Origin of the sequence: Mycobacterium colombiense (genome assembly GCF_003284935.1) — a bacterium.
Taxonomy (GTDB): Bacteria; Actinomycetota; Actinomycetes; order Mycobacteriales; family Mycobacteriaceae; genus Mycobacterium; species Mycobacterium arosiense_A.
Genome location: NZ_QMEV01000034.1, coordinates 1 through 54,966, shown reverse-complemented (window position 1 = coordinate 54,966; position 54,966 = coordinate 1). Strand labels below are relative to the sequence as shown.

The 54,966-nt window shown below is 67.6% G+C and carries 56 protein-coding genes and 1 pseudogene; 33 read left to right on the top strand and 24 right to left on the bottom strand.

The window, feature by feature from the left end:
• Together DQP57_RS15970 and purL are read right to left on the bottom strand one after the other, a co-directional pair.
• Window positions 1-141: pseudogene (locus DQP57_RS15970) on the bottom strand (CPBP family intramembrane glutamate endopeptidase); the annotation flags it as partial.
• Window positions 142-160: 19 nt separating this feature from the next.
• A complete protein-coding gene (gene purL, locus DQP57_RS15965; protein WP_112633874.1) occupies window positions 161-2,458 on the bottom strand; it encodes a phosphoribosylformylglycinamidine synthase subunit PurL in 2,298 nt (765 codons plus the stop codon).
• 119 nt (window positions 2,459-2,577) lie between these two features.
• On the opposite strand from purL, the gene DQP57_RS15960 reads away from it, so the two are divergent.
• Window positions 2,578-2,748, top strand: coding sequence for a hypothetical protein (locus DQP57_RS15960; RefSeq protein ID WP_240631777.1), 171 nt, complete (start codon window positions 2,578-2,580; stop codon window positions 2,746-2,748).
• Window positions 2,749-2,755: 7 nt separating this feature from the next.
• On the opposite strand, the gene DQP57_RS15955 is transcribed toward DQP57_RS15960, so the two are convergent.
• Both DQP57_RS15955 and DQP57_RS15950 read right to left on the bottom strand, forming a co-directional pair.
• Window positions 2,756-3,103 (bottom strand): VOC family protein, encoded by a 348-nt coding sequence (locus DQP57_RS15955; RefSeq protein WP_112633873.1) that lies wholly within the window; start codon window positions 3,101-3,103, stop codon window positions 2,756-2,758.
• A gap of 19 nt (window positions 3,104-3,122) precedes the next feature.
• Complete coding sequence (locus DQP57_RS15950; RefSeq protein WP_112633880.1) at window positions 3,123-4,421, bottom strand: M18 family aminopeptidase; 1,299 nt, start codon at window positions 4,419-4,421, stop codon at window positions 3,123-3,125.
• Window positions 4,422-4,458: 37 nt separating this feature from the next.
• Between DQP57_RS15950 and DQP57_RS15945 the strand changes: the two genes are divergently transcribed.
• The 3 genes from DQP57_RS15945 (at window position 4,459) to DQP57_RS15935 (ending at window position 7,082) form a co-directional block, all read left to right on the top strand.
• A complete protein-coding gene (locus DQP57_RS15945; RefSeq protein ID WP_165821823.1) occupies window positions 4,459-5,472 on the top strand; it encodes a Dyp-type peroxidase in 1,014 nt (337 codons plus the stop codon).
• Window positions 5,472-6,269, top strand: a complete 798-nt coding sequence (locus tag DQP57_RS15940) for a family 1 encapsulin nanocompartment shell protein (protein WP_112633871.1) — start codon at window positions 5,472-5,474, stop codon at window positions 6,267-6,269. Before DQP57_RS15945 ends, DQP57_RS15940 begins: the two co-directional genes overlap by 1 nt.
• A gap of 69 nt (window positions 6,270-6,338) precedes the next feature.
• A complete protein-coding gene (locus tag DQP57_RS15935; RefSeq protein ID WP_112633870.1) occupies window positions 6,339-7,082 on the top strand; it encodes an SDR family NAD(P)-dependent oxidoreductase in 744 nt (247 codons plus the stop codon).
• Window positions 7,083-7,090: 8 nt separating this feature from the next.
• Here the strand turns inward: DQP57_RS15935 and DQP57_RS15930 are convergent, their stop codons facing one another.
• The gene (locus DQP57_RS15930) at window positions 7,091-8,803 is read right to left on the bottom strand and encodes an MOSC and FAD-binding oxidoreductase domain-containing protein (RefSeq protein WP_112633879.1); all 1,713 of its coding nucleotides are present in this window, start codon (window positions 8,801-8,803) and stop codon (window positions 7,091-7,093) included.
• A 233-nt stretch (window positions 8,804-9,036) separates the two neighbouring features.
• Between DQP57_RS15930 and DQP57_RS15925 the strand changes: the two genes are divergently transcribed.
• The 9 genes from DQP57_RS15925 (at window position 9,037) to DQP57_RS15890 (ending at window position 15,552) form a co-directional block, all read left to right on the top strand.
• Complete coding sequence (locus DQP57_RS15925; RefSeq protein ID WP_112633869.1) at window positions 9,037-9,906, top strand: alpha/beta fold hydrolase; 870 nt, start codon at window positions 9,037-9,039, stop codon at window positions 9,904-9,906.
• Between the two features lie 58 nt (window positions 9,907-9,964).
• Window positions 9,965-10,660 (top strand): TetR/AcrR family transcriptional regulator, encoded by a 696-nt coding sequence (locus DQP57_RS27195; protein WP_240631776.1) that lies wholly within the window; start codon window positions 9,965-9,967, stop codon window positions 10,658-10,660.
• A 24-nt stretch (window positions 10,661-10,684) separates the two neighbouring features.
• On the top strand, window positions 10,685-11,329 hold the full coding sequence (locus DQP57_RS27190; protein WP_240631775.1) for a TetR/AcrR family transcriptional regulator: 645 nt from the start codon (window positions 10,685-10,687) through the stop codon (window positions 11,327-11,329).
• A gap of 68 nt (window positions 11,330-11,397) precedes the next feature.
• Window positions 11,398-12,444: a zinc-binding alcohol dehydrogenase family protein gene (locus tag DQP57_RS15915; RefSeq protein WP_112633868.1), complete on the top strand. Its 1,047-nt coding sequence runs from the start codon at window positions 11,398-11,400 to the stop codon at window positions 12,442-12,444.
• 35 nt (window positions 12,445-12,479) lie between these two features.
• Window positions 12,480-13,364, top strand: a complete 885-nt coding sequence (locus DQP57_RS15910) for a DUF427 domain-containing protein (protein WP_112633867.1) — start codon at window positions 12,480-12,482, stop codon at window positions 13,362-13,364.
• Entirely contained in the window at window positions 13,361-13,789 is a 429-nt protein-coding gene (locus DQP57_RS15905; protein ID WP_112633866.1) for a VOC family protein, read from the top strand. Before DQP57_RS15910 ends, DQP57_RS15905 begins: the two co-directional genes overlap by 4 nt.
• 39 nt (window positions 13,790-13,828) lie before the next feature.
• A complete protein-coding gene (locus DQP57_RS15900; RefSeq protein ID WP_112633878.1) occupies window positions 13,829-14,392 on the top strand; it encodes a TMEM175 family protein in 564 nt (187 codons plus the stop codon).
• A gap of 1 nt (window position 14,393) precedes the next feature.
• On the top strand, window positions 14,394-15,077 hold the full coding sequence (locus DQP57_RS15895) for a haloacid dehalogenase type II (protein ID WP_112633865.1): 684 nt from the start codon (window positions 14,394-14,396) through the stop codon (window positions 15,075-15,077).
• Between the two features lie 7 nt (window positions 15,078-15,084).
• Entirely contained in the window at window positions 15,085-15,552 is a 468-nt protein-coding gene (locus DQP57_RS15890) for a cupin domain-containing protein (protein ID WP_112633864.1), read from the top strand.
• On the opposite strand, the gene DQP57_RS15885 is transcribed toward DQP57_RS15890, so the two are convergent.
• Window positions 15,546-15,944 (bottom strand): VOC family protein, encoded by a 399-nt coding sequence (locus DQP57_RS15885; RefSeq protein WP_112633863.1) that lies wholly within the window; start codon window positions 15,942-15,944, stop codon window positions 15,546-15,548. The genes DQP57_RS15890 and DQP57_RS15885 overlap by 7 nt on opposite strands.
• 165 nt (window positions 15,945-16,109) lie before the next feature.
• On the opposite strand from DQP57_RS15885, the gene DQP57_RS15880 reads away from it, so the two are divergent.
• Complete coding sequence (locus tag DQP57_RS15880) at window positions 16,110-16,931, top strand: GntR family transcriptional regulator (protein ID WP_112633862.1); 822 nt, start codon at window positions 16,110-16,112, stop codon at window positions 16,929-16,931.
• Window positions 16,932-17,020: 89 nt separating this feature from the next.
• Window positions 17,021-17,488, top strand: a complete 468-nt coding sequence (locus tag DQP57_RS15875; protein ID WP_112633861.1) for a YbjN domain-containing protein — start codon at window positions 17,021-17,023, stop codon at window positions 17,486-17,488.
• 12 nt (window positions 17,489-17,500) lie between these two features.
• Here DQP57_RS15875 and DQP57_RS15870 read toward each other — a convergent pair whose 3' ends face one another.
• Window positions 17,501-18,574: an NAD-dependent epimerase/dehydratase family protein gene (locus DQP57_RS15870; RefSeq protein WP_112633860.1), complete on the bottom strand. Its 1,074-nt coding sequence runs from the start codon at window positions 18,572-18,574 to the stop codon at window positions 17,501-17,503.
• A 148-nt stretch (window positions 18,575-18,722) separates the two neighbouring features.
• Here DQP57_RS15870 and DQP57_RS15865 point away from each other — a divergent pair, with 148 nt between their 5' ends.
• A complete protein-coding gene (locus DQP57_RS15865; RefSeq protein ID WP_112633859.1) occupies window positions 18,723-19,538 on the top strand; it encodes a lysophospholipid acyltransferase family protein in 816 nt (271 codons plus the stop codon).
• A gap of 49 nt (window positions 19,539-19,587) precedes the next feature.
• The gene (locus DQP57_RS15860) at window positions 19,588-21,003 is read left to right on the top strand and encodes a WS/DGAT/MGAT family O-acyltransferase (RefSeq protein WP_205869144.1); all 1,416 of its coding nucleotides are present in this window, start codon (window positions 19,588-19,590) and stop codon (window positions 21,001-21,003) included.
• On the opposite strand, the gene purQ is transcribed toward DQP57_RS15860, so the two are convergent.
• From purQ to DQP57_RS15845, 3 genes are all read right to left on the bottom strand, one after another.
• Window positions 20,970-21,644, bottom strand: coding sequence for a phosphoribosylformylglycinamidine synthase subunit PurQ (gene purQ / locus DQP57_RS15855; RefSeq protein WP_112633857.1), 675 nt, complete (start codon window positions 21,642-21,644; stop codon window positions 20,970-20,972). The genes DQP57_RS15860 and purQ overlap by 34 nt on opposite strands.
• The gene (purS, locus tag DQP57_RS15850) at window positions 21,641-21,880 is read right to left on the bottom strand and encodes a phosphoribosylformylglycinamidine synthase subunit PurS (protein ID WP_112633856.1); all 240 of its coding nucleotides are present in this window, start codon (window positions 21,878-21,880) and stop codon (window positions 21,641-21,643) included. The genes purQ and purS overlap by 4 nt, the downstream gene beginning before the upstream one ends.
• Before the next feature lie 64 nt (window positions 21,881-21,944).
• A complete protein-coding gene (locus tag DQP57_RS15845) occupies window positions 21,945-22,679 on the bottom strand; it encodes an ATPase (protein ID WP_205869143.1) in 735 nt (244 codons plus the stop codon).
• On the opposite strand from DQP57_RS15845, the gene DQP57_RS15840 reads away from it, so the two are divergent.
• Window positions 22,656-23,294 (top strand): MBL fold metallo-hydrolase, encoded by a 639-nt coding sequence (locus tag DQP57_RS15840; protein WP_112633854.1) that lies wholly within the window; start codon window positions 22,656-22,658, stop codon window positions 23,292-23,294. The two genes, DQP57_RS15845 and DQP57_RS15840, sit on opposite strands and share 24 nt — an antisense overlap.
• Window positions 23,295-23,360: 66 nt before the next feature.
• Here DQP57_RS15840 and DQP57_RS15835 read toward each other — a convergent pair whose 3' ends face one another.
• Window positions 23,361-25,028 carry an FAD-binding dehydrogenase gene (locus tag DQP57_RS15835; RefSeq protein ID WP_112633853.1) on the bottom strand — a complete coding sequence of 556 codons (1,668 nt, stop codon included), beginning with the start codon at window positions 25,026-25,028 and terminating at the stop codon, window positions 23,361-23,363.
• A 47-nt stretch (window positions 25,029-25,075) separates the two neighbouring features.
• Window positions 25,076-25,780 carry a DUF2334 domain-containing protein gene (locus DQP57_RS15830; RefSeq protein WP_112633852.1) on the bottom strand — a complete coding sequence of 235 codons (705 nt, stop codon included), beginning with the start codon at window positions 25,778-25,780 and terminating at the stop codon, window positions 25,076-25,078.
• 156 nt (window positions 25,781-25,936) lie between these two features.
• Between DQP57_RS15830 and DQP57_RS15825 the strand changes: the two genes are divergently transcribed.
• Both DQP57_RS15825 and DQP57_RS15820 read left to right on the top strand, forming a co-directional pair.
• Window positions 25,937-27,544 carry a DHA2 family efflux MFS transporter permease subunit gene (locus DQP57_RS15825; protein ID WP_430919410.1) on the top strand — a complete coding sequence of 536 codons (1,608 nt, stop codon included), beginning with the start codon at window positions 25,937-25,939 and terminating at the stop codon, window positions 27,542-27,544.
• A 141-nt stretch (window positions 27,545-27,685) separates the two neighbouring features.
• Complete coding sequence (locus DQP57_RS15820) at window positions 27,686-29,299, top strand: DHA2 family efflux MFS transporter permease subunit (RefSeq protein ID WP_112633850.1); 1,614 nt, start codon at window positions 27,686-27,688, stop codon at window positions 29,297-29,299.
• 12 nt (window positions 29,300-29,311) lie between these two features.
• Here the strand turns inward: DQP57_RS15820 and DQP57_RS15815 are convergent, their stop codons facing one another.
• Window positions 29,312-31,435: a S9 family peptidase gene (locus tag DQP57_RS15815; protein ID WP_112633849.1), complete on the bottom strand. Its 2,124-nt coding sequence runs from the start codon at window positions 31,433-31,435 to the stop codon at window positions 29,312-29,314.
• Window positions 31,432-32,322 carry a phosphoribosylaminoimidazolesuccinocarboxamide synthase gene (locus DQP57_RS15810; RefSeq protein ID WP_112633848.1) on the bottom strand — a complete coding sequence of 297 codons (891 nt, stop codon included), beginning with the start codon at window positions 32,320-32,322 and terminating at the stop codon, window positions 31,432-31,434. The genes DQP57_RS15815 and DQP57_RS15810 overlap by 4 nt, the downstream gene beginning before the upstream one ends.
• A gap of 52 nt (window positions 32,323-32,374) precedes the next feature.
• On the opposite strand from DQP57_RS15810, the gene DQP57_RS15805 reads away from it, so the two are divergent.
• A complete protein-coding gene (locus tag DQP57_RS15805) occupies window positions 32,375-32,995 on the top strand; it encodes a hypothetical protein (protein ID WP_112633847.1) in 621 nt (206 codons plus the stop codon).
• On the opposite strand, the gene DQP57_RS15800 is transcribed toward DQP57_RS15805, so the two are convergent.
• Genes DQP57_RS15800 through purB form a run of 3 tightly spaced genes read right to left on the bottom strand, consistent with a single transcriptional unit; the run spans window position 32,960 to window position 36,650 of the window.
• Window positions 32,960-33,982, bottom strand: coding sequence for a tellurite resistance/C4-dicarboxylate transporter family protein (locus DQP57_RS15800; protein WP_112633846.1), 1,023 nt, complete (start codon window positions 33,980-33,982; stop codon window positions 32,960-32,962). The genes DQP57_RS15805 and DQP57_RS15800 overlap by 36 nt on opposite strands.
• A complete protein-coding gene (locus DQP57_RS15795) occupies window positions 33,979-35,235 on the bottom strand; it encodes a cytochrome P450 (protein WP_112633845.1) in 1,257 nt (418 codons plus the stop codon). The genes DQP57_RS15800 and DQP57_RS15795 overlap by 4 nt, the downstream gene beginning before the upstream one ends.
• A complete protein-coding gene (purB, locus tag DQP57_RS15790; RefSeq protein WP_112633844.1) occupies window positions 35,232-36,650 on the bottom strand; it encodes an adenylosuccinate lyase in 1,419 nt (472 codons plus the stop codon). The genes DQP57_RS15795 and purB overlap by 4 nt, the downstream gene beginning before the upstream one ends.
• 49 nt (window positions 36,651-36,699) lie before the next feature.
• Here purB and DQP57_RS15785 point away from each other — a divergent pair, with 49 nt between their 5' ends.
• Window positions 36,700-37,446, top strand: a complete 747-nt coding sequence (locus DQP57_RS15785; protein ID WP_112633843.1) for a DUF429 domain-containing protein — start codon at window positions 36,700-36,702, stop codon at window positions 37,444-37,446.
• A gap of 7 nt (window positions 37,447-37,453) precedes the next feature.
• Here the strand turns inward: DQP57_RS15785 and DQP57_RS15780 are convergent, their stop codons facing one another.
• Window positions 37,454-38,071 (bottom strand): TetR/AcrR family transcriptional regulator, encoded by a 618-nt coding sequence (locus tag DQP57_RS15780; protein WP_430919403.1) that lies wholly within the window; start codon window positions 38,069-38,071, stop codon window positions 37,454-37,456.
• 61 nt (window positions 38,072-38,132) lie between these two features.
• Here DQP57_RS15780 and DQP57_RS15775 point away from each other — a divergent pair, with 61 nt between their 5' ends.
• Window positions 38,133-39,050, top strand: coding sequence for an alpha/beta hydrolase-fold protein (locus DQP57_RS15775; protein WP_112633876.1), 918 nt, complete (start codon window positions 38,133-38,135; stop codon window positions 39,048-39,050).
• A gap of 39 nt (window positions 39,051-39,089) precedes the next feature.
• Window positions 39,090-40,673: a gamma-glutamyltransferase family protein gene (locus DQP57_RS15770; protein WP_112633842.1), complete on the top strand. Its 1,584-nt coding sequence runs from the start codon at window positions 39,090-39,092 to the stop codon at window positions 40,671-40,673.
• 7 nt (window positions 40,674-40,680) lie between these two features.
• On the opposite strand, the gene purD is transcribed toward DQP57_RS15770, so the two are convergent.
• Together purD and DQP57_RS15760 are read right to left on the bottom strand one after the other, a co-directional pair.
• Entirely contained in the window at window positions 40,681-41,949 is a 1,269-nt protein-coding gene (gene purD, locus DQP57_RS15765; RefSeq protein WP_112633841.1) for a phosphoribosylamine--glycine ligase, read from the bottom strand.
• A 50-nt stretch (window positions 41,950-41,999) separates the two neighbouring features.
• Window positions 42,000-42,407, bottom strand: coding sequence for a MarR family winged helix-turn-helix transcriptional regulator (locus tag DQP57_RS15760; RefSeq protein WP_112633840.1), 408 nt, complete (start codon window positions 42,405-42,407; stop codon window positions 42,000-42,002).
• A gap of 74 nt (window positions 42,408-42,481) precedes the next feature.
• On the opposite strand from DQP57_RS15760, the gene DQP57_RS15755 reads away from it, so the two are divergent.
• Window positions 42,482-43,576: an aldo/keto reductase gene (locus DQP57_RS15755; protein WP_112633839.1), complete on the top strand. Its 1,095-nt coding sequence runs from the start codon at window positions 42,482-42,484 to the stop codon at window positions 43,574-43,576.
• Between the two features lie 10 nt (window positions 43,577-43,586).
• On the opposite strand, the gene DQP57_RS15750 is transcribed toward DQP57_RS15755, so the two are convergent.
• The 4 genes from DQP57_RS15750 to DQP57_RS15735 are packed head-to-tail and all read right to left on the bottom strand — an operon-like array spanning window position 43,587 to window position 47,129.
• Window positions 43,587-44,024, bottom strand: coding sequence for a carboxymuconolactone decarboxylase family protein (locus DQP57_RS15750; RefSeq protein WP_112633838.1), 438 nt, complete (start codon window positions 44,022-44,024; stop codon window positions 43,587-43,589).
• Entirely contained in the window at window positions 44,024-44,884 is an 861-nt protein-coding gene (locus DQP57_RS15745; RefSeq protein WP_112633837.1) for an NAD(P)-dependent oxidoreductase, read from the bottom strand. The genes DQP57_RS15750 and DQP57_RS15745 overlap by 1 nt, the downstream gene beginning before the upstream one ends.
• Window positions 44,881-45,630 carry an SDR family oxidoreductase gene (locus tag DQP57_RS15740; RefSeq protein ID WP_112633875.1) on the bottom strand — a complete coding sequence of 250 codons (750 nt, stop codon included), beginning with the start codon at window positions 45,628-45,630 and terminating at the stop codon, window positions 44,881-44,883. The genes DQP57_RS15745 and DQP57_RS15740 overlap by 4 nt, the downstream gene beginning before the upstream one ends.
• A gap of 29 nt (window positions 45,631-45,659) precedes the next feature.
• A complete protein-coding gene (locus DQP57_RS15735; RefSeq protein WP_112633836.1) occupies window positions 45,660-47,129 on the bottom strand; it encodes an aldehyde dehydrogenase in 1,470 nt (489 codons plus the stop codon).
• Between the two features lie 210 nt (window positions 47,130-47,339).
• On the opposite strand from DQP57_RS15735, the gene DQP57_RS15730 reads away from it, so the two are divergent.
• From DQP57_RS15730 to DQP57_RS15695, 8 genes are all read left to right on the top strand, one after another.
• Window positions 47,340-47,975 carry a TetR/AcrR family transcriptional regulator gene (locus tag DQP57_RS15730; protein WP_112633835.1) on the top strand — a complete coding sequence of 212 codons (636 nt, stop codon included), beginning with the start codon at window positions 47,340-47,342 and terminating at the stop codon, window positions 47,973-47,975.
• A complete protein-coding gene (locus DQP57_RS15725) occupies window positions 47,976-49,196 on the top strand; it encodes a cytochrome P450 (protein WP_112633834.1) in 1,221 nt (406 codons plus the stop codon).
• Window positions 49,197-50,024: an SDR family oxidoreductase gene (locus tag DQP57_RS15720; protein ID WP_112633833.1), complete on the top strand. Its 828-nt coding sequence runs from the start codon at window positions 49,197-49,199 to the stop codon at window positions 50,022-50,024.
• Between the two features lie 57 nt (window positions 50,025-50,081).
• Window positions 50,082-51,434 (top strand): cytochrome P450, encoded by a 1,353-nt coding sequence (locus DQP57_RS15715; protein ID WP_112633832.1) that lies wholly within the window; start codon window positions 50,082-50,084, stop codon window positions 51,432-51,434.
• 12 nt (window positions 51,435-51,446) lie between these two features.
• Entirely contained in the window at window positions 51,447-51,656 is a 210-nt protein-coding gene (locus tag DQP57_RS15710; protein WP_112633831.1) for a ferredoxin, read from the top strand.
• A 3-nt stretch (window positions 51,657-51,659) separates the two neighbouring features.
• A complete protein-coding gene (locus DQP57_RS15705; RefSeq protein WP_112633830.1) occupies window positions 51,660-52,214 on the top strand; it encodes a nuclear transport factor 2 family protein in 555 nt (184 codons plus the stop codon).
• A gap of 144 nt (window positions 52,215-52,358) precedes the next feature.
• Complete coding sequence (locus DQP57_RS15700; protein ID WP_112633829.1) at window positions 52,359-53,486, top strand: NDMA-dependent alcohol dehydrogenase; 1,128 nt, start codon at window positions 52,359-52,361, stop codon at window positions 53,484-53,486.
• Window positions 53,487-53,555: 69 nt separating this feature from the next.
• Window positions 53,556-54,966 (top strand): FAD-dependent oxidoreductase (locus DQP57_RS15695; RefSeq protein WP_240631772.1); only part of this gene is annotated, 1,411 nt, incomplete at its 3' end.

Sequence of the window (54,966 nt, the reverse complement as noted above, 5' to 3'; positions counted from 1 at the left end):
GACCAACACCAGCGCCCCGCCCACCACGGCCTGCAGCGCCGTCCGCCAGCTCGCGGGCAACCTGGGGCTGACGAAACTCCAGCCGACCAGGGCGGCGGCCAAGGACAGCGCGGCGGTCCGACGGAAGCTCCTGTCGGACATCAGAACTCGCTGCGGGCACTCATCCGAAGAGCCGCGGCAGCACCGCCTCGGAGGTCTCCCGCAGTTCGGCCAACGAAATCGTGAACAGGCCCTGGACCTCCACCGAGTCGGAGGCCTGGTCGACGACGCCGATGCGCACCGCCGGCAGTCCCCGCGCCTCGCACATCGACCGGAATCGGCTCTCCTCGGTGCGCGGCACGGCCACCAGCACGCGGCCGGCCGACTCGGAGAACAACGTCACGAACGGATCGGCTCCCTCGGGAAGTACGATGCGGCAACCGGTTTCACCGGCCAGGGCCGCTTCGACGACGGCCTGAGCGAGGCCGCCTTCGGACAGGTCGTGCGCCGCGGACACCAGCCCGTCGCGCGATGCCGAACGCAGCACCTCGCCCAGCAGCTTCTCGCGGGCCAGGTCCACCTCGGGCGGCAGCCCGCCCAGATGGTCGGCGGTCACCTGCGCCCAGATCGAGCCGTCGAACTCGTCGCGGGTATCGCCGAGCAGCATCAGGGTTTCCCCGGGCTCGGTGCCCAGGCCGGTGGGAATGCGCCGGCCGACGTCGTCGATGACGCCGAGCACCCCCACCACCGGTGTGGGCAGGATCGCCGCCGAGCCCGTTTGGTTGTAGAAGCTGACGTTGCCGCCGGTGACCGGAATCCCCAGTGCCACACAGCCATCGGCCAGGCCCTTGACGGCCTGCGAGAACTGCCACATCACACCGGGGTCCTCGGGCGAACCGAAATTCAGGCAGTTCGTCACCGCGACGGGCGCCGCCCCGGTGACCGCCACGTTGCGGTAGGCCTCGGCGAGGGCGAGCTGGGCCCCGGCATAGGGGTCCAGCTTGGTGTAGCGGCCGGACGCGTCGGTCGACAAGGCGATGCCGCGGCCGGTGGATTCGTCGACGCGCAGCACGCCGCCGTCGGCGTGCTCGGCCAGCACGGTATTGCCACGCACGTATCGGTCGTACTGCTCGGTGATGAAGGCGCGGCTGCACAGATGCGGACTACCCAGCAGCGCAAGCAAAGTGGCACGCAACTCGTCACCGGTGACCGGTCGGGGCAGCCCGGCCGAGCTGTCCGCATTCAGGGCGTCCTGCGTGTCGGGGCGGGCCACCGGCCGCTGGTAGACCGGACCTTCGTGGGCGACGGTGCGCGGCGGGACGTCGACGACGGTCTGGCCGTGCCAGGTGATCCGCAACCGGTCGCCGTCGGTGACCTCGCCGATCACGGTGGCCAGCACGTCCCACTTGCGGCAGACCGCCAGGAAGGCGTCGACGTTGTCCGGGGTGACCACCGCGCACATCCGCTCCTGGGACTCGCTGCACAGGATCTCCGCGGGCGTCATGCCGGTGGTGCGCAGCGGCACGGTCTCGAGCTGGATCGTCATCCCACCGTCGCCCGCCGAGGCCAATTCCGAAGTGGCGCAGGATAATCCGGCGCCACCCAGGTCCTGGATGCCGACCACCAGATGACTGGCGTACAGCTCGAGGCAGCACTCGATGAGCACCTTCTCCATGAACGGGTCGCCCACCTGAACCGAGGGCAGCTTCTTGCGCGAGTTCTCGGCGTCGAAGGTGTCCGACGCCAGCACCGACACCCCGCCGATGCCGTCGAGCCCCGTCCGCGCGCCGAACAGGATGATCTTGTTGCCCGTACCCGAGGCGAAGGCCAGATGCAGATCCTCTTGGCGCAAGACGCCGACGCACATGGCGTTGACCAACGGGTTGCCCGCGTAGCACGCGTCGAAGACGGTTTCGCCGCCGATGTTGGGCAGGCCCAATGAGTTGCCATACCCGCCGATGCCGCGGACCACGCCGTCGAGCACGCGGCGGGTGTCCGGCGCGTCGGCCGCGCCGAACCGAAGCTGGTCCATCACCGCGACCGGTCGCGCGCCCATCGCCATGATGTCGCGGACGATCCCGCCGACGCCGGTGGCCGCACCCTGGTAGGGCTCGACGTAGGACGGGTGGTTGTGCGATTCGACCTTGAAGGTGACCGCCCAGCCGTCGCCGATGTCGACGACGCCGGCGTTCTCGCCGATGCCGGCCAGCATGCCGGTGCGCATCTCGTCGGTGGTGGTCTCGCCGAAGTAGCGCAGGTGCACCTTGGACGACTTGTAGGAGCAGTGCTCGCTCCACATCACCGAGTACATCGCCAGCTCGGTGTCGGTGGGGCGGCGGCCCAGGATCTCGCGGATGCGCTGGTACTCGTCGTCTTTGAGGCCCAGCTCGGCGAAGGGTTGCGGCTCGTCGGGAGTGGTGGCGGCATGCTCGACGGTGTCGATGGCCTGGGTGGGCGCACTCGTCCCGGAGACAGTCACGCCAGACAGTCTAGGGCTGGGCGGCGTGCAGGCGCCGAGATGGCCGACCCTCTCGTCACGTGGGACCTATCCGCCGCGAAGCAGGTCTGCGCTTTCGGTGTCGGCGGGGTAGAACGCCCGTGCCCGGCGCGGCCGCCGGGGAGGAACTGGTGTTCTTGCACTATGTCGGTCGCGGCACCGGCCCGGACGGACCGTTCGAGATCCGGGGCATCGACCGGGTCCGCACCCGCGACGGGATCATGGTGGAGAACGTCATCCGCTACGAGCCGGCATTCGCGGGTCGGCGCTGAGCTACGGCTACTGACGCACCACGCAGAACACGTTGCCCTCGGGGTCGGCCAGCACCACCCAGCGGAAGCTGTCGCCGAACTGGTGCCGGCCGACCTCGGTCGCTCCGGCCGCCGTCAGCCGAGACACCTCCGCGTCGACGTCGGACGCGCTCAAGTCGAGGTGCACGCGGTTCTTACCGGGCGTCGGGTCGGGCACCTTCTGGAATCCGAGCCGCAGCCCGTCGCCGAAGGTCACCGCGGTGAATTCGTCGGCGAGCACCTCGTGCGTCGTCCCGCCGAACTGGTCGGCCCACCAGCCGGCCAGCTTCGCCGGGTCGGCGCAGTCGAAGGTCAGCATCTCCACGTTGAGCGGCATACCGGCAGACCTTAGGCCGCTAGTCGGGGAAAAGGAACGCCTGCATCGCGGCCGAGTAAGCGGCGACGTCCTGCGCGCCCATCAACTCGCGCGCCGAGTGCATCGCCAGCTGCGCGGCGCCGACGTCGACGGTGGGGATGCCCGTGCGCGCGGAGGTCAACGGTCCGATCGTCGACCCGCACGGCAGGTCGGCCCGGTGTTCGTAGCGCTGCAGCTCCACTCCGGCCTGCCGGCAGGCCAGCGCGAACGCCGCGGCGGTGCGGCCATCGGTGGCATAACGCAGGTTCGGGTGCACCTTGAGCACCGGCCCCGCGTTGACCTCTATCGGGTGGCCGGGTTCGTGCCGCTCCGGATAGTTGGGGTGGGTGGCGTGCGCCATGTCAGCCGAGGCCAGCAGCGAGTCGGGCAGACGGCGTAGGTAGTCCTCTCGGGTACCGCCGGCGGTGAGCACGATGCGCTCCAGGACGGTACCGAGCAGGTCGGATTGCGCACCGTGGTCCGACGACGACCCGACCTCCTCGTGATCGAAGAGCACCAACACCGGCAGCGCGGCCGTGGGCTCTGCCACGGCCAGCAGCGCCTCGAGCCCCGCATAACAACTGGCCTGGTTGTCCAGCCGGGGTGCGCTCAGCAGGTCCGCGTTGGCGCCGATCACCGTAGAGGGCGTCAGGTCGTGGGTCATCAGGTCGGCGGCCAGCACGTCGGTTGCCGCCACCCCGGCGCGGTCTGCGACGTAATCGACGAATGGCCGGGCCGTCTCACCGACGCCCCACACCGCGTTGACGTGTCGCTGCGGGTCCAGTGTCAGCGATTTGCGGTCCTCGGCCAGGTGAATGGCCAGCTGCGGCACCCGCAGGATCGGCTCGTCGATCCGGACCAGCCGGTGCTCGATCCCACCGCCGTCATGCACCGACAACCGCCCACTGATGCCCAGGTCGCGGTCCAGCCACGAGTTGAGCCACGCGCCGCCGTAGGGCTCCAAGGCGAGCACGCGCCACCCGGCGACCACCCGGTCGGGATGCTGTTTGACCCGCAGATTCGGGCTGTCGGTGTGTGCGCCGACTATCCGGAAGGGGCCGTCGGCGGCATTGGAATCCCACGCGACCAGCGAGCCGGCCCGCACCGTGAAGTAGCGTCCCGGCTCGGATGGCCACCGTTTGGCCTCGTCCAGTTCGGTGTATCCGGCAGCGGTCAACCGGGCGGCCACCGTGGCACAAACGTGAAAGGGCGACGGGGAGGCGTCGATGAAATCGCCGAGTCCTTGCGCGCTCGCCGAGGACGTCGCCTGGTTCCGAGGTCCGCCGGACATGTTGAACATCATGGCTGTCCGCCATTGTGCGGTTCACGTTAGGGTCATCCACGTGCCCCCCGTCCAGCCGCAACCCATCCTCGCGCCGTTGACGCCCGCGGCGATCTTTTTGGTGGTGACCATCGACGACGGCGGGGAGGCGACGGTGCACGACGCGCTGCCCGACATTCCCGGACTGGTGCGCGGGATCGGTTTCCGCGAACCCCAGAAGCGGTTGTCGGCGATCGCCTCGATCGGCTCCGACGCGTGGGACCGCTTGTTCTCCGGACCGCGGCCCGCCGAGCTGCATCGGTTCACCGAGCTGAACGGGCCGCGGCACCATGCCCCCGCCACCCCCGGAGACCTGTTGTTCCACATCAGGGCCGAGAGCTTGGACGTCTGCTTCGAACTGGCCGACCGGATCCTCAAATCGATGGCGGGCGCGGTCACCGTGGTCGACGAGGTGCATGGCTTCCGCTACTTCGACAATCGCGACTTGCTCGGATTCGTCGACGGCACCGAGAACCCGGACGGCGCGCTGGCGGTCAGTGCCACCGCGATCGGCGACGAGGACCCCGACTTCGCCGGCTCGTGCTACGTGCACGTGCAGAAGTACGTGCACGACATGGCGGCGTGGAATTCGATCTCGGTCACCGAGCAGGAGCGGGTGATCGGCCGGACCAAACTGGACGACATCGAACTCGATGACGACGTCAAGCCGGCCAACGCCCACATCGCGCTCAACGTGATCACCGACGACGAGGGCACGGAGCTGAAAATCGTGCGGCACAACATGCCGTTCGGCGAGCTCGGCAAGGGCGAATACGGCACGTACTTCATCGGCTATTCGCGGACACCGCAAGTCACCGAGCAGATGCTGCGCAACATGTTTCTCGGCGATCCGGCGGGTAACACCGACCGGATCCTCGACTTCTCCACCGCGGTCACCGGTGGACTGTTCTTCTCCCCCACCCTCGACTTCCTCGACGACCCACCGCCGTTGCCCACAGCGCCGGTGGCGGAAACGCCTGTGGCACAGAACGGCTCACTTTCGATCGGCAGCCTGAAAGGAACCTCTTGATGAACAACCTCTACCGCGACCTGGCACCGGTCACCGACGCCGCCTGGGCGGAAATCGAGACGGAGGCGACCCGCACCTTCAAGCGCCACATTGCCGGGCGCCGCGTCGTCGACGTCAGCGAGCCGGGCGGGCCGGTCACCGCCGCCGTCAGCACCGGTCGACTCGCCAACGTGGCGTCGCCCACCGACGGCGTGGAGGCCCACCTGCGGGAAAGCAAACCCCTTGTCCGGCTGCGTGTTCCGTTTACCCTGTCGCGTTACGAGATCGACAACGTCGAGCGCGGCGCCAACGACTCCGACTGGGACCCGGTCAAGGAGGCGGCCAAGAAGCTGGCGTTCGTGGAAGACCGCGCCATCTTCGAGGGCTACGCCGCGGCGTCGATCGAGGGGATCCGCTCGGCCAGCTCGAACAAGTCGCTGACCCTGCCGGCCGATCCCCGCGAGATTCCCGACGTCATCACCCAGGCGATCTCCGAGCTCCGCCTGGCCGGTGTCGACGGCCCGTACTCGGTGCTGTTGTCCGCCGACGTCTACACGCGGGTCAGCGAGACCACCGAACACGGATATCCGATCCTCGAACACATCGATCGACTCGTTCCCGGAGACATCATCTGGGCGCCGGCCATCGACGGTGCCTTCGTGCTGACCACCCGCGGCGGCGACTTCGACCTGCAGCTCGGCACCGACGTGTCGATCGGATACACCAGCCATGACGCGGACACGGTCCAGCTGTATCTGCAGGAGACGCTGACCTTCCTGTGCTACACCGCCGAGGCGTCCGTCCCGCTGAACCCCTAGGAATAAACGCCGAACGATCGCTGCTTACCGGGAAAGCAACTGAACTTCTCTCCTGGAGGCAGGATTTCGATGGCAACATCCTTGGCCGGCTCGACCGCTTTGGTGACCGGCGCGACATCGGGCATCGGCAGGCAAATCGCACTGCAGCTTGCGGAACGCGGCGCCGAGGTGGTGGTGCAGGGCCGCGACGCCGAACGCGGCGCCAAGACCGTCAGCGATATCGAAAACGCCGGTGGTAAGGCGCGTTTCGTCGCCGCCGATCTCAACGATGCGCACGACGTGCGGCGACTGGCCACCGAGGCGGGGCCCGTGGACATCCTGATCAACAACGCCGGCATCTACGAATTCGGCCTCACCGCGGACACCGACGATGCGACCTTCGACGAACACGTGAACGTCAATCTGCGCGCGCCGTACATCCTGGTGCAGCAATTGGTGCCCGCCATGGCCGCTCGCGGACATGGCGCCGTGGTGAACCTGAGCACCGTTGCGGCCTCCATCCCGGCGCGAGCCGCGGGTATTTACGGGGCGACCAAGGCCGGTTTGGAACAGCTGACACGAGTGTGGGCCGACGAGTTCGGCCAAGCCGGTGTGCGGGTCAACGCAGTGGCCGCTGGGCCGACACACACCCCAGGCGCCGCCACCATTCCCGGCATGGTCGAAGGACTCGGGGCGAGTGCGACCGCGCTGGGCAGACCGGCCGCCGCCGATGAGATCGCGAGCGCGGTGGTCTTCCTCAGCTCCCCCGAGGCCAGCTACGTCAACGGGGCCGTTTTGCACGCGACCGGGGGACAGCGAGCGATTGCCGCGTAAGGGTTCCGCTAGAGATCGAGCACCACGTCGGTTTCCGGTGCCGCAGAGCAGATGAGCACCGAGCCCTCACCAGGCGGCTCCAACGGCTGCTGCACGTAGGTGGTCGTGCCGGCGACCACGCCGGTGACGCACAGGTGGCACACGCCGCTCCGGCAGGAGAAGCGGGTTGGCACGTCGCAGGCCTCGGCGAGGTCGAGGATGCTGCGGTATGCCGGTGACCAGTTGACGGTTAATCCGCTGCGCGTGAAGGTGATCGCCGGCCCGCGCCCCGGCGCCCCGGGCGGCGGGTGGGGCGGTGTGCGCTCGCCGGTCTCGACAACTCCCGGGTTGATCGCGGGCAGCGCGCCGAACAGCTCGCTGTGAATCCGGGACGCGTCGAATCCGGTGTCCACCAGGGCATCTCGCATATCTGCCATGAATTGGGTTGGGCCGCAGAGGTAAACGGCGGCGTCGGTCGGCAGGCCCAGCTTCGCGATGGTCTCTGCGCGCAGCCGGCCCTGCGTTTCGGTGTAAAAGACCCGCTGCCGGGCGCGCGGTAGCGATTTGATCAGCGCGTCGACTTCGGCTGCGAACACGTGGGTTTCGCGGCTGCGAGTGGTGTGTAACCACCAGATGTCGCGCGGACCGGCGGCCGCGGACAGGGCATGCAGCATCGCCAGGACCGGCGTCGCGCCGATTCCGGCGGAGAACAGGACGACCGGTCGGCTGTCTTCGGCCAGATAGAAATCGCCGCGCGGAGCGGCCGCCGCGATCACCGAACCCGGCTGGATATGGGTGTGCAGCCACCGGCTCACCACGCCGTGGTCCTCGCGCTTGACACTGATGCGGTAATGGCCGGCGGAGGAGTCATCCGACAACGAATAACTGCGCAGCGGCGCGGGATCGCCGGCGTCGGTGAGCTTGACCGTCAGGTACTGGCCGGGCAGCGCCGGTGGCAGCGGAGCCCGGTCGTCGGCTTCCAGCCGGATCGAGAGTACTTCCGGACTCTCCCAGCATGTTTCGGTGACCCGCAGGCGACGGAACCCCTTCCACCCCGGCTCGACGCCGATGGGCGGCGCCACCGCGGGTGCCGCGCCGTCGTGCGCCGCCAGCAGCTCGTGAAACGACTGCTGCCAGCCCGGGCTCAGCGCCGGGATGTCGACGGCTTTGCGCAGCGTTTCGACATCGCGGTCGGGTAGATAGAGCAGCGCGTCCACGTCGGCGACGCTGAGTTCGTGACGGCCCCGGCGGGTCCGCACGATGTCGTCGCCGGCCCGCACGTGGCCCTCGGTGATCACGCGGAAGTAAAAGCCCGGACGGTGTTGCGAGACGAGCAGATTGGGCATGTCGGGCTCGTCGAGGCGAAGGCCGACCCGGAAACAGGTGACGCGCGGCTGGGTCACCTCGAACTCGGCGTCTCCGATGCGATAGCGGTCGCCGATGCAGACGTCGTCGTCGCCGAGCCCGGTGACGGTGAAGTTTTCACCGAAGTGCCCGGCTCGCAGATCGTCGCGCCCCAGGTAGCTCTTCCAGAAGTCGTAGGACTCGCGCTGGTACACCATGACCGCGCGTTGCTCGCCCCCATGACCGGCGAGGTCGCCTTGACCGTCGCCGTCGACGTTGAGGCGGCGCACCATGACCGGCCCCTCGATCGGGACCTTCCAGATCCCCGTATAGACCGTTTTGTCCCGCCATTGAACGTTCTTGGGCATGCCCACGTTCACCGAAACAAGCTTGCCCACCAGTGTCACCTCGAACCGGGTCGCATTCGTACCGAGCCCAACTGGGATGGTTCGCCCAGAATATGGCAGCCCGGCCGGCACGTGCAATACGTCGGCCGCACCGGCTGTTGCGCGGCGCGGCGGTGGTGCATAATGGGTCATACAACCCAGAACCCCGGAACTGGGTGTCGTGGATTTCATCGAGCGCCGCCGCGGCGCACGACGGTGAAACGCGTTGAGTCAGGAGAAACGTCATGCCCGCCGTTCACCATCGCTACGCCACCGTCGACGGCCATCGGCTCTTCTACCGCGAGGCGGGAGACCCGACCGCTCCCACGGTGCTCCTCCTGCACGGCTTCCCCACCAGCTCGTACATGTTCCGCCACCTGATCCCGGCCCTGGCCGACGCTTACCACGTCATCGCGCCGGATCACCTGGGCTTCGGGCTGTCCGACGCCCCACCGGTGGGCGAGTTCGACTACACCTTCGACGCTTTGACCGAGCTCACCGCGGACCTGCTGCGGACCCTGGGCGTCGACCGGTACGCCATGTACGTCCAGGACTACGGCGCGCCGATCGGCTGGCGACTCGCGCTGCGCGACCCGGCAGCGACCACCGCGATCGTCAGCCAGAACGGCAACGGGTACGACGCGGGATTCGTCGAAAGCTTCTGGCAGGTCGTGCGCAAATACCAACAGGAGCAGACTGCCGACACCGAGGCGGCGGTGCGCCAGTTCCTCACCCTGGATGCCACCCGCTGGCAGTATGTGACCGGCGTGGCCGACGAGACCCTGATCGATCCCGAATCGTGGCAGCACGACTACGCGCTGATCTCCCGTCCGGGCAATGATTTGGTGCAGCTCAAGCTTTTTCGCGACTACGCCACCAATGCGCCCCTCTATCCGCGCTTGCACGACTATTTCCGGGCCAGCCGGGTGCCGCTGCTGGCGGTCTGGGGCCGCGGCGACGAGATCTTCGGCCCCGCCGGTGCCGAGGCGTTCGCAGGCGACCTGCCCGAAGCCGAGATCCATCTGCTCGACGGCGGACACTTTCTGCTCGAGTCCGCGTGCGACGACGTCGCCCGGCTGATCCGGAACTTTCTCGCCGGGCAAGGCCAGCCCTGACCCGATGTCTGGGCTGGAGATCCCATAAATGGGGGCGCTCCCGGGTTAGCCTGGCGCGATGGCCCATCCCGATATTCACGACGAACAACGGTTGACCGCCAAGGGGCGCGCCACCCGCGACCGGATCGTGCAGGCCGCCGCCCAGCTGATCGTCACCGACGGTTTGTCCGCGTCCAACATGGACAGCGTGCGCCGGGCGGCTTCGGTCAGCGGCTCACAGCTCGCCCATTATTTCGCCGACAAGGCGGCGCTCATTCGCGCGGTGATCAGGCGTCAGATCGGCGTGGTCCTGGACTTTCACCGCCAGCCCGCACTTCACGGCCTGGGTTCCTTTGACGACTTCGAGCGGTGGATCGACCTCAACATGCGCTACCTGCGGCGCATCGGTTACGTCGGCACCCCCACCTACCACGCGCTCACCGCCCAGTTGGCGAAGTCAGACGACGCCACGCGCGACGCGCTGGCCGCCGGTTACCAACAGTGGATTGACCTCTTGGAACAGGCAATTGCGCGGATGAAAGAGGACGGGCTGCTGGTTCGCGACGCCGATCCCCACCAGCTGGCGCTGGTGATCGTCACCGCGCACCAGGGAGGTGGCGTGCTGACCTTCACCTATCAACAGGAGTGGCCGCACGCCGACGCGATTCGCTTCGCGGTGAACTACCTGCGCCTGTTCGCCACCGACACCGCCGAACGAGCGGCCCGTCCGCCGCGCCGATTCCGCGGGCGTCCCCCGGCCCGACGGGCCGGCTGACCGATTGGCAGCGGGGGCGGTGAAGTGACCGAACGCAACCCATCGCGCTTCACCCGCAAGGGGCTGGCGACGCGCGCACGCATCACCGAGGCCGCCGCCCGGCTGATGTTCGAGCGGGGCGTCGCCAACACCAGCATCGACCAGGTACGGCGGGCCGCCGCGGTGGGCGGGTCCCAGATCTCCCACTACTTCGGCGACAAGCGCGACCTCACCCGCCACGTCGTCGATGTGCGCCGCAATGACGTTCGGGCCTTCCACACCCGGCCGGAGTTTGCCGGTCTCGACAGCCTGGATGCCCTGCAGGCGTGGGCCGATGCCTGCGTGGCCGACATCGACGCCGTGTACCGCGTCGGCGGTTGCGTCTACGGGTCTTTGGCCGGTGAGCTGATCGAGGCCGACCGCGAAATACACGACGACCTGGCGGCCGGATACGACCAATGGATCGACCTGTTCCGGACCGGCCTGGAGTCGATGCGGGAGCGCGGCGACCTGCGCCCGGAGGCCGATGCGCGGCATCTGGCCGTCTCCTTGGTCGCCGCCCACCAGGGCGGCGCGATGCTCACCCACGTCACCGGCGATCCGCAGCCGCTGCGGGCCGCCGTCAATGCCGCCGTCGGCTATGTGCGCTCCTTCGCCGCCCCTGGACATAGTGAGCGGGTACGCACATAATATTGGGTCAGTTGGCCCATTCGGTGTCGACCGACCGAGCATTGCTCCAACTGCGGGAGGGGCGGTAAGTGGCTGCCACCGATTCGCCCCGGCTGCCCACCGCACCGGCGGTAGTGCGCGAGCAACCCGGCGGGGAAACAATGCGCGCGATCATCCTGGAAAAGTTCGGCGGTCTGGACAGCCTGGTCTACACCGACATCCCCAAGCCGCTCCCCAAGGACGGCGAGGTCGTGATCGCGGTAAAGGGTTTCGGCATCAATCACGCCGAACTCCACATGCGTCGGGGGGAATGGGCCGAGGCCGCGGAGGTCAGTGGCATCGAATGTGTCGGCATCGTGGACTCCTGTCCTTCAGGCGAGTTCCCCGTCGGCGCCAAGGTGGCCGCGCTCATGGGCGGCCTCGGACGGAGCATCAACGGCAGCTATGCCGAATACACACGCGTGCGCGCGGCGAACGTCGCCCTCATCGAGTCCGAGCTGCCCTGGTCGCAATTGGCCGCGCTGCCCGAGACCTACGCCGTCGCCTGGACATGCCTGTTCCGCAACCTCAACCTGAAATCCGGGCAGACCCTGGTGTTGCGCGGTGCGACCTCATCCTTCGGCCAGGCCGCACTCAAGATGGCCGTGGCCGCCGGCGCGCGGGTCATCGCCACCGCGCGAAGCAGCCACCGCATCCCGATGCTGCAGGAGCTGGGCGCTTCGCGCGTGGAAGTGGAGCGGCGCGACCTCGCCGCTCACATCGCCGAAAGCAAACGGATTGACGCGGTGCTGGATCTCGTGGGCAACAGCACCATCCTCGACTCCCTCGACATGCTGCGTCGCGGCGGCACGGCATGCCTGGCCGGATGGCTGGGGGGACTCGATCCGATCGGCGACTTCAACCCGCTGCTGCGCATGGCCAGCGGCGTGAATTGGAACTTCTTCGGCAGCTTCGTCTTTGGGACTCCCGGCTTCCCGCTCTCGGACGTACCGCTGCAAGACATCGCCCGCCAGGTCGCCGACGGCGATCTGGACGCAGAGCCTTCGCGCATCTTTTCTTTCGACCAGATCCGCGAAGCGCACCGGGTGATGGAGGCGGGCGAAGCCGACGGAAAGATGGTCGTCGTCATGCAGTGACGCGACCGCGGGTTTCACGATGAAGGGACACGACGATGGGGCTGGCATGGCAGCAGGGTCCGCTTGCGACCGGATCGGTGGGACATTTCCTGACAGAGCAGCCGCTGCCCGAACGGCTGCTCTTCGCCGAGCCGCTACGGCGACGGATGAAAGTCCGGTTCGCGGACACGTGGATAGTCGACAGCGAAGACGTGGTCCTGTTGCATGAGCCGGGCCGCTACCCCGTCGCCTACTTTTCGCGCGACGAGATCGAGGCCGGAATTCTGGTCGCCGAGGATCGGATCACCCAACACCGCGACCTCGGCGAGACACAGTGGTTCAGCGTCAAAGTCGCCGACCGAGAGGTCAATCACGCCGCCTGGCAACACGTCGCACTCGGGTCGCACGCGAGAATCCTCGACGGCCGGGTGGCGTTTGCCTGGCGTGCGATGGATGCCTTCTACGAAGAAGAGGAACGGATCGTCGGGCATGCCGCGGACGCGTACCATCGCATCGACATCCGTTCGACGGCACGCCATCTCGTCGTGCGCGACGGCGACCGGGTGATCGCGGACAGCCACCGCCCGCTGGCGCTGTACGAATCGGGGTTTGCGCCGAGATGGTACGTGCCGCGCGAAGACACCGATGAGTCCGCACTCAAACTCGTTGATATCCAGACGTTTTGCCCCTACAAGGGGATCTGCTCCTACTACGACATCGGCGAGCGCCAGCGCGCGGCGTGGTCCTACGTCGATGCTTGGACCGAGGTGGTGCGGGTCCGCAACCTGGTTTCCTTCGAACCGGACAAAATCGACGTCTACCTCGACGGCAAGCAACTCCAGCTCGAACCCGGGCAAACCGTGATCCCGCACGGGGTGGACCGCGGGCTCGACACGGATGAGATCTTGGGGAAGAACGCGGCGACCGGGAGTGCGTCATGAGGGCGTCCCTCGAAGTCGTCATCCTGCCGGTCGTCGACCCCGATCGATCGCTGCGGTTCTATCGCGACCACATCGGCTTCGCCCTCGACGTCGATTACGCGCCCGCGCCCGGGTTTCGAGTCATCCAGCTGACACCCGAGGGCTCCGGCACCTCAATTCAATTCGGAGTGGGCCTGACCGATGCGGCACCCGGATCGATGCGAAACCTGTACCTGGTGGTGAGCGATATCGAGGAATGCCGCGCCGAATTGACCGGCCGCGGAGTCAATGTCAGCCAGATCCGCCACCAGGACACCGAGGGCGGGTGGCGCGGCGCTTTTGTTCCGGGCATCGATCCGGATCGAGCGGATTACGCCAGTTTCGCGGACTTTCGTGATCCCGACGGAAATACCTGGGTGCTGCAGGAACGAAACCACCACGCCTGAGGAGGCGCAGTGACCACGCGGAAAACCAGTCCCGATCGGGTGGGAGCATTCTCCGATGGCGTGTTCGCCGTACTCATCACGATCCTGGTCCTGGAGCTCAAACCGCCGAAGGCCTACACGTTCAGCGCCTTGCTGCCGGAGTGGCCCACCGGCCTGAGTTACGTGGTCAGTTATGTGTTCATCGCGATCGTGTGGGTGAACCATCATCACTTGTTCGGCTACGCCGAGGTTGCGACACCGCGACTGGTGTGGTCGAACTTTGCGCATCTGTTCTCGGTGTCGTTGATTCCGATCACGACGGAGTGGATCGCCGACAGCCGGTTGGCCGCCGCTCCCGTGACGCTGTACGCGTCGGTGTTCGTGCTGGTTAACGTCACCTATCTGGCGCTGTGTCAAGAAGTGGTCGATCGGCCCGCGCACGAAGACCTCACCGAGCGGATGCGCCGACTGTTGCGGATGAGATCGTTTCTCACCATCGGCGTCTTCGCCGCGGCGGCCGCCCTCGCGCTGCGGTGGCCGATAGCCGGAATGGTGCTGATCTGTCTATGTCTGGCGGGCTATCTGCGGCCTGACGTTCCCTCCCCCAGGAAAGCCGAGTCCTAGCATGCCGAAACCGTCCGTCCTGATCTTCGACGTCAACGAGACGCTGCTCGATATCGAGTCGATCGCACCGCTTTTCGGTGAGCTGTTCGGCGATGAAGGCGTGCTGCGCGACTGGTTCGCGCAGTTGATCATGTACTCGATGGCCCTCACGCTGGCCGACAACTACGTGACGTTTCCGGTGCTCGCCCAGGGGGCGCTGCGGATGCTGGGCGACATCCATCGAGTGGACGTCACCGACGACGACGTGGATCGCCTGAAGACCGCACTGCTGAGCATGCCGGCGCATCCCGATGCCGCCGAGGGGCTCGCCGCGCTGCGCGACAACGGTTTTCGTCTAGTCACGCTGACCAATTCGCCACCCAATCCGGATGGCCCGACGGCACTGCAAAGTTCCGGGCTGGCGGGCTATTTCGAACGCCAGCTGAGCGTCGATGCGCGCAGCGTGTTCAAGCCCTCACCCGCCGTGTACCGGTACGCGTGCGACACGATCGGCGTGGCCCCGGCCGACTGCATGATGGTGGCCGCCCACGTCTGGGACACCATCGGTGCGCAGAGTGTCGGCTTCGGTGGGGCTCTGATCACGCGGCGCGGCAACGCACCGCTGCCGGTGGACGGCGTGCCGCAGCCGAACATCGTCGTCGGCGACATACGCGAGCTCGCCGAGCGGCTCACGTCCGGACGATAATTGACCGATGGCCACCACAGACGGATTCCACCCAGACTTCGACGACACGGCGACACCGGTCCCACGCAACCGGGTGCGCCACATCAAGGCGTCCGAGATCAGCTCCGACACCGCACAGTCCGAGGGGCTGCGGCGCTTCGCGGCCCTGTCCGGCCGGTCAGTCGGCGCCGAGAAACTCTGGATGGGCGAGACGCACGCATCGCCGCGATCGGCTTCGGACAACCACCATCACGGTGATTCGGAAACCGCCATCTATGTGCGAAGCGGCAACCCGGAGTTCGTGTTTCACGACGGCACCGGCGAGGTCCGCATCGCCACCGCACCCGGCGACTACGTCTTCATCCCGCCGTTTCTGCCCCACCGGGAGGAAAACCCCGACCCCGACACCACCGCCGAGGTGGTGATCGCGCGCAGCACCCAGGAAGCCGTCGTGATCAACCTTCCCGCGCTGTATCCGCTGGCCGATCCTCAGTAAACGGCGATCTCGATCAGGTTCCCGTCGACGTCACGGCAGTAGTGCGAGGTCATCTCGCCCAGGGCTCCCACTTTGGTCACCGGCCCGGCGATCACCGCCACGCCACACGCGGCGAGATGGGCGCGGACGTCACCCGGGCTGGCCCGGGTGATAAAGCACAGGTCTTCGGAACCGGCCGCCTCGACGGACCCGGTGAACCAATCGGGGTCGTCGGCCGACGCCCCGACCGGTCGCAGATTGATCTTCTGGTCCCCGAAGCGCAGCGCCGTCCTGCGCGACGGCCCGAACGTCTCGCGCCGCATGCCCAACACCCGCTCATACCACGCGGCGGTGGCGTCGACGTCGCGGCAATTCACGACAATGTGGTCGAACCGTTCCACTGTGATCGACACGTCTCATCCTCCTGGCCTGTGCGCAGCCGTCCCCGCCCTTCGCCGGCTACCGACGCGCGAAACCCGTTCGGTGTCAGGGTAATCCGCTGAGCGGATAGACGACGAGGGCACGGACACCGGCGAGCTCGCTTTACGGCCGGCCAATGAAACGTTTTAATACATCTCGTGGCCCCCGATGAGCTGGATCTCGACGTCGCCGACCTCCGGATATCCCGCGGCAGCGTCCCGGCCAGCACCCAACTCGCCGAGGCCCTCAAGGCCGCGATCGTCAAACAGCGCCTGCCCCGCGGCGCGCGATTGCCCACCGAGCGAGAGCTCATCGATCGCACCCGGGTGAGCCGGGTGACCGTGCGCGCGGCGGTCGGGCTGCTCGAACGTCAGGGATGGCTGGTACGAAAGCAGGGCCTGGGCACCTTCGTCGCCAACCCGGTCAAACAAGAACTTGGCCCCGGGGTGCGCACCATTACCGAGGTATTGGCCGGCTCCGGCATCACGCCGAACGTCGACGTGTTGTCGCACCGCGTCGAAGATGCGCCGCAGCGAATCGCCGAAATACTCGGCCTGTCCAAAGTCCTCTGTGTCCACCGGCGCTTCCGCGACGGTGAGCAGCCGCTGGCCCTGATGATCGCTTACCTGCCAACCGGATTGGGCGAGGCCGTGCAACCGCTGCTGAAGAGCGCGATCGAGGAGCAGACCGCGCAGGCCATGGAAAGCACCTACACCATGTGGGAGCGCCGACTCGAGGTCCCCATCGCGCGGGCCAACTATGAGATTCATGCGGCCGGCGCATCGCTGGAGGTGGCCGGCGCCCTGAACCTGCCGCTCGGTTCTCCCGTGCTGGTCCTCGAACGCACCAGCTACGGCCATGACGACAAGCCCCTCGAGGTGGTCGAATTCCACTACCGCCCCGAGCGATACCGGTTCTCGGTCACGTTGCCGCGCACGGTGCCCGGCCCCGGCGCCGGCATCTTGGAACGGCGGGCGTGACGGCCACTCAGCGAATTCTCAACGAATTCTTTCCTACCGCATCGCCTGGCTCCCAGCCTCTGCAAAGCCATCGGCCGCAACATTTATTCATGACGAATGAGCAGCTGTGCGCGAACCTGGTCGAGCGTTACCTGCGCACCCGCGGTCGACGCTATTTTCGCGGCCACCACGACGGCGAATACTTCTTCGTCACCAGCGCTCCGCGGCGCCTGCACATCCACTTCGAGGTTTCGCCGGCGCATGACGACGTGCTGATCATCCGCGTCAGCCCCGGGTGCTACTTCCCGGCGGCCGACCGCCCCTGGCTGACGTACTTCGCCGACAGGTGGAACCGTCTTAACCGTCACGTCACCGCGATCGTGCACGGCTCGTCGGATCCGCAGCGCATCGGCGTGGTGGCCCGCAAGTCGCAATGGGTCCGAAACGACGTCTCGTTCAACGATTTCGCGTCGTTCGTCGACCGGACCATCGCGGACGCCACCGAGCTCTTCGAGGAGCTGAGCCCCACCGCCGAGTTGCCGTCCATCGAACGGTCGTGGTTGCGCGACGCCGGCTGAAGGCCGGGCGAGCTACTCAACCGACGGGGCATCCGGGCGCGGCTCGCCCAACTTGGCGCGTATCGCGCCCCACGGGTCGGCGTAGCGTCCCGGCGTATTGCGGTAGGCCGCACGACTTTTCAGGAATCGCCGCGCCAGCGGCGAAATCACCCGCATCGGGTAGCGCCGCCACCCCGCGGTGGCTCGCATCTCGGTGAGCATGTCCGGCCACGAGTGGTGCTGGAATTGCAGAACCTGTTGGGAGCGATCGGTATCCATCCAGTCCGTGACAAACCAGTCGTCGTCGCTGTCCGGATCGCCCGGGCGGCCCCCGGGCAAGACGTCGACCAGACCCCGCGCGGCCGCCAGCGCCTTGCCGACCTCCCCCTGGCGAAGCCGATGCGACTCGTCACCGGCGATCAGCAGCGTCTCACCGGCGACGTCGGCGGTCACCGCCGCCGCGAACGCGCGCGCGACGTCGCGCACGTCGACGGTGTGGATGCGACCATCGGTCGGCAGGGCGCTTTCGAAGTACAACGCGTCGACGCTGAACGGCATCGCGTCCGGCTCCACGCTCATCACCCCGGCCAGGCGCAAGATGACCCACTCGAGATCCGCGGATCGGATGTGCCGTTCGGCTTCGGCCTTGTGGGCACCGTAGAGGTCGGCCGGCTTCATCGGGGAGTCCGGACGTAACAGCTCGCGATGGCGGTGGGGGTTGCGCGCGCCGTACACGGCGTTGCTCGACGCCTGAATGAACCGCACCGGATGCGACCGCGATTGCGCCGCGCTCAGCAATGCGACGGTCGCGTCGACGTTGACGCGGCGCCCCAACGCGGGCTGGCGATAGATCACCGGCGGGATCACCGCGGCCAGGTGAACGATGGCCGTGGGCGACGTCGCGGCGAGCAGCCGATCAACCTGACCCGGGTCGGTCAGATCCGCCCAGTGCGCCTCGGCGCCGGCCGACAGCGACTTCGCGGCCTTGCGCTGGGCGGCGGTGCCGAGGTCGGTCGCGACGACCCGATGGCCGTCGGCAACCAGCCGCCGCACCGTCTGGGACCCGACCAGGCCGAAACCCCCAGTAACCAGAACCTTTTCGGACATGCTCCCCCACTGCTCGCTTGCCCCCCAGCAAACGGATATGACATTCTCCTAAATGGAGAGTAGCATATGCTAGCCAGGGGTCCAGGTTTGAGACCGGCGTCACACCGGCAACAAATAGCAAAGAGCGCAGTACGGACAGCGGGGAGCCATGACGGGCAACGGTGTGGAGGCGGCGGACAACCAGGAAACCGCCAAATGGGATCCGGCCTTCACCGAACAGGTCACCAAAGTGCTCGGGCCGGCCATCAAACGGTATTACCGCGCCGAGGTGCGCAACATCGACAACATCCCGCCCTCGGGCGGAGCCCTGGTGGTGTCCAATCACTCGGGCGGCATGCTGACCCCGGACGTGTTGATCTTCTCCCCCGCCTTCTACGAACGCTTCGGCTACGACCGGCCGGTCTACACCCTGGGCCACTACGGCCTGTTCATCGGCCCCTTGGACGGCTGGCTCCGCCGCCTCGGGGTGATCGAGGCCAGCCGCGAAAACGCCGCCACCGCACTGCATTCCGGCGCGGTGGTGCTGGTGTTCCCGGGTGGCGACTACGACTCCTACCGGCCGACCTTCAGCGCGAACACGATCGACTTCAATGGCCGCACCGGATACGTGCGGACCGCCATCGAAGCCGGAGTGCCCATCGTGCCGACGGTCTCGATCGGCGCCCAGGAGACCCAGCTGTTCTTGACCCGCGGCAACTGGCTGGCCCGCAAGCTGGGGCTGACCAAGGCCCGGATGGACATCCTGCCGATCAGCGTCGGCTTCCCGTTCGGGCTGAGCGTGATCTTCCCGCCCAACGTGCCCCTGCCGGCAAAGGTCGTCACCGAGGTTCTCGAGCCGATCGACATCACCGCCCAATTCGGCGAAGACCCCGACGTCGACGAAGTCGACACCCACGTGCGCGCCGTCATGGAGGCCGCGCTGCAGCGGCTGGCCGAGCAGCGCCGGTTCCCGATCCTGGGCTGACGATGACCGGGGCGTTTCGCCGGGATGCGTCGGCACGGGGAGGTGACCTGTGAAACGACTCAACGGTATGGACGCGATGCTGCTCTACAGCGAGACGCCCAACCTGCACACGCACACCCTGAAGGTGGCTGTCATCGACCCCGCGGACGTGGACGGCGAGTTCGGATTCGACGCCTTCCGCCGCCACGTGCGTCGCCGGCTCCATCTGCTGGAACCGTTGCGCTACAAGCTCGTTGACATCCCCTGGCATCTGCATCACCCGATGTGGCAGGAGAATTGCGAGGTCGACCTGGACTACCACCTGCGCCGAGTGCGGGTGCCCGCCCCGGGGGGGCGCCGCGAGCTCGACCAGGTGATCGGCGAGGTGGCGTCGGTTCCGCTGGACCGCAGCCGCCCGCTGTGGGAGTTCCATTTCGCCGAGGGGCTGGCCGGTGGGCGGTTCGCCTTGGTCGGCAAGGTCCATCACGCGCTGGCCGACGGCGTCGCCTCGGTCAACCTGCTGGCCCGCGCGATGGACCTGCGCGACGGGCGCACCGATGAGCGCGACAACGACGAAGCCGGCGTCACGATGTCCAACGCCGACCTGTTGCGCGCGGCGGCGCGCGACCATGTCCGGCAGATCGGCGAGCTGCCCGGGCTACTCAAGGACGCGGCCGTCGGGATGATGCGGGTGCGCCGCCGGTCCCGCGAGCGCGGCGATCACCCCGACCTGGCCGACGCGTTCGACGCACCGCCGACCTTCCTCAACCATGTCGTCTCGCCGCGGCGCTGGTTCGCCAGCACCTCGTTGTCGCTGCCCGAGGTCAAGGCGACGGCAAAAGCCTTGGGCATCACGGTGAACGACGTCGTGCTGGCGATGGCGGCCGGGGGGTTGCGAACGCTGTTGCTGGCCTATGACGGCGCGGCCGATCGGCCGATCATCGCCTCGGTCCCGACGGCCACCGACAAGTCGGACCGGATCACCGGCAACGAGATCAGCGGGCTGATGATCTCGTTGCCGGTCCACGTCGACGACGCCGTGGAACGGGCCCGCCTGGTCGCCCTGGCCACCAAGATCGCCAAGGAGGACCACGAAGTCCTGGGCCCGGAGCTCTACGGGAAAATGATGGCCTACCTGCCGAGCGCCTTCGCCCCCGCCGCGTTCCGATGGCTGGGCCTGCGCGACGCGCCGAACAAGCTGATGAACGTCGCGGTGTCCAGCGTCGTGGGCCCGCGCGAACGGGGCCACTTCGGCGGCGCGGCCGTCAGCGAGATCTACTCCACCGGCGTGCTGTCCCCCGGCGCCCCGGTCAACATCACCGTGTGGAGTTATGTCGACCGACTCGGCATCGCGGTGCTCACCGACGACCGGACTTTCAACGACCCGCACGAGGCCACCGACGCCATCGGCGCGTCCTTTGCCGAATTACGCGACGCCGCAGGGGTTTCCGCTCAGCCCGCGAGCACGCCGTCCAGCACCGAATAGAACAGGCCCAGGCCGTCATCCGACGGCCCGGTCAGCGCTTCGATGGCGTGCTCGGGATGCGGCATCAGACCCACCACGCGGCCGTTGGCGGAGCTCACCCCGGCGATGTCGTGCAGCGAGCCGTTGGCGTTCTCGTGGTAGCGGAACACCACCCGCCCCTCGCCCTCGAGCTCCTCGATCACCTCGGCGGGCGCCACGTAACGCCCCTCGCCGGATTTCAGCGGGACCAGCAGATCCGCGTCCGGCTCGAAGCGCGACGTCCACGCCGTCGAGGTCGAGGCCACCCGCAGCCACACGTCGCGACAGATGAAGTGCAGACCCACATTGCGCGTCAGGGCACCGGGTAGCAGTCCCGCCTCGCAGAGCACCTGAAAACCGTTGCAGATGCCCAACACCGGCATGCCGCCCCGGGCGGCCGCCACCACCTCGGTCATCACCGGGGCGAACCTGGCGATCGCACCGGCCCGCAGGTAGTCACCGTAGGAGAAGCCGCCGGGCACCACCACGGCGTCGACGCCCTTGAGATCGGCGTCGGCGTGCCAGAGGCTGACCGGCTCGGCCCCGACGCGGCGCGCCGCGCGGGCGGCGTCCACGTCGTCGAGCGTGCCGGGAAAGGTGATGATCCCGATGCGTGCCGTCACGGTGTCTCCCGGCTGATGGACCAGTCCTCGATCACCGTGTTCGCCAGCAGCGATTCGGCGATCTCGGCGAGCGCCGAATCATCGACGCTGTCGTCGACTTCGAGCTCAAAGCGTTTGCCTTGCCGCACTTCCGAGATTCCCGGATGTCCGAGCCGACCCAGCGCGCCGACAATCGCCTGACCCTGCGGGTCGAGAATCTCCGCTTTGGGCATCACGCTTACGATCACCCGGGCCACCGGCGCTCCTCCTGAAAAGTTGGCGTTTCCGCGCCAACTCTACCGGCGAAAGCGCAGCTCGGGGTCACGGGCACGAGCCAATGTAGGCCTCGCACAGCGGCGCGCTCATGGCGCCCAGCACCGGATCGTCCGCCATCGCCGGCCAGGACGCCTGCGGCGGCGCCGTCGACCAGAGCGTGACCTCGCTGATTGTGCTGCTGGCCGGGTGGGCGAACAGATAGGTGTGCATCACCACCGGGCCGCTGATCACGGCGGCCATCCGGTTCGTCTCGTCGCTGGTCAGCGACGGCGACTCCTGGGGTGCGCGCTGCTGGCAGGCCCGCAGCGCGGCGACGGCGTTGCTGAACGCCGTGACCGCGGTCGCGCCGCCGCGGGCCGTGTCACCACGCCAGTGCAAGATCTGGGCCTGCAGTTGCCACTGCCCGTCGGGATGCTGAACCGTCGAGCGCGCCGCGACGGCCGACTCACGAGAGTCCTGCGGTATCGCCGGCGCCGCGCACAGCTCCTCGAACCGGAAACGCGGCGCGGGCGCCGAACCGGTCGTCTGCACCGCCTGGCCGGCCAGCGCGGGCCAGTGATACACGGCGTCCAGCGGCACCGCATGCTGATCGATCCACGCGGTGTTGGGGATCCGATCGCACAGCGCCGGGCACGTCTCCGGCTCGGCGTGCGCGGGAATGACGACAACCAGGGCGACCGCGAAGCTGCCGGCGACCAGCATCGTGGCCAGGATCATGCGTATCGGCAGCGTGTCCATCAAGGCACAATCGTAGATATGCAACTGACGCATTTCGGCCATTCGTGCCTACTTGCCGAGTTCGACCACACCCGCGTGCTCTTTGACCCCGGTACCTTCGCGCACGGCTTCGAGGGAATCACCGGCTTGACCGCCATCTTGATCACCCATCAGCATCCCGACCATGTCGACGTCAACCGGCTGCCGGCACTGCTGGAGGGTAACCCGGACGCGGTGCTCTACGCCGACCCGCAGACCACCGCGCAACTGGGCGCGCCCTGCCGGGCGGTCCATGTCGGCGACGAGCTGAAGATCGGTGAACTGACCGTGCGCGCCGTCGGCGGCAAGCACGCGGTCATCCACCCCGAAATCCCTGTGATAGAAAACATTTCGTTTCTGGTGGGCGACGCCGACCATCGTGCCCGGCTGATGCACCCCGGTGACGCGCTGTTCGTGCCCGACGAGCCGGTGGACGTCTTGGCCACGCCCGCGGCCGCGCCGTGGATGAAGGTGTCCGAGGCGGTCGACTACCTGCGTGCGGTGGCCCCCCAGCGGGCCGTTCCCATTCATCAGGGGATCATCGCCCCGGACGCGCGGGGCATCTACTACGGACGCTTGACGGAGATGACCAGCACCGACTTCCAGGTGCTGCCCGAGGAAGACGCCGTCACGTTCTAGCGGGTTCGCGATTGGCTCGTGTCATGCTGGCGTGACGCTCGCGGTCCGGCGGGCCACATCAGCCCGCTACGTGATGTCGTCGGCGGCGCCGCGCCCGGCGGCGCGCCCGGAGAAGATGCAGCCGCCCAAAAAGGTGCCCTCCAGCGCGCGATAGCCGTGCACGCCGCCTCCCCCGAACCCGGCGACCTCGCCGGCGGCATACAGACCGCTCAACGGCGTGCCGTCGGCCTTCAGCACCCGCGAGGCCAGGTCGGTTTCGATGCCGCCCAACGTTTTTCGGGTCAGGATATGCAGCTTGACCGCGATCATCGGCCCGGCCTTGGGATCGGTCAGTCGATGCGGGGCGACCACCCGCCCCAGCCGATCACCCAAATAGTTGCGGGCGGCGCGGATCGCCGTGATCTGCCCGTCCTTGCTGAACTTGTTGGCCACTTCCCGATCCCGCGCGGTGACCTCGGCCTCGACCGTCGCGTAGTCCAGCGGCTGCACATCGGGCAGCTTGTTCATCGCAGTCACCAAGTCTCGCAACGAGTCCGCGCTGACGAAGTCCACGCCGCGGTCGACAAACGCCTGCACCGGTCCCGGCGGCCCGGAGCTGGCCCGGTTGCGCAGCAGCTGGCGAATGCTCTGCCCGGTCAGGTCAGGATTCTGTTCCTGCCCGGAGAGCGCGAATTCCTTCTCAATGATCTTGGCGTTCAACACAAACCAGGTGTAATCAAACCCGGATTTGGTGATGTACTCCAAGGTGCCCAGCGTGTCGAAGCCCGGATACAGCGGCACCGGCAACCGGTTGCCGTTCGCGTCCAGCCACAGCGACGACGGGCCGGGGATGATGCGGATGCCGTGCAGCGGCCAGATCGGGTCGTAGTTGGTGATGCCCTCGACGTAGTGCCACATGCGGTCGGGGTTGATCACCCGCGCGCCGGCCCGCTGCGAAATCCCGATCATCCGGCCGTCGACATGGGCCGGCACCCCGCTGAGCAGTTGCTCGGGGACGCGGCCCATGCGTGTGGGCCAATTTTTGCGCACCAGCTCGTGATTGGCCCCGATGCCACCACTGGTGACGATCACGGCATCGGCACGAAACTCGAACTGACCTAACGCTTTTCGCGACGACGCGACGCCCCGCGGGGTGGCGGAGGGCTCCAGCACGGCGCCCCGCACGCCGGTCACCGCCTCGCCCTCGACGATCAACTCGTCGACCTGATGGCGATGCGCGAAGCGCACCGATGAGCGGTCGCGCAACTGACGGGCGAAGATCTCCACCAGCGCCGGCCCGGTTCCCCAGGTGATGTGGAAGCGGGGAACCGAATTGCCGTGTCCCTGTGCGCCATACCCGCCGCGTTCCGCCCAGCCCACCAACGGGAACAGTTTGAGCCCCCGCGAACGCAACCAACTGCGTTTCTCCCCCGCGGCGAAATCGACGTAGGCGTGCGCCCATTGGCGTGGCCAATAATCCTCGGGCCGGTCGAACGCCGCCGTGCCGAGCCAGTCCTGCAACGCCAATTCGTGGCTGTCGCGGATGCCCAACCGGCGCTGCTCGGGGCTGTCGACGAAGAAGAGCCCTCCGAAGGACCAGAAGGCCTGACCGCCGAGGTTGGCGCTGTTCTCCTGGTCGACGATGAGCACCCGCAAGCCGCGATCCACCAGTTCGCACGCGGCGACCAGGCCGGCCAGGCCCGCCCCGACGACGATGGCATCAGCGCCGAACCCCGCAACCGAAGAATCGCTCATGTCGGACCAGGGTAATGCCCCGACGAGCAGGTCAGGCGGTCGCTGCCTCAGGCGGCGTCGAGCACGGCCCTGGCCTGATCCCAGCGGTACACGCTGGGGGCGCAGCCGTGCATCAACGCCAGGTCGACCGCGTCCACCATGGCCTGCAGCGGCCCGGGTTTCCGTAGGTGACGCGCCGCGACGGCAACGCGCACGACGCCACCGCGCCGAGCGATCCGTTCGGCGGACAGCACCACCATCCGGCACCACCACGGCTCGGTGAGGAAGCCTTCGCCGATGCCGAGCACTCGGGCGCGCACGGTGGTGTGACGGACCAGATCGGTGATCCCGTGCAGATCGGCTAGCAACCGGAACCCGTTGCCCGGCAACGCTTTCACGACGCCCGGCGACACCACCCAGCCGGGCGCCGCGAACAGCCGGGTGCGCAGCCCGAGGTGCTCGAGCACCCGGTCGGCGGCCATCAATCGCAGATTGGCCTCGTGCGCCCGCAATATCGCGAACTCGCCGCGGCGCTTCTTCGTGACCGCGTCGTCGTAGCCGTGCAGCACGATGGCGTCACCGCCGGCGCGCCGGGTGGTCAGCCACTCGACGGTTCCCGGGTCGTGGTCGAGCCGGTAGTCGCCGGACAGGCGGGGTGCCACGAGTAACGACACCGGTACCGTGCGGGCGTCCATTTGCGCGCAGAACGCCTCGACGTCAGGCAGGGTGCGTTCACCGATCCCCGAGACCGAGACGATCAATTTTCCAGACACACCAGCAGTTTGCCGATCCCAAGTGTCGGAATGGTGAAGGACACGCAGACAGCAGGCGTATATGCACGCGCCAAGCCCGATAACTGATTTCGGCGACCGGACGAATTCGCGCAGGCCGCCGACGCCGCAAGCGCCAGGCCCGGCGATCAGTTCGATATGCTAAGCAACGCCATGGACGAGGCCTCGTATGCGGCGGCCAAAACGCCGCCGCCCCACGCCCCGGGTGTCGAGGAACGGGTATATCCCGACAAGCTCGATGCCGCGCTGTTGCGGATCTCCGGCGTGTGCATCTTGGCCACGGTGATGGCGATCCTGGACGTCACGGTCGTCAGCGTCGCCCAGCGAACCTTCATCGATCAGTTCGCGTCCTCGCAGGCCGTGGTGGCCTGGACGATGACCGGCTACACGCTCGCGTTGGCGACCGTGATCCCGATAACCGGGTGGGCCGCCGACCGGTTCGGCACCAAACGCCTGTTCATCGGATCGGTGGTGGCCTTCATCCTGGGCTCGTTGCTGTGCGCGATCGCGTCAAACATCCTGCAGCTCATCGTCTTTCGGATGGTGCAGGGAATCGGCGGCGGCATGCTGCTGCCGTTGGGGTTCATGATCCTGACCCGCGAAGCGGGCCCGGGACGGCTCGGGCGCCTGATGTCGATCCTGAGCATCCCGATGCTGCTCGCCCCGATCGGCGGCCCGATCCTGGGCGGCTGGCTGATCGACACCTCGAGCTGGCGATGGATCTTTCTGATCAACGTCCCGATCGGATTCCTCACCGTCGCGCTCGCCGCCATCGTGTTTCCGCGCGATCACCCCGCGCGCTCAGAAACCTTCGACGCCGTCGGCGTGCTGCTGCTCTCGCCGGGCCTGGCGATGTTCCTGTTCGCGGCGTCCTCGGTACCGGGTCGGGGCACCGTGGCCGACCGCCACGTGGTGATACCGGCGATCATCGGCCTGGCGTTGATCGCGGGCTTCGTCGTGCACGCCTGGCATCACGCCCATCACCCGCTGATCGATCTGCGCCTGTTCCGCAATCCCGTGCTCACCCACGCCAACGTGACGATGCTGGTCTTCGCCGGGGCGTTCTTCGGCGCCGGCCTGCTGCTCCCCAGCTACTTTCAGCAGGTGCTGCACCAGACGCCGATGCAGGCGGGCGTGCACATGATCCCGCAGGGGCTGGGCGCCATGCTGACCATGCGGCTGACCGGCCCGCTGGTGGACCGGCAGGGCCCGGGCAAAATCGTGCTGGTCGGGATTGCGCTGATCACCGCCGGCCTGAGCGCCTTCGCCGTCGGGGTGGCCACCCAGGCCCACTATCTGCCGACGCTGCTGGTGGGGCTGGCGATCATGGGCCTGGGCATGGGCTGCACCATGATGCCGCTGTCGGTCGCGTCGGTGCAGGCGCTCGCGCCCCATCAGATCGCCCGGGGGACGACGCTGATGAGCGTGAGCCACCAGGTGGGCGGCTCGGTGGGAACCGCGTTGATGTCGATGATCCTGACGAATCAGTTCAATCGGAGCCCGGACATCGTCGCAGCAAACAAGCTTGCCGCGCTGCACCAGAAGTCGGCCGTCAACGGGGTGCCCGTCGACCAGACCGCGATACCCCCGCAGTCGCTCGCGCCCGGCTTTTGGAGCAATGTCGTGCACGATCTTTCCCACGCCTATACGGCGGTATTCGTGATTGCCGTGGCGCTGGTGGTTTGCACGTTCATTCCGGCGTGGTTTCTGCCGAAAAAACCCGCAAGCGAAACCGCCGCCGAATAATATGTTCGCCCAGGTAGGACCGCCACCAGCCCGTTTATCGGTTTAGTCGCGGTCGCGGCACAAATCGGCGCGCGGTGAATTACACGCGTGCTAATAGGCGAATACGCGTAAAAACGCTTCAGCCGGGGCAACCCTGTGGATATGCTCAGCGGCGCCATGCAGAAGACCCGTTCCGCAAGCTTCAACGTCCCGTTGCCGACCGCTCCGGGACCCTCGCTGCGCGCCGACGAATATCCCGACAAGCTGGACGCGGCGCTGTTCCGGATCGCCGGGGTGTGCGGACTGGCCTGCATCATGGCGGTGCTCGACAGCACCGTCGTCGCCGTCGCGCAACGCACCTTCATCGCGCAGTTCGGGTCCACCCAGGCCGTCGTCTCGTGGACGATCGCCGGCTACATGCTCGCGTTCGCCACCGTGATCCCGGTTACCGGATGGGCGGCGGATCGGTTCGGCACCAAACGACTCTTCATGGGTTCGGTGCTGATCTTCACGGTGGGATCGCTGCTGTGCGCGATCGCGCCGAACATCTTGCTGCTCATCCTGTTCCGGGTGGTCCAGGGCATCGGCGGCGGCATGCTGCTGCCGCTCAGCTTCGTCATCCTGACGCGCGAGGCGGGACCGAAACGGGTCGGTCGGCTGATGGCGGTGGGGGGAATCCCGATTCTGCTCGGCCCCATCGGTGGGCCGATCCTGGGCGGCTGGCTGATCGGCGCGTACGGCTGGAAATGGATCTTCCTGATCAACCTGCCGATCGGGCTGACGGCGTTCGCGCTCGCGGCGATCATGTTTCCGAAAGACCGCTCCGCCCCGTCGGAGGCCCTCGACATCACCGGCGCGCTGCTCCTCTCGCCCGGCGTGGCGATCTTTTTGTGCGGGGTGTGTTCCATCCCGGGACGACACACCATCGCCGATCGCTACGTGTTGGTGCCCGCGCTCGCCGGCCTGGGCCTGATCGCCGCGTTCATCCTGCATGCCTGGTATCGGACCGATCACCCCCTGATCGACCTGCGGCTGTTCCGCAACCCGGTGGTCACCCAGGTCAATGTCACGCTGCTGGTGTTCGGGGCCGCCTCGGTGGGCGTCGGCCTGCTCGTGCCCAGTTTCTTTCAGATCGTCGGGCACGAGACGCCGATGCAGTCGGGTCTGCACATGCTGCCGATCGGGATCGGTGCGGTGCTGACCATGCCGCTCGGCGGCGCCTTCATGGACAGACGCGGCCCCGGCAACATCGTGCTCATCGGCCTGCCGCTGATGGCGGTGGGCCTGGGCGTCTTCACCTACGGGGTCGCCAGCCAGGCCGCGTACTCACCGGTTCTGCTGACGGGCCTCGCGATCATGGGTCTGGGTATCGGCCTCACCACCACGCCGCTGTCCGCGGCGCTCATGCAGGCGCTGGCCCCGCATCAGGTCGCCCGCGGGACGACGCTGATCAGCGTCAACCAGCAGGTGGGCGGATCCATCGGGGCCGCGCTGATGGCGGTGATCCTGACCAACCAGTTCAATCGCAACGAGGCCCTGATGGCGGCGAACGAGATGGGCGGGGCCCGCCCCGGCGCCGGCAAGCGGGGCCTGCCGGTCGATCCCTCGGGCGTCCCGCAGCAGCAGCTCGCCCCCGACCTGGCCAGCCACGTGTCCCACCACTTGGCGCACGCCTACGCGGTGGTGTTCGTGCTGGCCGTCGTGCTGGTGGCGTTCACCATCGTCCCGGCGTCGTTCCTGCCCAAGAAGCCGCCGACCCCGCCGGTGGGCGACTAGCGCGAAAGTGGCCTACGCCGACGTCGGCGCGCCCGCGGCGGCCAACAGCCACGCGTATTGGAACGCCGCTTCCTCCCACGCCTTGTAGCGTCCGCTGACGCCGCCGTGCCCGGCGTTCATCTGGGTCTTCAACAGGACGGGGCTGCCGTCGCCGTTGGCGTGCCGCAGCGCCGCCACCCACTTGGCCGGCTCCACGTAATAGACCCTCGTATCGTTGAGCGACGTCATCGCCAAGATCGCCGGATACCGCTTGGCCGCCACGTTCTCATACGGCGAATAGGACTTCATGTAGGAGTAGACGTCCTTGTCCGCCAACGGGTTTCCCCATTCGTCCCACTCGGTGACGGTCAGCGGCAATGAGGGATCCAAGATGGTGGTCAGCGGGTCGACGAAGGGAACCTGCGCGAGAATTCCGGCGAAGAGCTCCGGCGCCAGGTTGGCCACCGCGCCCATCAGCAAACCACCGGCGCTGCCGCCCAACGCGACCAGTCGATCAGGCCGGGTGACGCCGCTGTCCACCAAATGCTTTGCGACGGCGACGAAGTCGGTGAACGTGTTCTTCTTCTCCATGAGCTTGCCGTGCTCGTACCACAGCCGGCCCATTTCGCCGCCGCCACGCACGTGAGCGATCGCGAACACCATGCCGCGATCCAGCAGCGACAACCGGGCGATGGAGAAGCTCGGGTCGGTGCACAGCTCGTAGGCGCCGTAGCCGTAAAGCAATGCCGGCGCCGGGAATTCGATATCGGCGCGGTGCACGATGGACACCGGGATCCGGGTTCCGTCGTCGGCAACGGCCCAGTCACGCCGTTCCACATAGTCCTCGGGCCGATAACCGCCGAGCACGGGTTGTTCGCGCAGCAGTGTGCGGTCACCCGTCGCGAGGTCGATGTCGTAGACACGCGCCGGAGTCACCAGGGATCCGGCCCTGATCCGCAGCTTGGGCGAGTCCCAGTTGGGATTACCGGCCAGCCCGGACGACATCAGCTCGGAGTCGAAGGAAATCTCCTCGGGCCGACCGTATGTGCCGTCGGCGTGGATGGGCCACAGCTGCAGCCGGGGCAGCGCTTCCCGCCGGTAGCCGACGACGAGGTGGCCGGCGAATGCGTCCACCCCGTCGAGCCGGACGTCGTCGCGGTGCGCGATCAGGGTGCGCTGCTGTGTCGGATCGCTGACCGGCGCCTCGGCGAGGGTGAAGTTGACTGCGCCGTCGTTGTGCAGGATCAAGAACCGGTCCTGGCCGCCGATGACCGCGTGTTCGACCGCGTACTCGACGCCCTCGCGGCGCGGCAGCACGACCGTGAACGATGCCTGCGGGTCGGCGGCATCGGCGTAGCGATACTCCGAGGTGATCGAGGATCCCGAGGCGATGAAAACATAGGCCTCGCTGCGCGTCAGACCCACACCCAGCCAATACTTTTCGTCGGCTTCGTGATACACCAGCTCGGGGTCCGCACCCGAGCCCACCCGATACCGCCACACTTTGTCGGGACGGTGGGCGGCATCCAGGGTCAGGTAGTACACGGTGCGGTTGTCGGCGGCCCAGGTCGCGCCCGCCCCGATGTCGGCGATCTCGTCGGTGTACAGCTCGCCGGTGCGTAAGTCCTTGAACCGCAACGTGTAACGCTCATCGCCGAGGGTGTCGACCGAATAGGCCAGCAGATTCCCATCCAGGCTCACCGTCGCGGCGCCCAGGGAGAAGAATTCGTGTCCCTCGGCCTCGGCATTGGAATCGAGCAGGACCTGCTCACCGGGGATCTCGGTGCCCTCGTCCAGGATCGGCGGGTCCCAGTCGCCGGATCCGCTTATCGGACAACGGCACTGGACGCGGTACTGCTTACCCTCATAGGTCCGCGCGTAGTACCACCACTGGCCCTGCCGGGTGGGCACCGACAGATCCGTCTCCTTGGTGCGCGCCTTGATCTCGGCGAAAATCTGCTGCCGCAGCGGCTCGAGGTGCGCGGTCATCCGATCGACGTAGTCGTTTTCCGCCTCGAGATGGGCGATGACTTCGGGGTTGGTCTTTTCGCGCAGCCACTCGTACGGGTCGATGAAGACGTCGCCGTGATGCTCGCGCCGACTCTCCACCCGCTTGGCGACCGGGGGCACCGCTCCCTCATGCAGCGTTTCGGTCATGCGCCGGGACCAATCCAGTCATCGAAGCTCCGGCCGGAAATGCGTTCGTAGGCCTCGATATAGCGATTACGGGTGGCCTCGATGATGTCGGCGGGCAGCGGCGGCGGGGGCTGCGAACCGTGGCGGTCCCAACCGGACTCGGGACCGGTCAGCCAGTTGCGGACGAACTGTTTGTCGAAGCTGTTCTGGACGACGCCGACCTGGTACTCGTCGGCCGGCCAGTACCGCGACGAATCCGGCGTGAAGATTTCGTCGGCCAGCAGCAGGTTGCCGTCGCGGTCGGTGCCGAACTCGAACTTGGTGTCCGCGATGATGATTCCCTTCCGGAGCGCGTGATCGGCGGCCTGAACGTAGATTTGTAGGGTGCGGTCACGGAGTTGGTTGGCGGGCACGGCACCGACCATCTCGATCACCCGCGCGAAGGAGATGTTCTCGTCGTGGTCGCCCAGCGCGGCTTTCGTCGCCGGGGTGAACAGCGGCTCGGCGAACCTGCTGGCTTCGACCAGCCCGGGCGGCAGGGTGATGCCGCAGACCTTTCCCGTCGCCTGGTAGTCCAGCAGTCCCGAGCCGGTGAGGTAGCCACGCGCCACGCATTCCACCGGAAGCATGTCGAGCTGACGCACCACCAGCGCGCGGCCCAGCACCTCGTCGGGGATGCGCGGATCGTCGGGCGGCCCGGCCAGATGGTTGGGGGCGTCGACGAGCCCGAAGAAGAAGACGCTCATCGCGGTGAGGATGCGCCCCTTGTCCGGGATGGTGCTGTCCAGGACGAAGTCGTAGGCCGAGATCCGGTCGGTGGCGACCAGCAGCAGGTGGTCGCCATCGACGCGGTACAGCTCGCGGACCTTGCCGCTGGCCAGATGCTCATAGTCGGACAGTGCAGGCATCCGGTCAGCCTAACGGGCACCCGCAAACGGGGTTTGTGCTGGGATCGGGGCTATGACACCGCGGTTTCTGCCCTACTCCACCAGGCCCGGCCGGCTGGCCATCCAGTTGTTCAGCGACCTCGCCGTCGTGGTGTGGACGCTGCTCTGGCTGCTCGTCGGGCTGGCCGTCTACGACGCCATCGCCACCATCGCCGACGCCGGCCGGCAGGTGGAGAGCGGCGCGAAGGGCATCGCGGGCAACCTGGAGTCCGCCGGCCACGGCGCCCAGCACATCCCGGTGGTGGGCGACGCGGTCAGCAAGCCGCTCAACTCGGCCAGCCACGCCGCGCTGGACATCGCGGGCGCGGGCCACGACCTGGACAGCGCGGCGAGCTGGCTCGCGGTGCTACTCGCGATGGCCGTCGTCGCGGTCCCGATCCTCATCGTGGTGCTGCCGTGGTTCTTTCTGCGGCTGCGCTTCTTTCGCCGCAAGCTGACGGTGACCGCGCTGGCCGCGACCCCGGCCGGGGCGCAATTGCTGGCGCTGCGCGCGCTGACCAACCGCCCGCCCCGCAAGTTGATCGCCGTCAGCGCGGATCCGGTCAGCGGGTGGCGCCGTGAGGATCCGGCCACCATCGGAGCCCTGGTCGCGCTCGAACTACGGTCGGCCGGCATCGCGTTGCGTGGGGGCTAGCAGCAGCGCCCGCGCCAGCATCAGCAGCCCGGCGACCACCACAATGAGCCACGCGGCCAACGCATCCCAGAAGAACACCAGCGACACGGTGAGCAGCGGGTGCTCGCGAAGCTCGACCGCCATGGCGAAGCTGGCCGCGGAGTACATGCCGAGCGGGAACACGAACGCCCACCACACACCGGTGAATTGCAGCATGTTGGGATGCCGCCGGATGCGGTGCAGCGCAAAGTAGATCAGCGGCGGTATCCACAGGGTGGCCGTCACCCAGGTCACGATGCTGACCGCGCGCACCGGGCCCGCCAGCCAGGCGGGGGCCACGGCGTGGATGGTGTCGCCGGCCAGCGTCGCAATCGCCATGCCGCCCATCAGGATCCAGGTGTCCGGTTCGAAGCCGTCGCGGTCCTGGCGCTCGTTGACCACCCGCCACATGGTCAGCCAGGTCATCAGGCCGTAGATGCACAGCGCCGCCACCCACCCGGCCACGGCCACCGCCAGCCACCAGTGATGGCCGGTCTGCCGGGCAGCCCGGGCGATCACGATCGCCAAGCCTGACGTTCCCACGCTGCCCAGCTGCCAGGGGCCGTGGGCCCGGTCGCGCAGCTCTGTCCACCGGTGCGCCAACATGTTTCGTGCGCTGATCAGGATCAGCGCCAGCCAGGCCGCCAGGGCGACCGCGCCGAGCACCCGCGCCACCCAGACCTTGGACGATAGGCGGGTGTCGATCACCGCGCAGGCGGCCACGAAGGTGATCAGGCGCAGGGTGACGTCGGGATCGGTCAGGTCCCACCGCAACCCCTGGCCGGGGATCGCGGCCTTCGCCAGGACCAGGGCAACCAGAAACACCAGCCCGAGCGTGGCGATGATGCCCATGGTGTCGCTGATCAACCGGTACCCGTGATCGTGCGCGCCGACCGACAAGATTCCCGTCGCCATCACCGCGGCGAACACATCCGGTGAGGGCTCGACATCGGCGAATCGGATCGTCACGGTTGTTCGTATAGCTCCACGACGAGGTGCCGAATGCCGGTGTGCCGGTTGCTGCGGGCCCATTCGACCGGCCGCACGACACGCACCCCGCCGAACCGGGACAGCAGCTCTTCGAACAGCACCCGCAGCTCCAGCCGGGCCAGATTCGCGCCCAAGCAATAATGCACACCCTGACCGAAGCCCAAGTGCGGGTTAGGCTTTCGGGCGATGTCGAATTCGTCGGCGCGCTCGAACACACCGGCGTCGCGATTCGCCGAGCCTTCCCAGATCTGTATCTTCTGGCCGGCCTCGATCGACTGCCCGCCCAGCGTGACGTCGCGGGTGGCGGTGCGGCGCTTCGAGGGTGACGGCGACGTCCACCGCACCATCTCCTCCACGGCCGTCGGCAGTGCGCCGAGATCGCCGCGCAGCGACTGCATTTGGTGCGGGTGGTGGGCCAGCGCCAGCAGGCCACCGGCGACCGCGTTGCGGGTGGTCTCCGCGCCGGCGCTGAACAAGAGACTGAAGAACAGGTACAGCTCGAGGTCGGACAGCGCCGATCCGTCTTCACCTTCGGCGTCATCGAGCATCGCGTTGGCCACCACCGACAACATGTCATCCGTGGGATTTGCGCGCTTGGCCGCGATCAGCTGTTGACCGTACTCATACATCCGCGATCCGGCCTCTTCGACCGAAAGCTGCGACAGGGACGCCTTTCGTGAACCACCGAAATCGAATTGGGGCTCGATGGCCTCGAACAACCAATGCCGTTCGGATTCGGGGACTCCCAGCAGGATGCAGATCATCTGCATGGGAAGCTCGGCGGCGATGTCGACGAGGAAGTCGAACGGCTCACCCGGGACCACCGCGTCGAGCAACCGGCGCGCGCGGGTCCGCAGGTCGTCCTCGACGAGACGGATCATTCGCGGTGTCAGGCCGGAGCTGACCAGTCGCCGAATCTGCGAATGCCGCGGATCGTCCATCATGTTGAGCACCTGACCGGCAATCGCCAGGTCCTGCAGCAGCGTCCCCCCATAGGGCCTGCTGCCGCCCGTGACGGATGAATAGGTCACCGGATCCTTAAGCACCTCAAGCGTTTCCGCGTAGGTTGCGACCGACCAGAAGCCTTCACCGTCGGGGGTGTTGTCGGTCGGTGAGTGCCAGTACACCGGCGCCTCTCGCCGATGGATGGCGAACAGCTCGTGCGGAAACCCGTTGGCGAAGTTGTCCAGATCGGTGAAGTCGATCTCCGCGAGCGCGCCGGCCAGCGTCACAGGATCGCACCCGGGGCGTACTTGGCCGCGTCCGGGTAGCGGTTCACCAGCGCGTCCACCTGCGCCGCCACCTCGTCCACCTGATCACCCGCGGCGCCGATGAAGGCCTTCTTGTCGGCCAGTGCCGCGTCCAGCGCCGCCCGGTCCAGCGGCAGCCGATCGTCGGCGGCCAGCCGGTCCAACAGGTCGGGCTCGGCTCCCTGCTCGCGCATGGCCAGCGCGGTTGCCACCGCGTGTTCGCGGATCACATGGTGGGCGGCCTCGCGGCCCACGCCGGCGCGCACCGCGGCGATCAACACCTTGGTGGTGGCCAAAAACGGCAGGTAGCGGTCCAGCTCGCGGCCGATCACCGCCGGATAGGCGCCGAACTCGTCGAGCACCGTCAAGAAGGTCTCGATCTGGCCGTCGATGGCAAAGAAGCTGTCCGGCAACGCGACTCGGCGCACCACCGAACAGAACACGTCGCCCTCGTTCCACTGTGCGCCCGCCAGTTCGGCGGCCATGGACGCGTAACCGCGCAGCACCACCTGCAACCCGTTGACCCGTTCGCAACTGCGCGTGTTCATCTTGTGCGGCATCGCCGACGAACCGACCTGCCCCGGCGCGAACCCCTCGGTGACGAGTTCATGGCCGGCCATCAGCCGGATGGTGTGCGCCAGCGACGACGGTCCGGCGCCCAGCTGCACCAGCGCGGAGAGCACGTCGTGGTCCAGCGAACGCGGATACACCTGGCCCACACTGGTCAATACCGTTGCGAATCCCAGGAATTCGGCGACGCGCCGCTCGAGTTCGGCGAGCTTGGCCGCGTCGCCGTCCAGCAGGTCGAGCATGTCCTGCGCGGTGCCCATCGGGCCCTTGATGCCGCGCAGCGGGTAACGGTCGATCAGCTCCCGCAGCCTGGTCAACGCGATCAGCGTCTCCTGCGCCGCCGAGGCGAACCTCTTGCCCAGCGTGGTGGCTTGCGCGGCGACGTTGTGGCTGCGTCCGGCCATCACCAGGTCGCGGTAGGCCACCGCGCGCTCGGCGAGCCGCGCCGCGACCGCCACGCCGTGGGCGAAGACCAGTTCCAGCGAGCGCTTGATCTGCAGTTGCTCCACGTTCTCGGTCAGGTCGCGACTGGTCATGCCCTTGTGCACGTGCTCGTGCCCGGCCAGCGCGTTGAATTCCTCGATGCGCGCCTTGACGTCGTGGCGCAGCACCCGTTCGCGGTCCGCGATCGAGGCCAGGTCGACGTCCTCGATCACCCGCTCGTAGTCGGCAATCGCCTCGGTAGGCACCGCCACGCCCAGTTCGGCCTGCGCGCGCAGCACCGCCAGCCACAGCCGGCGCTCGCCGATGACCTTGGCCTCCGGCGACCAGATCGCGACCATCTCGGCACTGGCGTACCGGGTGGCCAGCACATTCGGAATGCTCACTTGGTCCTCACGAACACACAGCTTACGGTCGCGGCCATAGCCTATGCGGATGTACTTCGCCGGCGTCGACCTCGCCTGGGCGGGTCGCAACCCGACCGGCGTCGCCGTCGTCGACTCCGGCGGCGCCCTGGTGGGCGTGTGCGCGGTCCGCGACGACGACGAGATCCTGGCCGCGCTGCACCCCTACGTGCAGGGCGAGTGCCTGGTCGCCTTCGATGCCCCCCTGGTGGTCACCAACCCGACCGGACAGCGTCCGGCCGAGACCGCGCTCAACCGCGATTTCCGCAGGTACGAGGCCGGAGCCCACCCCTGCAACACGGGTAAACCCGAATTCGTCAACGGCCCGCGCGCGGCCCGGCTGGCCGGGGCGCTCGGCCTGGACCTGGACCCGCGATCGCCGGCCGCCCGCCGCGCCATCGAGGTCTACCCCCACGCGGCCACCGTCGCGCTGTTCCGCCTGGAGCGCACCCTGAAATACAAGGCGAAGCCCGGACGCAGCGTCGAGCGGCTCAGATCCGAGCTGTCGCTGCTGATGGACGGCGTGGAGCGGCTGGAACGGGCGCCGGTGCCGCTGCGCGTGGCCGGGCACGACGGATGGATCGCGCTGCGCCTGGCCGTCGCGGCCGCGCGGCGCAAGAGCGAAATGCGCCGCGCCGAGGACCCCGTCGACGCCGTGGTCTGTGCCTATGTGGCGTTGTACGCGCAGCGCAGCCCCCAGGACGTGACGATCTACGGCGACCTCGACACCGGCTACATCGTGACGCCGTCGCCGCCGATGAATCGGAGCCGTGCGTGACAAGCGGTCAGATCTGCACGGGCCGCTGATCGATGGGCGCGAGCACCTCGATGAGATCGACCACCGCGCCCTGCGCCGCCGCGCGTGGGTCCCGGCCCTCCACCAGTGCCGACACCACGGAGCCATCGACCGCGCAGATCAACGTGCACACCAGCTCGATGCGCACCGACCGGCCCGAGCGCTCGATGGCCTCGGCCACCGCCTCGGCGCGCTGGCGCAGGCTCCGGCGCATGGTCTCGCGCAGCGCGGGCAGCCGGGTGCACGCGATGTGCCGTTCGTAGCGCGAGATCAGCTGATCGGTAAGACCCGGTCCGGACACGTCCCCGACGAGCAGATCGGCCAACACCTCGGCGATGGTCTCCGGTCCCCGGCGCCGGCGCGACATGGCGCTGACCCGCGACCGTAGCTGCGCCACCTCGATCATCGCGATGTGTTCGACGGCGCGTGCGATCAGATCGTCGAGAGACGAGAAGTAATAAGTGGTGGAGGCCAACGGCAATCCGGCCCGCCGCGCGACCGCCCGGTGTCGCACCGCTTCGAACCCGCCCTCGGCCAGCAGCTCGGCGGCGGCGCTGACGAGCGCATACCGTCGACGTTCTCCTTTTGGAGTAACCGCTGCAGTCACGAGTAGCCATCGTGCCAGCCAAAGTGGTACTGCATTGCCATTTCGGCCAAACGGCCGGGGCATAATGGCCCGCATGCCCGACTTGAGCCGACGCGCCCTGCTCGGCCTCGGCGCCAGCGCGGCCCTCGGGGCGGTCGGCGCCTACGGGCTCGACATCCTGTTAGAGCCCCGCACATCTCACGCCATGCCGGCATCGACGGCCGGCACCCGGATGCCGTTGGCCCCGCCGCCCAGCCCACCCCGCGATCCGGCTCCGCCGGCGGCGCCCGCCCCCACCATGGTGACCGGTTCCTTCGCTTCCGCGGCCCGCGGCGGGGCCAACACCAACTGGGCCATCGCGCGCCCTCCGGGCCAGACCAAGCCGCTGCGACCGGTGATCGCGCTGCACGGCAAGGGCAGTGACGCGTCCACCGTGATGGCCGGCGGCGTCGAGCACGGTCTGGCGCAGGCCGTCGACGCCGGACTACCGCCGTTCGCGGTGGTCGCCGTCGACGGCGGCGGTGGGTATTGGCACAAGCGGTCTTCCGGGGAGGACAGCGGCGCCATGGTGCTCGACGAGCTCATCCCGATGCTGGGCAATCAGAATCTGGACACCTCGCGGGTGGCGTTCTTGGGGTGGTCGATGGGCGGCTACGGTGCCCTGCTGCTCGGTGGCCGGCTGGGACCGGCCCGCACCGCGGCGATCTGCGCGGTGAGCCCGGCCCTGTGGATGTCCTCGGGTGCGGCCGCGCCGGGAGCGTTCGACGGACCGGATGATTTCGCCGCGAACTCGGTGTTCGGCATGCCCGCCCTGGCCTCGATCCCCATCCGAATCGATTGCGGCGACAGCGATCCGTTTTACTCCGCGACAAAGCAATTCATCGCGCAGCTGCCCAATCCGCCGGCCGGTGGCTTCTCGCCCGGCGGGCACGACGGCGCTTTCTGGAGCTCGCAGTTGCCCGCCGAGCTGACCTGGATGGCGCCGCTGCTGACGGCGTGAGGGCACCTCGAGCGTCACGCCGGCGTTACGCTCGGGGAGGTGACCGCACCTTTCGACTGGACCTTCCCGTACGCCTGGCCACGCAAGCCCATCCTGGCGGAAAACGTTGTGTGCACATCGCAACCGCTGGCCGCCCAGGCGGGGCTGCGGATGCTCGCGCAAGGCGGCAGCGCGGTCGATGCGGCCATCGCCACGGCCATCACGCTGACGATCGTGGAGCCGGTATCCAACGGCATCGGTTCGGACGCCTTCGCCATCGTGTGGGACGGCAGGCAACTGCACGGCCTGAACGCCTCCGGCCGGTCGCCGGCGGCCTGGACACCGGAATACTTCGGCGGGGCCGCCGTTCCGATCCTCGGCTGGAATTCGGTGACCGTGCCCGGCGCGGTGTCGGCGTGGACCGAACTGCACGCCAAGTTCGGCAAGCTGCCGTTCGAGCGGCTGTTCGAACCGGCAATAGCCTACGGGCGCAACGGCTTTCTGGTATCACCGACGGTCGCCGAGCAGTGGGCGGCCCAAGTGCCGCTCTTCCGGGACCAGCCCGGTTTCGCCCAGGCGTTTCTGCCGGGCGGGCGGGCACCGAAACCCGGCGAGCGATTCAGCCTGCCGGATCATGCCGCGACGCTCGAGACGATCGCGGCGACCAACGGTGAGGCGTTCTACCGCGGTGAACTGGCGGCCAAGCTCGAGGCGCACGCGTTGTCGCACGGCGGGGCCCTGCGGGCCGGGGATCTGGCGGCCCACCGTGCCGACTGGGTGGGCACGGTCGACGGCGGCTACCGCGGTTACACCGTGCACGAGATCCCACCCAACGGGCAGGGCATCGTCGCGCTGATCGCTTTGGGCATCCTGGAACACTTCGACTTGGCCGCCCTGCCAGCCGATTCCGCCGACAGCGTGCACCTGCAGATCGAGGCGGTGAAGCTGGCCTTCGCCGACGCCCAGGCCTATGTCGCCGACATCGAGCACATGCCGCTAGGTCCGGAACGCCTGTTGGACAAGGAGTATCTGAAGCAGCGCGCGGCACTGATCGACCGCGCACGCGCCAAGCCGGCGTCCGCCGGCGCGCCGGCGGACGGAACCGTCTACCTGACCGCCGCCGACGCCGCGGGGATGATGGTGTCGATGATCCAGTCGAACTACATGGGGTTCGGTTCGGGCGTGGTGGTGCCGGGCACCGGGATCTCCCTGCAGAACCGCGGCGCGAATTTCGCTGCCGCTCAGGGACATCCGAATGCCGTGGGACCGAACAAGCGCCCCTACCACACCATCATCCCGGGGTTTGTGACCAAAGACGGCGAACCGGTCATGAGCTTCGGCGTGATGGGCGGATTGATGCAGCCCCAGGGTCACGTGCAGGTGATGGTGCGCATCGCCGACCACGGGCAGAACCCACAGGCGGCATGCGACGGCCCGCGGTTCCGGTGGGTGGAGGGCATGCAGGTGAGCTGCGAAACGGGGCTCCCCGCAGCAACACTCGACGAGTTGCGCCGCCGCGGGCACGACCTGGTTGCCGTCGACGACTACAATCAATTCGGCAGCTGCCAGGCGATCTGGCGTCTCGATGGCGGCTATGTCGCCGCCAGCGACCCGCGACGGGACGGTCAGGCCCTGGGATTTTGAGGGCCTTCTAGACGCGGATCTTCCCGTCAGCGGCCAGCTGGGCGATGTCGCTGCGGAAATGACTGCCCGGCAGCCGAATTGAATGCACCACCTCGTAAGCCCTGGTCCGCGCGGCGGCCAGGTCGGCGCCGGTGCCCACCACCGACAGCACCCGCCCACCCGAGGACACGATTTCGCCGTCAGCGCGCCGGGCCGTCCCGGCGTGCAGCACCCCATCGGCTTCCGAGCCGACGATGACGTCTCCGACGCGGGGACGGCCGGGATAGCTTTCCGCCGCCACCACCACCGTCACGGCGGCACCGTCATGCCAGCGCAACTCGCCGAAGTCCGCCAAGGTGCCGCTGCCCGCCGCGTACAGCAGCTGGCCGAGCGGCGATTCCAGCAGCGCCAGCACCGCCTGCGTCTCGGGATCGCCGAAGCGACAATTGAATTCGACCACGGCGGGCCCGTTCGCCGTGATCGCGAGCCCGGCGTACAGCAATCCGCTGAAGGAGCTGCCCCGCGCAACCATCTCGGCCGCAACGGGTTCGACGATGTTGCTGACCACGTCGCGGTACACCTCGTCGGGCAGCCACGGCACCGGCGCGTAGGCGCCCATGCCCCCGGTATTGGGTCCGCTGTCCCCGTCACCGACGCGCTTGAAATCCTGCGCCGGCAGTAACGGCACCACGGTTTCGCCGTCGACCACGCAGAACAGCGACACCTCCGGGCCGTCCAGATAGGACTCCAGCAGCACCGGGTGTCCCGCCTCGAGGAGCCCGGCGGCGTGCGCGCGCGCGACAGCGCGATCCGCGGTGACCACCACGCCCTTGCCCGCGGCCAGGCGGTCGTCCTTCACCACCCAGGCCGCGTCGCCCGCCGGCGGGCCGAACCGCTGCAGGGCGGCGTCTAAATGTGCCGGGGTATCGACGATTTCGCTGGTTGCGGTGCGCACCCCGGCCGCGGCCATGATCTCCTTGGCGAAAGCCTTGGAGCCCTCGATGCGAGCCGCGTCCTTGCTGGGACCGAAGCAGACGATCCCGGCGGCCCGCACCGCGTCGGCCACCCCGAGGACCAGCGGCACCTCGGGACCGATGACGACCAGGTCGGCGCGGACCTCGCGCGCCAGGGCCACGACGTCGTCGGCCGAGGTGACGTCGACGTCGTGCTGGTCGGCCAGCCGCGCGGTGCCGGCGTTGCCGGGGGCGATCGCCAGCCCCGTGACCTCGGGGTCTTTGCGAAGCGCCAGCAGCAACGCATGCTCACGGGCACCGGAACCAATCACCAGGACGCGCACGACACGTCAGACTAGCCCGGTCAAACGGCTCCCGCCCACCGTCCCCACGTTCAAAGGATTTTCTCCAGCAGCGCCCTGAGGTCGTTGCGCTGCGCGGCGGTGAGGCGGCCGAGGCGCTTGTCGAACTCGCCGGAGAGCAGGGTCAGGCCCTTCCTGACCGCCTGGCGTCCGGCCGGGGTGAGCAGCAGCCGGTGCCGGCGCAGATCGCACGGATCGATCTCGCGTCGCACGAAGCCCGCCGCCTCGAGGCGTTTCAGGTACAGCGTCACCGTCGCCTTGGGCATGCTCAGCGTCGCGGCCAGCTCGGCCGGATAGGGATGCTCGTCGATCTCGGCGAGCAGAAACAGCTCCTTGGACTCGAGGCCCAGCGCGCAGATATCAGCCTCGGCGCACGAGATGACCGAGAGCAGCACCCGGTAGTTCAGTGACCAGATCTTGGCCGCATCGACTGCAGACATCCGACTTGCCAGATCGTTCAGCTATGAACTAGTTTTGTTATGAACAACCTCATAGCCGAACAATCTACCAGGGAGTGGGCCTCATGCCGCTGGATCAATACGTGACACTCGGGCGGTCCGGTCTGCGCGTCAGCCCTTTGTGCCTGGGCGCGATGACGTTCGGCGAAGACCTCGGCTGGGGCACCAGTGTGGAGGAGTCCCAACAGATCATCGACCGCTACCTCGAACTTGGCGGCAACTTCATCGACACCGCCAACTTCTACACGCGAAGCCACTCCGAGAAGATCATCGGTGACCACATCGGGCGCCACCCCGCCCGCCGCGATCGGCTGGCGATCGCGACCAAGTTCAGCGGCAACCTGTATCCGGGTGATCCCAACGGCGGCGGTTCGGGCCGCAAGTCGCTGATCAACGCCTGCGAAAACTCGTTGCGGCGCTTGCAAACCGACTACATCGACCTGTACTGGCTGCACATCTGGGATGCGAACACCCCCATCGAGGAGACCATGGCTGCGCTCGAGGACCTGGTTCGGGCCGGCAAGGTGCGCTACATCGGGGTTTCGGACACCCCGGCGTGGAAGATCGCGCAGGCCAACCTGATCGCCGATTTCCGCGGCTGGTCGTCGTTCGTCGGGCTGCAGGTCGAGTACTCGCTGCTGGAGCGCGCCATCGAACAGGACCTCGTCCCGATGGCCTCCGAATTCGGCCTCGGCATTACGCCATGGTCGCCGCTGAAGAGCGGCGTCCTCAGCGGCAAGTACACCCGCGCCAACAGCGGCCGGCACAACGCCGACCGCGGCGCGATGGTCGACGCCTTTCTCAACGAAAAGACCTACGCCGTCATCGACGAACTCGAGGCCATCGCGACAGCGCACGACACCACCGTCGCCAGCGTGGCGCTGGCCTGGGTGCGTGCCCAGCGCGCCGTGTCGTCGGTCATCATCGGGGCGCGCAGGCTCTCCCAGCTCGAGGACAACGTCCGGGCCGTGGACGTGACGCTCGGCGCCGACGAGCTGGCCCGGCTGGACGCGCTGACCACACCGAGGTTCGGGTTCCCGCACAACATGCTGGAAATGGCGCCGGGCATCATCAATGGCGGCACGACTGTCAACGGGGTCGCCGCACCGATCTCCGAATACGTGATGCCCGAAGGCGTTCAGCCGTACTGAGGTTGGTGGATCAGTCGCCCTTGTCGCCCGAGTGCATCTTCAGCGCGGCGTCGACATTGCCCTTCTTGTCCTCCCCGGCGCCCTTCGCCGCGGCCTTCTTGCGTTTGGCCACGACGGCGTCGACGGCGCCGTTGAGCGCCGAACCCAGCGGGAAGCCCAGGTAATGGGTGAGGAAGACCGCCATCTCCTTGAGTTCGGTCTCGGTGAGCTCGCCGTTGAGAAGCGCGGCGTTGATCTGGATCTCGGCCAGGTCGCGGTTGCCGATCGCGGTCACCGCGGTCAGCGTCATGATGCGCTTGTCGCGCATCGACAATCCCGGTCGCGTCCAGATGCTGCCGAACAGGTGGTCTACGGTCAGGTCGAAGTACGGGTCGCCTTCGATGTTGGGCATCTCCCAGCCGTAGACCTCGTTCATCTTCGCGAGGCCCTTGCTGCGCAGCTCGTCCATCACGCCTCTTCCTGTGTGTGTGGCACCCCGAGGCCCGCGGCCAACCGCTGGTAGGCCAACTGGGCAAGCGGTAAATCGACCGACACCGACTCGCCGAGAGCCAACGCCAGGCTCAGGTCCTTCTCCCCCAGTTCGCGAGCGTGCAGGAAGGACTGATACAGAAAATTGTCCGGCTCAAGGTCTTTCATGTTGTCGCGGACGATGATCGCTCCTGGGCCGCTGGTGAGCGCGTCGGTATGGCGCACCACCCGGCCCAGCGCCTGCAGATCCAAGCCGGCGGCCTCGGCGAGTTTCATGGCCTCGCACGCCGCGGCGTACGAGGTGAACGTCAACATGTTGCGGGCCAGCTTCATTCGGGTCCCCGCCCCCGGCTCACCGGCGTGGATGACCACCGCTGCCCAATGTTTGAAGGCCGGCTTGATCCGCTCGTACACCTCGCGCTCGGCGCCCACCATGGTGGCCAGCTCGCCCTTCGCCGCGGCGGCCGCCCCACCGCTGACCGGCGCGTCGACGATATGAACGCCGCGCGGCTTGTGCTCGGCCGCGAGCTCGACCGCCGTGGTGTCGCTGATCGTCGAGTGGATCGCGATGACGGTGCCCGGCTTGGCGTGCGCCGCCAGTTCACCGACCACCTCCCGCACCTGGGCGTCGTTCAGCACGGTGATGTGGATGATGTCGGCGGCGGCGACGTCGGCAACGCTGTCGGCCAGGCTCGCGCCCCTTTCGGCCAGCGGGGTCATCGCCTCGGTCCGGATGTCGTAAACCGTTACCCCACCGGGCCATTCGGTCATCTTGGTGGCCATCGGCGCGCCCATGTTACCGAGGCCGATGTATCCGAGGCGCGCGTGCTGTTGGCTCATGACCGGATTATCTGTCCGCCGTCGACGTTGAAGATCTGTCCGGTGATCCACGAGGCCTCGTCGGAAAGCAGGAACAGACACATGCCGACCAGGTCCTCGGGCGTGCCCATCCGCGACAGCGGTAGGCCCTTGACGATGTCGTCGACCATCTCCTTCGGGGTGGTGGTCCGATTGGCCTCGGTGTCGATGGGGCCGGGGGCGATCGCGTTGATCCGGATCTTCTGGCCGCCCAGTTCGCGGGACAGTTGCTGGGTCAGGCCGTTGAGCCCGACCTTGGCCAGGGCGTAGTAGTTCGCGTAAAGCCAGGCGGCGGTGGATGATTGGTTGACGATCGCGCCGCCGCCGCGCTTGGCCATCTTCTTGTACACCGCACGGGTGCACCACAGAGCGCCGTCGAGGTTCACGCTCATGAACTTGCGGTAGTACTCCGGGTCGATGGTGAGCAGGAAGTCCAGCTTCATGCCGCCGAAGATCGCGGCGTTGTTGACGAGGTAGTCGATGCCGCCGAATTCCGCGAACGTGCGGTCGGCCATCTCCTTGGCCGACGCGGGGTCGGACACGTCGACCGGAATGCTGATGGCCGTTCCGCCGTCGGCGACGATCTGTTTGGCGACCGCGTCGGCGGCCTCGGCGTTGATGTCGGCGACCACCACCGCCGCGCCCTCGCGGGCCAGCGCCTCGGCGTACGCCTGCCCGATGCCGCCACCGGACCCGGTGACGATGCCGACTTTGTTCTCGAATCGCATGTTTTCCTTTCGGTCGCCCCGTGGCGCGGTCACTGCACCGCGGTGGCGATGGTTTTGATTTCCAGGTATTCCTCGAAGCCGGCCACGCCCATTTCGCGCCCGTTGCCGGATTGCTTGTATCCACCGAACGGCGCGTCGGCGGAGTACCAGACACCACCGTTGACATTGACGGTGCCCACCCGCATCCGCGACGCGAAGTTGGCAGCGCGCTCCGGGTCGGCGCTGAAGACGGTGCCGGACAAGCCATATGGCGAGTCGTTGGCGATGCGCAGCGCGTCGTCCTCGCCGTCGTAGGCGATCACGGTGAGCACCGGTCCGAAGATCTCCTCACGGGCGGGCCGGGCGTCGTTGGTCAGGCCCGCGATGACGGTCGGTTCGATGAAGAAGCCGCGGTCCCTGTCCGCCGGACGCCCGCCACCGCAGGCGAACGTCCCGCCCTCGGCGATCGCCAGATCGAGGTAGCTTTGCACCCGCTCCCGCTGCCGCGCGGAAATCACCGGCCCGCAAACGGTTCCGGCGTCGTTGGGGTCGCCGGGCTTGATCGAGCCCATGGTGCCCGCCGCGATGGCGACGGCCTCGTCGTAGCGGGCCCGCGGCACCAGCAGCCGGGTGGTGATGGCGCAGCCCTGCCCGGCGTGCATGGCCGCGGTGAACGCCGACACCGAGCATGCCCCGCCCAGGTCGGCGTCGTCGAGAACCACGAACGCCGACTTGCCGCCGAGCTCCAGAAACACCCGCTTGATGGTGGCGGCGGCGTCGCCCATGACGCTGCGACCGGTGGCGGTCGAGCCGGTGAACGAAACCATATCCACCCGAGGGTCTTTCGAGAGCAGCGCCCCGACTCGGTGATCGTCGGACGTGATGATGTTGACGACGCCGGGCGGAAAGTCGGTGTGTTCGGCGATGATTTCGCCGAGCACCGCCGCGCACCAGGGTGTGTCCGGCGCGGGCTTGAGCACCACGGTGTTGCCGGCGGCCAGCGCGGGTCCCAGTTTGGCGAGGTTGATCTGGTGCGGAAAGTTCCACGGCGTGATGGCGCCGACGACGCCGACGGCTTCGCGCGCGATCGTGCGCCGGGTCGGGATGCCCATCGGGGATGCCTGGCCGAGGTCGCAGTTCCACTCGTAGGACTCCGCGGTGTCGGCGGCGAAGCTCAGGTCAGCGACCGGTCCCTCCAATTGGGCGGCCGAGGTGAGCATCCGCGGGGCGCCGACCTCGGCGATGGTGATGTCGCGCAATTCTTCGATGTGCTCGCGCATCGCATCGCGCAGCTGGCGGATGCACCGCACCCGCAATTCGGTGTTGCGCGACCAGTCCGTCTCGTCGAAGGCGCGCCGCGCGGCGTCAATGGCACGGTCCATGTCGGTGGCGTCCGCATTGGCGGCGACGCCCAGCATTTCCTCGGTCGCCGGGTTCACCGTCGCGAAGTTGCCGGCGCCGCCGGGCGACAGCTTGCCGTCGATGAACAGTTCACTCACGCCGTCGGCCAACAAGGCCATCTCCCGCTCCCGTCTTTGCGCGGCCAACCCGGCACGCCAATCTAGTGGACAGTTGTCCGATATAGTCCGATCGAACCATAGCCGCCAGGGCGTCGGCGGTGCAAGAGCCGATCTCGGATATTGGCCGTCGAACGCGTTGAAAGGCGCATTGAACTGCGTATTCCTGTCACGGGGTTGCCTCGCGGTGATCCGATCATCTAGCTTGGACATGTGTCCAGCGATGCACTGGTGACGATCACCTCCGGCGGCGACCGCCAGGCCGGTCAACCGGCGCGCAACCGTCGCCAGGAGGAGACCTTCCGCAAGGTGCTCGCGGCGGGCATCGAAACCCTGCGCGAGAAGTCCTACGCCGACCTGACGGTGCGCGCGGTCGCGGCGCGGGCCAAGGTCGCACCGGCCACCGCGTACACCTACTTCTCGTCGAAGAACCACCTGATCGCCGAGGTCTATTTGGACCTGGTGCGCCAGGTTCCGTTCTTCACCGACGTCAACGACCCGATGCCGGTCCGGGTGGACAAGGTGTTGCGGCACCTGGCGCTGGTGGTCGCCGACGAGCCCGAGGTCGGCGCCGCCTGCACGACGGCCTTGCTCGGCGGGGGCACGGATCCCGCGGTGGGGGCGGTGCGCGATCGCATCGGCGCCGAGATCCACCGCCGCATCGCGACGGCCATCGGGCCGGGGGCCGACCCCAACACGGTGGCCGCGCTCGAAATGATGTTCTTCGGCGCATTGGTACAGGCGGCCAGTGGCCAGTTCACCTATCACCAGATCGCCGACCAGTTGGCCTACGTAGTGAGTCTGATCTTGCCCGGCCCCGGGAACACAAGCCAGGAGACACGAACCTAAATGACCGTCCATGTGGGCGACCACGAGCTGGTCCTCGATCCCTACGACTACGACTTCCACGAAGATCCGTACCCGTACTACCAGCGGCTGCGCGACGAGGCGCCGCTGTACCGCAACGACGAACTGAAGTTCTGGGCGTTGTCGCGGCACCAGGACGTGCTGCAGGGATTCCGTAACAGCACAACGCTTTCCAATAAGTACGGCGTCTCGCTGGACCCCGCCTCGCGCGGCCCGCACGCCAGCAAGACGATGTCGTTCCTGGCGATGGACGATCCCGCCCACCTGCGGCTGCGGACGCTGGTGTCAAAAGGCTTCACCCCGCGCCGGATTCGCGAACTCGAGCCGCGGGTCACCGAGATCGCGACGCAGCATCTCGACACCATGCTGGACAAGGCCAGGGACGGCAACGGTGTCGACTACGTCGACGAGTTCGCCGGCAAGCTGCCCATGGACGTCATCTCCGAGCTGATGGGCGTCCCCGAGCCGGATCGCGATCAGGTCCGGGCCTGGGCCGACGGGGTGATGCACCGCGAGGAGGGCGTCACCGACGTGCCGCCGGAGGCCGTCGAGGCCTCCCTCAACCTGATCGTCTACTACCAGCAGATGGTGGCCGAGCGGCGCGAGAAGTTGACCGACGACCTGACCTCCGCGCTGCTGGAGGCCGAGATCGACGGCGACCGGCTCACCGACGACGAGGTGCTCGGCTTCATGTTCCTGATGGTGATCGCCGGCAACGAGACCACCACCAAACTGCTTGCCAATGCCGCGTTTTGGGGTCACAAGAACCCGGATCAACTGACGCCGGTCTACGAGGACCTGTCGCGGGTGCCGCTGTGGGTCGAGGAGACCCTGCGCTACGACACCTCCAGCCAGATCCTGGCTCGCACCGTGTCCGGGGAGCTCACCCTCTACGACACCACCATCCCCGAGGGCGACGTCCTGCTGCTGTTGCCCGGGTCCGGGCATCGCGACGAGCGGGTCTTCGACAAGCCTGACGACTACCTCATCGGGCGCGAAATCGGGCCCAAACTACTGAGTTTCGGTAGCGGCGCACACTTCTGCCTGGGCGCGCATCTAGCGCGGATGGAAGCCCGGGTCGCGCTCACCGAGTTGTTCAAGCGAATCCGCGGCTACGAGGTGGACGAGGCCAACGCCGTCCGCGTTCACTCGAGTAACGTCCGCGGATTCGCTCACCTACCAATGATCGTGGAGGTCCGCTGAATGCCCCGCTTTGAACCCTTGCCCGAACGTCGGCCCGCCATCGTGGCCGGCGCTTCCTCCGGCATCGGAGAGGCAACCGCCATCGAGCTCGCGGCGCACGGATTCCCGGTCGCGCTGGGTGCCCGCCGGGTGGAGAAGCTCGACGACATCGTCGGCAAGATCAACGCCGACGGCGGCGAGGCGGTCGGATTCCACCTCGACGTCACCGATCCCAACTCGGTGAAATCGTTTGTCGCGCAGTCGACCGACGCCCTCGGCGATATCGAGGTGCTGGTGGCCGGAGCGGGCGACACCTACTTCGGCAAGCTCGCCGAGATCACCACCGACGAGTTCGAGTCGCAGCTGCAGATCCACCTCGTCGGCGCCAACCGGCTGGCCACCGCGGTGCTGCCCGGGATGCTCGAGCGACAGCGCGGCGACCTGATCTTCGTCGGATCCGATGTGGCCCTGCGTCAGCGCCCGCACATGGGCGCCTACGGCGCGGCCAAGGCCGCGCTGGTCGCGATGGTCACCAACTTCCAGATGGAGCTCGAAGGCACCGGAGTGCGGGCCTCGATCGTGCACCCCGGCCCCACGAAGACGTCGATGGGGTGGAGCCTGCCGGCCGAGAAGATCGGCCCGGCTCTGGAGGACTGGGCCAAGTGGGGCCAGGCCCGGCACGACTACTTCCTGCGCGCGGCGGATTTGGGACGGGCCATCACGTTCGTGGCCGAGACACCGCGCGGTGGCTTCATCGCCAACATGGAGCTTCAGCCCGAAGCACCGCTAGCCGACAACAAAAACCGCCAGAAACTCGCACTCGGCGAAGAGGGGATGCCAGGACAGTGACTACGACCGCGAATCGACGATGCGGCGCGCGGCACGCGCGGCGAGGAGAGTGAGCACGTGACCACCGCGACCGTGCCCCGGGTGTCCGGCGGCGAGGAAGAACACGGCCACCTCGAGGAATTCCGCACCGACCCAATCGGTTTGATGAAGCGTGTCCGCGAGGAGTGCGGGGACGTCGGCTGGTTTCAGCTGGTTGACAAGCATGTCATCCTGCTCTCGGGCGCCGGGGCCAATGAGTTCTTCTTCCGCTCGGCCGATGAGGACCTCGACCAGGCCGAGGCGTACCCGTTCATGACGCCCATCTTCGGCAAGGGCGTGGTGTTCGACGCCAGCCCCGAGCGGCGCAAGGAGATGCTGCACAACTCCGCGCTGCGCGGCGAGCAGATGAAGGGCCACGCGGCCACCATCGAGGGCGAAGTCAAGAAGATGATCGCCGATTGGGGCGAGGAAGGCGAGATCGAGCTGCTCGACTTCTTCGCCGAGCTGACCATCTACACCTCGACCGCCTGCCTGATCGGGCTGAAGTTCCGTGAGCAGCTCGACCATCGGTTCGCCGAGTACTACCACGAGCTGGAACGCGGCACCGACCCCCTGTGTTACGTCGACCCCTACCTGCCGATCGACAGCTTCCGGCGCCGCGACGAGGCCCGGGTGAAACTCGTTGCGCTGGTGCAAGAAATCATGGATCAGCGGCTGGCCAACCCGCCCACGGACAAGGCCGACCGCGACATGCTCGACGTGCTGGTCTCGATCAAAGACGAGCAGGGCCAACCCCGGTTCTGCGCCGACGAGGTCACCGGGATGTTCATCTCGCTGATGTTCGCCGGACACCACACCAGCTCGGGGACCTCGGCGTGGACCCTGATCGAGTTGATCCGCCACCCCGAGGTCTACGCCGAGGTGCTGGCCGAGCTCGAGGACCTCTACGCCGATGGCCAGGAGGTGAGTTTCCATGCGCTGCGCTCGATTCCGAAGCTGGACAACGTGGTCAAGGAGACGCTGCGCCTGCACCCGCCGCTGATCATCTTGATGCGGGTCGCCAAGGGCGAGTTCGAGGTCGAGGGATTTCCGATCCATGCCGGGGACTTCGTCGCGGCCTCCCCGGCGATCTCCAACCGGATTCCCGAGGACTTTCCCGACCCGGACGCGTTCAACCCCGACCGCTACAACAAGCCCGAGCAGGCCGACATCGTCAACCGGTGGACCTGGATTCCGTTCGGCGCGGGCCGGCACCGCTGTGTGGGCGCGGCGTTCGCCCAGATGCAGATCAAGGCGATCTTCTCGGTTCTCCTGCGCGAGTACGAGTTTGAGATGGCCCAGCCGGCTGACAGCTATCACAACGACCACTCCAAGATGGTCGTGCAACTCGCGCGGCCGGCCAAGGTGCGCTACCGCAAGCGCAGCGCGTAAGGAGTAAGTCCAATGGGCGGCTTCAGGATCGAAGCGGATCTGGATCTGTGTCAGGGCCACGCCATGTGCGAACTAGAGGCACCCGACTACTTCCGGGTGCCCAAGCGGGGCAAGGTCGAGATCGTCGACCCCGAACCGCCCGAAGACGCCCGCGACGAAATTGAGCGCGCCGTCGACATGTGCCCAACGCAAGCACTATTCATCAAAGAGAAAGAAGACTGACCCATGAATTCACAGGCGTCACACTCGCGTGCAGACCTCGAGGCATGGGTCGACCGCTGGCTGCAGGCCAACAAGGACTGCGAAAAGGCCGGCGACTGGCGGCCGTTGGCCGACTTCTACACCCAAGACGCCACCTACGGCTGGAACATCGGCCCCAAGGAAGACGTGATGTGCGTCGGCATCGACGAGATCCGCGACATCGCCCTCGGCCTGGAGATGGAGGGGCTGGAAAACTGGGTGTACGAATACCAGAAGGTGCTCATCGACGAGAAGCAAGGCGAGATCGTCGGCTTCTGGAAGCAGATCGTCAACAAGACCGACGGCACCCAGGACGAGATCTACGGCATCGGCGGCAGCTGGTTCCGCCTCAACAGCGACCAAAAGATCGAGTGGCAGCGCGACTTCTTCGACTTCGGCCACGTCGCGCACATGTTCGGGAAGCTCATCGAGTCCGGGGACCTCAGCGACGGCATGCAGAAGCGGATCGAGCGCAGCGTCGCCGGCGAAAAGCTGCCCGGCTACTACCCGCTTGGCCAGGCACCCGTCCCCATCTGGTGAGGGGGAGCCAACCAAGCATTTGATTTGTTGCACGCGCTATGCTGACGCGACAAGAGTGCCTGTGGCACTCGTCACCTAGCTGGCCGGCATGAAGGGGCCGGTCAGCTCTGATCAATTCAAAGGCGAAATGGGGTCAGGACCATCGTGAAGACAAAAGGCGCACTGATCTGGGAGTTCAACCAGCCCTGGTCCATCGAGGAAATCGAGATCGGCGACCCGCAAGCGCATGAGGTCAAGATCCAGATGGAAGCGGCGGGCATGTGCCACTCCGACCATCACCTGGTCACCGGGGGCATCCCGATGGCCGGTTTCCCGGTGCTCGGCGGCCACGAGGGCGCGGGCATCGTCACCGAGGTCGGTCCGGGCGTGGACGACATCGCCCCGGGTGACCACGTCGTGCTGTCGTTCATCCCGTCGTGTGGGCAGTGTCCGACCTGTCAGGCGGGCATGCGCAACCTGTGCGACCTGGGCGCCGGCCTGCTGGGCGGCGCCGCGGTGTCCGACGGCACCTTCCGCATCCAGGCCCGCGGCCAGAACGTCTACCCGATGACGCTGCTGGGGACGTTCTCCCCCTACATGGTCGTGCACCGCAGCTCCGTGGTGAAGATCGACCCGTCGGTCCCGTTCGAGGTCGCCGCGCTGGTCGGCTGCGGCGTCACCACCGGCTACGGCTCGTCGGTCCGCACCGCCGACATCCGGCCCGGCCAGGACGTCGCGATCGTCGGCGTCGGCGGGGTCGGCATGGCCGCGCTGCAGGGAGCCGTCAACGCCGGCGCCCGCTACGTCTTCGCGATCGACCCGGTCGAGTGGAAGCGCGACCAGGCGCTGAAGTTCGGCGCCACCCACGTCTACCCCGACATCATGGCGGCGATGGCGGGCATGGCCGAGGTGACCTACGGCCTGATGGCCCACAAGGTCGTGGTCACGGTGGGCGAGCTGCAGGGCGCCGACATCGACAACTACCTGAACATCACCCAAAAGGGCGGCACCTGCGTGCTGACCGCCATCGGTAGTCTGCTGGACACCAACGTCAACCTGAACCTGGCGATGTTGACCCTGATGCAGAAGAACCTGCAGGGCACCATCTTCGGCGGCGGCAACCCGCAGTACGACATCCCGCAGCTGCTGTCGATGTACAAGGCCGGCAAGCTGAACCTGGACGACATGATCACCCGCCAGTACAAGCTGGAGCAGATCAACGACGGCTACCAGGACATGCTGGACGGCAAGAACATTCGCGGCGTCATCCGGTTCACCGACGCCGACCGGTAAACGCTTGTCAGCCGCGTCCGCTCAGTGACCGGCTTCGGCCACCTCATGGCGCCGGGACGAATCGGCGCCATGAGCGTGCGCAACCGCCTGGTCATGTCTCCGATGGAGACGATGTACGGCACCCCGGACGGGCTGCCGTCGCAGCGCACCCGCGACTACTTCGCGGCACGCGCCCGCGGCGGGGTGGGGCTGATCACCGTGGGCGCCACCGGGATTGACCACCGCCACCCCGAGACACCCGGCGGCCTGCATCTGGCCACCGACGAGGCAGTCGCCGCGCACCGGGCGCTGGTGGAGGCGGTGCACGAGCACGGCGCCAAGATCCAGCCCCAGATCGTGCACGCCGGGCCCGACGGCCTGGGGCCGGAGGTCTTCGGCGTCGAATCGCTTGGCCCGTCGGTGATTCCGTCCTACCTCACCGGGCGCCCGTCGGCCGAGATCAGCGCGCGGCAGCTCAGCGAGGTGTTCGATCTGTTCAAGGCGGCGGCCCGGCGCGCCGTGGAGGCCGGCTATGACGGCATCGAGCTGCACGCCGCGCACGGCTACATGCTGCTCGGGTCCTTCCTTGCCCCGCAACGCAATCGTCGCACCGACGACTACCGCGGCGACTCGGCGCGCGGCCGGGTGCGGGTGGTGCTCGAGGCGCTGGCCGCGATCCGCTCCGAAATCGGCAAGGCCATGCCGATCACGTTGCGCATCTCCGGGTATGAACGCGTCGCCGGCGGCCGGGCCATCTACGAAACCGCCCGGCTCGCACCCGAACTCGTCGCCGCCGGCGTCGACGCGTTCCACGTCAGCGGCGGCGTGATCGATCGGCTGGTCACCGGCATGGTCAACGGCGCGGACGACGGCGACGAACTCAACGTCGGCGCGGCGGCCGCCGTCAAGCAGGTGGTCGACGTGCCGGTGATCGCCGTCGGCCGCATCCACGACCCGGCACGCGCCGAACGGATCCTGGCCGACGGCCGTGCCGACTTCATCGCCATGGGACGCCCGCTGCTGGCCGACCCCGACCTGCCCCGCAAAATCTCGTCCGGTCAGGCGCACCGGGTCCGCAAGTGCATCTCGTGCGAAAACTGCATCGACGCAATGGAGCAGCGTTTCTCGGTCGATTGCGCGGTCAACCCCCGCACCGGCAAGGAGCGGCAACTGGCCGCGGCCCGCGCCGACCGCACCAAACGGGTGGTGGTGATCGGCGGCGGCCCGGCGGGACTGGAGGCCGCGCGGGTCGCCGCCGAACGCGGCCATCGCGTCACGCTGTTCGAGCGCAGCGCGCAGCTGGGCGGCGCGCTGCGCTGGGCCTCGGTGCTGCATCCGGAAAACCAGCCGTTCCTGCGGTACCTGTGCGACGAGCTCAGGGTGAGCGCAGCCACAGTGCATGCGGGCCATGCCGTTTCGGCCGATGACGTCGTCGCGTCCGCACCGGATGCGGTGATCGTGGCCACCGGCGGCCGCGTCGTCGTGCCGTCCGTTCCCGGGG

What these genes read in the sequence shown, in the direction of transcription:
- DQP57_RS15750 (WP_112633838.1), bottom strand. Translation starts at nt 44,024, where the DNA reads ATGGACGAGCTGCGCAGCAAGGGCCTCGCGAAGATGAACGAGGTCTAC.
- DQP57_RS15710 (WP_112633831.1), top strand. Translation starts at nt 51,447, where the DNA reads ATGGGCGGCTTCAGGATCGAAGCGGATCTGGATCTGTGTCAGGGCCAC.
- DQP57_RS15950 (WP_112633880.1), bottom strand. Translation starts at nt 4,421, where the DNA reads ATGTTCAACATGTCCGGCGGACCTCGGAACCAGGCGACGTCCTCGGCG.
- DQP57_RS27195 (WP_240631776.1), top strand. Translation starts at nt 9,965, where the DNA reads ATGGCCCATCCCGATATTCACGACGAACAACGGTTGACCGCCAAGGGG.
- DQP57_RS15720 (WP_112633833.1), top strand. Translation starts at nt 49,197, where the DNA reads ATGCCCCGCTTTGAACCCTTGCCCGAACGTCGGCCCGCCATCGTGGCC.
- DQP57_RS15955 (WP_112633873.1), bottom strand. Translation starts at nt 3,103, where the DNA reads ATGCCGCTCAACGTGGAGATGCTGACCTTCGACTGCGCCGACCCGGCG.
- DQP57_RS15740 (WP_112633875.1), bottom strand. Translation starts at nt 45,630, where the DNA reads ATGCGATTCGAGAACAAAGTCGGCATCGTCACCGGGTCCGGTGGCGGC.
- DQP57_RS15940 (WP_112633871.1), top strand. Translation starts at nt 5,472, where the DNA reads ATGAACAACCTCTACCGCGACCTGGCACCGGTCACCGACGCCGCCTGG.
- DQP57_RS15890 (WP_112633864.1), top strand. Translation starts at nt 15,085, where the DNA reads ATGGCCACCACAGACGGATTCCACCCAGACTTCGACGACACGGCGACA.
- DQP57_RS15810 (WP_112633848.1), bottom strand. Translation starts at nt 32,322, where the DNA reads ATGCCTGCACTGTCCGACTATGAGCATCTGGCCAGCGGCAAGGTCCGC.
- DQP57_RS15935 (WP_112633870.1), top strand. Translation starts at nt 6,339, where the DNA reads ATGGCAACATCCTTGGCCGGCTCGACCGCTTTGGTGACCGGCGCGACA.
- DQP57_RS15870 (WP_112633860.1), bottom strand. Translation starts at nt 18,574, where the DNA reads ATGTCCGAAAAGGTTCTGGTTACTGGGGGTTTCGGCCTGGTCGGGTCC.
- DQP57_RS15925 (WP_112633869.1), top strand. Translation starts at nt 9,037, where the DNA reads ATGCCCGCCGTTCACCATCGCTACGCCACCGTCGACGGCCATCGGCTC.
- DQP57_RS15820 (WP_112633850.1), top strand. Translation starts at nt 27,686, where the DNA reads ATGCTCAGCGGCGCCATGCAGAAGACCCGTTCCGCAAGCTTCAACGTC.
- DQP57_RS15815 (WP_112633849.1), bottom strand. Translation starts at nt 31,435, where the DNA reads ATGACCGAAACGCTGCATGAGGGAGCGGTGCCCCCGGTCGCCAAGCGG.
- DQP57_RS15805 (WP_112633847.1), top strand. Translation starts at nt 32,375, where the DNA reads ATGACACCGCGGTTTCTGCCCTACTCCACCAGGCCCGGCCGGCTGGCC.
- DQP57_RS15905 (WP_112633866.1), top strand. Translation starts at nt 13,361, where the DNA reads ATGAGGGCGTCCCTCGAAGTCGTCATCCTGCCGGTCGTCGACCCCGAT.
- DQP57_RS15840 (WP_112633854.1), top strand. Translation starts at nt 22,656, where the DNA reads ATGCAACTGACGCATTTCGGCCATTCGTGCCTACTTGCCGAGTTCGAC.
- DQP57_RS15825 (WP_430919410.1), top strand. Translation starts at nt 25,937, where the DNA reads ATGCTAAGCAACGCCATGGACGAGGCCTCGTATGCGGCGGCCAAAACG.
- DQP57_RS15705 (WP_112633830.1), top strand. Translation starts at nt 51,660, where the DNA reads ATGAATTCACAGGCGTCACACTCGCGTGCAGACCTCGAGGCATGGGTC.
- DQP57_RS15835 (WP_112633853.1), bottom strand. Translation starts at nt 25,028, where the DNA reads ATGAGCGATTCTTCGGTTGCGGGGTTCGGCGCTGATGCCATCGTCGTC.
- DQP57_RS15895 (WP_112633865.1), top strand. Translation starts at nt 14,394, where the DNA reads ATGCCGAAACCGTCCGTCCTGATCTTCGACGTCAACGAGACGCTGCTC.
- DQP57_RS15865 (WP_112633859.1), top strand. Translation starts at nt 18,723, where the DNA reads ATGACGGGCAACGGTGTGGAGGCGGCGGACAACCAGGAAACCGCCAAA.
- DQP57_RS15910 (WP_112633867.1), top strand. Translation starts at nt 12,480, where the DNA reads ATGGGGCTGGCATGGCAGCAGGGTCCGCTTGCGACCGGATCGGTGGGA.
- DQP57_RS15785 (WP_112633843.1), top strand. Translation starts at nt 36,700, where the DNA reads ATGTACTTCGCCGGCGTCGACCTCGCCTGGGCGGGTCGCAACCCGACC.
- DQP57_RS15875 (WP_112633861.1), top strand. Translation starts at nt 17,021, where the DNA reads ATGACGAATGAGCAGCTGTGCGCGAACCTGGTCGAGCGTTACCTGCGC.
- DQP57_RS15845 (WP_205869143.1), bottom strand. Translation starts at nt 22,679, where the DNA reads ATGGCCGAAATGCGTCAGTTGCATATCTACGATTGTGCCTTGATGGAC.
- DQP57_RS15745 (WP_112633837.1), bottom strand. Translation starts at nt 44,884, where the DNA reads ATGAGCCAACAGCACGCGCGCCTCGGATACATCGGCCTCGGTAACATG.
- DQP57_RS15760 (WP_112633840.1), bottom strand. Translation starts at nt 42,407, where the DNA reads ATGTCTGCAGTCGATGCGGCCAAGATCTGGTCACTGAACTACCGGGTG.
- DQP57_RS15735 (WP_112633836.1), bottom strand. Translation starts at nt 47,129, where the DNA reads ATGGCCTTGTTGGCCGACGGCGTGAGTGAACTGTTCATCGACGGCAAG.
- DQP57_RS15725 (WP_112633834.1), top strand. Translation starts at nt 47,976, where the DNA reads ATGACCGTCCATGTGGGCGACCACGAGCTGGTCCTCGATCCCTACGAC.